Below are 53,168 nucleotides of genomic sequence, written 5' to 3'. Positions count from 1 at the left end.
GGAGTTTGTCGCGCAGTACGAGGATGTGCAGGGGCAGATCGACAAGATCACGTCGGAACTCCTGACGCATGAGCATACTTTGCTGAAGGATATCAAGAGCCTGGATATCCTTTATGAAAAGACCCTGAGCTTCTACAACGAGCTGGCGCTGTACATCGCGGCGGGCGAGGCGAAGCTGACCGAGGTGGAGGCGACCACGATCCCGACCAAGGAGGCCGAGGTTGCAGCGGCTCCCGAAGCGGATCAGGTGATGAAGGCGCAGGAGTTGCGCGACCTGCGGGCGGCGCGGGACGACCTGGAGCGGCGGGTGCATGACCTGCGGCTGACGCGGCAGGTGACGATGCAGTCGCTGCCGTCGATCCGGCTGGTGCAGGAGAACGACAAGAGCCTGGTCACCAAGATCAACTCGACGCTCGTGAACACCGTGCCGCTGTGGGAGACCCAGTTGGCCCAGGCGGTGACGATCCAGCGGTCGAAGGAAGCGGCCGAGGCGGTGCGGGATGCCAATGACCTGACGAACGAGCTTCTGAAGGCCAATGCCGAAAACCTGCAGACCGCGAACAGGGTGGTGCGCGAAGAGATGGAGCGTGGGGTCTTCGACATCGAGACGATCAAGGCGGCGAATGCCACGCTGATCGCGACGATCAACGAAAGCCTTGCCATCGCCGACGAGGGCAAGGCCAAGCGCGCGACGGCCGAAGCGGAACTGGTGAAGATGGAGGCCGAACTGCGCGACACGCTGGCCTCGGCAAAGGCGCGGCAGACAGCGCCCTCGGCGACGGCCTGAAAGGACGCAATGGCGCGGGTGCAGATCAAGTTCCTTCTGGCCGGGGCCACCTGTCTGGCTTTGTCCGGCTGCATTGGCACACCCGTACCCGTAACGCCGCCTGTGGTGGTGCCGGTGGCCCCGCCCGAGCCCTCGCCAAAAAGCGCGGCCGCAACGGCCTATTACGCCCAGGTGCAGCAGGTGCTGCTGCGCGAGGGAATGCTGCGGACCGATCCGGGGGCGGACATCCCGGTCCGGGCCGACCGGCTGACCGAGAACTTCCTGCGGATCGCCCTTTTCCAGGAGTTCACCCGCAGCCGCAGCGGGATCACCCGGGCCGAGACAGCATCGCCCCTGACCCGGTGGAATGTCCCGGTGCGTGTCGCGGTCCGCTTCGGTGCGTCGGTGCCCGCCGACAAGCAGGCCACCGACCGGGCGAAGATCGCCAGCTACCTTGCGCGGCTTTCGCAGATCACGGGACACCCCATCGGACTGACGGATGCGGCACCGAATTTCTGGGTCTATGTCGTTTCCGAAGACGAGCGCGAGGCGCTGGGGCCCGAACTGGACAGCCTGCGGATCGGCATCGCGCCCGATGTCATCCAGGCGGTCACGCGGATGGGTCAGACCACCTATTGCAACGTCTTCGCCATCTCGGGATCGGAAAGTCATCTTCACCGACACGCCGTTGCCGTCATCCGGGCCGAAAACCCCGACCTCTTGCGCCTGTCCTGCTTCCACGAGGAAATCGCGCAGGGACTTGGCTTGCCGAACGACAGCCCGCGCGCCCGGCCCTCGATCTTCAACGACGACGAGGAATTCGCCCTGCTGACCGACCAGGACGAGCATATGCTGCGCATCCTTTACAGCCCGGAGCTGCGTCCCGGCATGACAGCCGAAGAAGCCCGGCCAGTCGTCGAATCCCTTGCGCGTCGCCTGACCGGCGGCGAAAGTTGACCCAACAGAAGCTGGCTTACCTGCCCAGCCCAAACTACCCTGCCTTGCCCTGCCATGACGGAGAGAACAAATGGTCTTCGATTTCCTCAAAGGCGAATTCATCGACGTCATCTCCTGGCTCGACGACACGCGCGACACGATGGTCTGGCGCTTTGACCGGCGGGGGCAGGCGATCAAGATGGGTGCCAAGCTGACGGTCCGCGAAGGCCAGGCGGCGGTCTTCATCCATGAAGGGCAGCTGGCGGATGTATTCCAGCCCGGTCTTTACATGCTTGAGACCAACAACATGCCGATCATGACCACGCTGCAGCACTGGGACCACGGATTCCAGTCGCCGTTCAAGTCGGAGGTCTATTTCGTCAACACCACCCGGTTCAACGACCAGAAATGGGGCACCAAGAACCCGATCATGGCCCGCGACCCCGAGTTCGGGCCGGTCCGCCTGCGCGCCTTCGGGACCTATTCGATGCGGGTGACCGATCCGGGCAAGTTCATCCAGGAAGTCGTCGGCACCGATGGCGAGTTCACCTCGGACGAGATCAGCTTCCAGATCCGCAACGTGATCGTCCAGTCGGTAAGTCAGGTGCTGGCGAAGTCGGGCATTCCGGTGCTGGACATGGCGGCGAACACGGCGGACCTGGGCAAGATCATCGCCAACGCCATTGCGCCGCAGGTCGGCGAATACGGGTTGTCGATCGCGGAATTCTACATCGAGAACGTCAGCTTGCCGGAGGAGGTCGAGAAAGCCTTGGACAAGCGGACCTCGATGGGGGTGGTCGGCGATCTGAACCGTTACATGCAGTACAATGCGGCGGAAAGCATGTCCCAGCCGGGGTCCGCGATGGGCTCGGCGATGGGGGCTGGAATGGGCATGGGCATGGGTGCGTCGATGGCGCAGAACATGGGGCCGTGGGGAGGTCAGCCGGGTGCTGCCGCCGCCCCGCCGCCCCCGCCCCCAGCGCCGCCGGCCGCGAAGGCCTGGCATCTTGCGGTGGATGGGTCGACATCGGGTCCGTTCGCAGAGGGCGACCTGGCGCGGATGGCGGCCGAGGGCAAGCTTGGCCGCGCCACGATGGTTTGGACCGCGGGTCAGGACGGCTGGAAGATGGCCGCCGAGACGGACCTTGCGCGGCTTCTGGACCAGGTGCCGCCGCCACCGCCGAAACCCTGAGCCATGCCGCAGGATGAACACCGCTGGCCCTGCGAACAATGCGGGGCGCAACTGCGCTTCTCTCCGGGCCAGACGCGGCTGGTCTGCGATCATTGCGGCCATGTGCAGGACATCCCCGCCGCAGCACCGCAAAGCCGGACCCGCGCGCTGCAAGAGCTTGATCTGAAACGGGGATTGAAGGACGATCTGGCTGATCGCGACATGGTCGAGGTGCGCACCACCTCTTGCCCGAACTGCGGCGCTCAGGTCGAGATCACCGGCGCGACCCATGCCACCGAATGTCCGTTCTGTGCGACGCCGGTGGTGCTGGACACCGGCACCCAGCGGCATATCAAGCCCCAGGCGCTGGTGCCGTTTGTGCTGACCGAAACCGAGGCGCGCAAGGCGATGACGGCCTGGCTTGGCAGCCTGTGGTTCGCGCCGAATTCGCTTTTGGAGTACGCCCGCAAGGGTCGCGCGATGAACGGCATCTATGTGCCGTTCTGGACCTTCGACGCCGACACGGCCAGCCGCTACACCGGCCAGCGGGGCGAGCATTATTACGAGACCCGCACGGTCTCGGTCCGGGTCAACGGCAAGATGGAGACGCGGCAGGAGCAGGTTCGCCATACGCGCTGGTATCCGGCGTCGGGCCGGGTGGCGCGGGACTTCGACGACGTGCTGGTCATGGCCTCGGGCAGCCTGCCCGAGCGGTTGGGAAATGAGCTGACACCCTGGGACCTGGGCGCTCTGGTGCCTTACGGGCCGGAGTATCTGGCCGGTTTCCAGGCCGAGGGGTATACCGTGGGCCTGGCCGACGGCCACCAGAAGGCCCGCCAGAAGATGTCGGAGGTGATCGTCCAGGACGTGCGCGACGACATCGGCGGGGACGATCAGCGGGTGGACGACGTGGACACCAGTTGGTCGGAGGAGACCTTCAAGCACATCCTGCTGCCGGTCTGGATGGCGGCCTACAAGTACAATGGAAAGAGCTACCGCTTCATCGTCAACGCGCAGACGGGCGAAGTGCAGGGCGAGCGGCCCTGGTCGGCCTGGAAGATCGCCTTTGCGGTGCTGCTTGCGCTGGTCGTGGCCTTGGGCGCCGCCTATCTGAACGACCCGCAGTCCCTGGGGCTGGACCGACCGGAGTGGATGGACTGATCCGTCCCGATCTCAGTCCTTGCCGCGCTGGAAGAACAGCATCCAGCCGGCATAACCCCCCGCCGCAAGGAACATGATCCCCCAGAAGGGCGATCCGACGTAGAGAAGCTCGAACAGGCCCCAGCCGATGGGCAAAAGGACGGTCAGCCAGCGCACCCAGGCGCGGGAGAAGAAGCGGTCGTTCGGGTCGAGAAACTTCATGCCTTTGATCCCGGTTCGTGCCATCCTGAGTGCAGAAGAGGGAGGACCGACATGCCGCAGATTGTCAAGGATTTCCAAGGGCAAACCGTCATCACCACCTTCGAGACCACCCCCGCGATGGCTTTCGATCTGGTCGAGGCGCTGGAGGCCGCCTATGCAGCCTGCATCCGCCACCAGCCCGGCTTCATCGCGGCGGGTCTGCACATGAACGACGCCCGGACCCGGATCTGCAACTACAGCCAGTGGGCGCGGCGCGAGGATTACCAGGCGATGCTGCGCACGCCGGAAATGCGCGAGCGCAATCGCAAGATCAACGAGCTTTGCCGTGGGTTCGAACCGGTGATGTACGAGGTGACAGGCGTCTACTGATGCGTTGCGCGGATCAGGCCGAGGGCAGGACGTTGCAGGCGCGGAACGCCTCCACGGCGGGTCTGGCGCCGGTCAGGTCGAAGGGGACCTCGGTCCCCTCGGCAAGCGCCGTCGCGCGACCGTTGTAGGCCAGCCCGTCCAGCACATTGTCGAACCCGCTGTCGCTGACGGTCAGCGTCTTGCCATCCGCCGAAAGCTGATGGCGGCCCGTACCGATGGTCATCGCCGCCGGCCCGTCGAACCGCAGGCCGAAGGTCTTCGTCTCGGGCCAGGCCGTGGGACGGGTCAGGGCAATCGCGTAGGGCTCTGCCTGCGAGGGGTCGTAGGTGACGCGGACCGCCAGATCGGGCGTGTCCTGTCTGATCGTGCAGACGGGCGTGGCCGTGAACTCCCAGGCTGAGGCGGGACCTGCAAGCAGAAGAAGGGTGATCAGCGCGCGCATGGTCAGGAGATGGGCCTGAACGCTGCGTCGTCAAGCCAGGCGCTGCAGAAGCGCCTGGGCTGCGGCCGGATTTGCGACCTTGTGGCCCGAGATGACGAAGGCGAAGACCTCGCGCGACTTGGCGATACGGCGCAGGCGGGTGGCCCAGCGGTCAAGCTCGTCCTTGGGGTAGCCCAGCGGCTCGCCTTCGCGGGTGCCCATCAGATGCAGGTAGGCGAAAGGGGCCGTGTCGGCGTCGATCTCGGGGTATTCGCTGTCGGTGCCCCGGACCACGGCGATCTGCCGGTCCGCCAGCAGGGCTGGAAAGGCCGGGGCGCGGAAGCTTTCGTGCCGGGCCTCGATGGCGTGGCGCAGCGGCAGGCCGTTCAGGTCGTCGGGCAGAAGGTCGAGGAAACCCGCAAGGTCCGAGCAGTCGAAGGCCCGCGTCGGCGGAAGCTGCCAGTTGATCGGCCCAAGCTTCGGCCCCAACTCCTCGAGCCCCGAGTCGAGGAACCGCCGGATCGACTCTCCCGTCTCGGCCAGCTTGCGGCGGGTAGAGACGTAGCGAGGACCCTTGAGGGTGAAGACGAAGCCCTCGGGCACCTGGCGCGACCAGTTGCGGAAGGTGGCGGGGGTCTGGGTGCGGTAGAAAGTGCCGTTGACCTCGATTGCCGTAAACGCGCGGGAGGCGTGGCGCAGCTCGTCGGCCTGGCGGAGACCTTCCGGAAAGAAGGTTCCGCGCCAGGGTTCAAAGGTCCAGCCGCCGACGCCGATGCGGATGGGATGGGGCATGTCTTCTCCTGCAGTGGCTGACGGATCAACTCCTGGCCACCCGCTCCTGTTCCGTCGGCCATTAACGCTGCCGCAACCCGGGCCTGCGAAACTGCCCGAAGACGCGGAGGTGCAAGATGGATGCGGTGGACGAATTCGCCTGGCTGAAGGCCGAGATCCGGCGATTGCAGGACCGGGCAGACCAGTTGCGCGACGCCTTCCTGAAACCCGGGGCGCGGCTGCGGTCGAACCGGTTCGAAATCACGGTCAAACGGCAAACGAGGCGGGTGTTCAACAAGGACCGCCTGCCCAAGGCGGTGCTCGCGGACCCGCGCTACTGGGAAGAACGGTCAAGCGAGGTCGTCACCTGCCAAGCCCTGTCCAGTGCCGCGGCGGAGGACGACATCGTCCTTGTCGAATGACCCCAGCGCAGGGTGGGCGATACCGCCCACCCTACAAAAGCCCCTTGAAAGGGAAGGTCCATGCCGAACTACCGCCGCTTGCGCGTCCCAGGTGCCACCTACTTCTTCACGGTCCATCTGGCTGAACGGGGCGGGACGCTTTTGACCGATCGCATCGATCTGCTGCGGGAGGCCTACCGTCTGACCGTGGCGGAGCAACCGGTTCGCTGCGACGCGATGGTGGTCCTGCCGGACCACATCCACGCGGTCTGGACGCTGCCAGCGGGGGATGCCGACTTTTCCCGTCGCTGGCAGAAGCTTAAAGGCCGCTTCACCCATGCGACAGGCCTACGGGGCCTGCAGTCGCCAAGCATGGTGGAGAAGCGCGAGGCCGGGCTTTGGCAGCGGCGGTTCTGGGAGCACTTGATTCGCGATGCCGAGGAAGGGCGCCGCGCCGTGGCTCACTGCCTGAGCGATCCGGTCCGGCACGGGTTGGCGACCAAGGCCGAGGACTGGCCCTTTTCGACGATCCATCGTGACTTGCGGGCGAAGGTGGACAAAACGCCCACCCTGCGGGCGGTGGCGTGAAGAGGGCAGACTGCTTATCGAATCCAGAGTCCCAGGCAATGCCACCCACCGGCCGTCTATGCTGCCGCATGGGATGAGATCCAGCGGTCAGGACGGTGCGGTCGCGTAGGGTGGGCGATTCGCCCACCTTCCGCTGGTCGACGGGTCTAGCTTCCGCGCCGTGACCGCTTGCCCCCACGCTGCCCGGCCCGACCGGCGGTCGACCGGCCCGCCATCTTCACCGCCTCTTCCACCGCTTCCTCGATCACCTCTTGCCGGGCGAAGGGGTCGTCGGCCACCGCAAGCTCCACCGCCTCCAGCCGCTTGACCTCGTCCCGCAGGCGGGCGGCTTCCTCGAACTCCAGGTTTTCCGCCGCCTTGCGCATCTGCAGCCGCAGCGCGTCGAGGTGCGCGGCCAGGTTCTTGCCGACCATCGGCTTGTCGACCTTGGTGGTGATGCGCGCCTGATCGGTGTCGCCCACCCAGGTGCCGAAAAGCACATCCTCGACGTTCTTGCGGATCGTCTCGGGGGTGATCCCGTGCTTGAGGTTGTAGGCGACCTGCTTTTCCCGACGGCGGTTGGTCTCGCCAATCGCCCGTTCCATCGACCCGGTCATCCGGTCCGCGTACATGATCACGCGACCTTCGCTGTTCCGCGCGGCGCGGCCGATGGTCTGGATGAGCGAGGTTTCCGACCGCAGGAAGCCTTCCTTGTCGGCGTCGAGAATCGCGACAAGGCCGCATTCGGGGATGTCCAACCCTTCGCGCAGAAGGTTGATCCCGACCAGCACGTCGAAGGCGCCAAGCCGCAAATCCCGCAGGATTTCGATGCGTTCGATGGTGTCGATGTCCGAGTGCATGTAGCGCACGCGGATGCCCTGCTCGTGCAGGTAATCCGTCAGATCCTCGGCCATGCGCTTGGTCAAGACGGTGGCAAGCGTGCGCAGGCCCCGTGCGGCGACTTTTCGGATTTCGTCCAGAAGGTCGTCGACCTGCATCTCGACCGGGCGGATTTCGACCTGGGGGTCGATCAGTCCGGTGGGTCGGATCACCTGCTCGGTGAAGACGCCGCCGGTTTGTTCCATCTCCCACGCGGCCGGGGTGGCGGAGACGAAGACCGATTGCGGGCGCATGGCGTCCCATTCCTCGAACTTCAGGGGGCGGTTGTCCATGCAGCTGGGCAGGCGGAAGCCGTGTTCGGCCAGCGTCATCTTGCGGCGGAAGTCGCCCTTGTACATGCCGCCGATCTGCGGGACCGAGACGTGGGATTCGTCTGCGAAGACGATGGCATTGTCGGGGATGAATTCGAACAGGGTCGGCGGCGGTTCGCCCGGCGCGCGGCCGGTCAGGTAGCGGGAGTAGTTTTCGATCCCGGCGCAACTGCCCGTGGCCTCCAGCATTTCGAGGTCGAAATTGGTGCGCTGTTCCAGGCGTTGCGCCTCCAGCAGCTTGCCCTCGCCGGTCAGCTGCTTCAGCCGGTGGAAAAGCTCGTCCTTGATGCCCTTCGTGGCTTGGGCCAGCGTCGGGCGCGGGGTGACGTAGTGGCTGTTGGCGTAGATGCGGATCTGCGGGAAATTGTCGGTCTTGGCCCCGGTCAGCGGGTCGAATTCGGTAATCGACTCCAGCTCTTCGCCAAAGAAGGAGAACCGCCAAGCGCGGTCTTCAAGGTGGGCAGGCCAGATTTCCAGGGAATCGCCCCGCACCCGGAAGGACCCGCGCTGGAAGGCGGCTTCCAAGCGGCGGTATTGCTGGGCCACCAGTTCCGCCATCACCTTGCGCTGATCGTACATCTGGCCGACCACGAGGTCCTGGGTCATCGCCGAATAGGTCTCGACCGAGCCGATGCCGTAGATGCAACTGACCGAGGCCACGATGATCACGTCGTCGCGTTCCAGAAGCGCCCGGGTGGCCGAGTGGCGCATCCGGTCGATCTGTTCGTTGATCTGGGATTCCTTCTCGATATAGGTATCGGTGCGGGCGACATAGGCTTCGGGCTGGTAGTAGTCGTAGTAGCTGACGAAATATTCCACGGCGTTGTCGGGGAAGAAGCCCTTGAACTCGCCGTACAATTGCGCGGCCAGCGTCTTGTTGGGCGCCAGGATGATGGCGGGGCGCTGGGTTTCCTCGATCACCTTGGCCATGGTGAAGGTCTTGCCCGTCCCCGTCGCGCCCAGAAGGACCTGATCGCGTTCCCCCGCCATGACGCCCGCCGTCAGTTCCCGGATCGCGGTCGGCTGGTCGCCTGCGGGCTGGAACGGCGTGGACAGGACGAAGCGGCGGCCACCTTCCAGCTTGGGCTTGGTCAGGACGTCCGGACGCTCGGTCAGGGCGTTGATGTTGTTGTGCGGCATCGCGCGCCTCTCGGGGGAGTCGGGGGAGAGACAGATTTGATCCGTTTTTGTTCCAGTTCAAGCGGTCATCCGGTGTGGTGGGGCGAAACCGTTGCCGAAAGCGGCCCAAGCGGCTAAGGCTCGGCCCACCAGAGGTGAATGATGGCTGACAAGATCGACACGCGGGCGGTGGGGCTGGATGTGGGGCTGGCGTTCATCCGCTGGCTGACCGGGGCCGAGAACCTGCATTACGGGCTGTGGACCGGGCTGGAGGCGACCGCGGCCAATCTGCGGGCGGCGCAGGATGCCTATACGGTGAAGCTGTTCGGCTATCTGCCTCCCGGTCCGTTGCGCATCCTGGATATCGGCGGCGGCGCAGGCGAGACGGCGAAGAAGCTGCTGGCCCTGGGGCATCAGGTCGAGATCGTCGTTCCGTCCGCCTTTCTGGCCGCGCGCTGCCGTGAGACCGCGAAAGGGGCCACGGTTCACGAATGCACCTTCGAGGCGTTCCAGGGCCAGGGGCCGTTCGACCTGTGCCTCTTTTCGGAAAGCTTCCAGTACATCCCGCTGTCTGAAAGCCTGCCGAAATGCGCGCGGCTTCTGGTTCCGGGTGGACAGGTGCTGATTGCCGACTGCTTTCGCACCGAGGCCTACCGGGGCCGGGCGGCCGAGGGTCCCCAGCCGGGCGGCGGGCATCCGCTGGCGGCGTTTCGTGCGGCGGTCGACGGCTCGGCCTTCGCCGTCGATGCCGAAGAGGACATCACCGAGGCCGTGGCGCCCTCGATCGATCTGGAGCAGCGGCTGTTCCACGTTCTGGGCCACGGAGTGACGCGCGTATCGGATGAGATCCGGGACAATCGGCCCACGGCGCACTGGGCCTTGGGGAAAGCCATCGGGCTTTTCCTGTCGCGCAAGCGGCGCGAGAACCTGATGCAACGCCTGACCGGCACCAGCCGCACGTCCGAAGCGTTCCGGCACTACAACAGCTACCGGATCATTCGGCTGCGCCAGAGATAGACCGGAAGATTTTGCGGGCGCTTTACAACTTAAGGTTGATTTGCACTGCGACTTGCGCAAGACTGATCCGGCAAGCAGCAACTGAAGCTGTCGGTCGGCGTCGACCCTACCCCACCCCACACCTCCCAGACGCCGACCGACAGCCTCTTCTGGCGCTTGCGCTTTCCGCACAGCGTTGAGATATAAGGGTCACGTTCGGAGGATTCCCATGCGCGCCCGCATCTACCAGCCCGCCAAGACCGCCATGCAGTCCGGCTCTGCCAAGACCCACCTGTGGGTGCTGGAGTTTGCCCAGGCATCAGAGCGCGAGGTCGATCCGCTGATGGGCTGGACCTCGTCCTCGGACACGCAAAGCCAGGTGCGGCTGAAGTTCGAAACCCGCGCTGCGGCCGAGGCCTATGCGGCCGAAAAGGGCATCGCGTATGATCTGGTCGAACCAAAGCCCCGCAAGCCGGTGATCCGCGCCCGCGGCTATGGCGAGAACTTCGCCACCGATCGCAAGGGCGCCTGGACGCACTGAATGGCGGTCGTCATCGCCGAAGAACACCCGCTGACCCCGGACCTGTCGTTGCTGTTCGAACGGCATACGGCCGACATGCACGCCGACACGCCACCCGAATCGATCCACATGATGGACAAGGGCGCGCTGGCCGCGCCAGGCATCCGCTTCTTCGTCCTGCGGGACGGAGACGAGCCGCTGGCGATGGGGGCCTACAAGCGGATCGACGAGGCGCACGCCGAGATCAAGTCGATGCATGTCCTGGCCGAGGCGCGGGGGCGCGGCTTGTCGAAGACGATGCTGGACCACCTTGTGACCGAGGCGCGGAAGGATGGCTTCCTGCGGGTTTCACTGGAAACCGGGGTGCAGCCGACCTTCGTCGCAGCGCGGGCGCTTTATGCGCGGGCGGGGTTTGATGAGTGCCCGCCGTTCGAGGGTTATGAAGAAGACCCGAACTCGGTCTTCATGACGAAGGTGCTTGCCTGATCTTTTGCGGTGCCGCAAAAGACGGTGGTGCGGGCTCATAGCTCAACTGGATAGAGCAAGGACCTTCTAAGTCCGAGGTTGAGGGTTCGAGTCCTTCTGGGCCCGCCATTTTTCAGACCACACTGTTTTTCAGAACAGGAAGCCGTCCTCGTGGCATCGAGCCACTCGGACGGCGTTGCCACGGATGGTGGTCAGGTGATCGAGCTTGGCGCGCCCCCCTCGAAGCGGTTGCCGTGGCGGTAGTCGCAGGGCGCTTCCTGCATCTGCAGATGCAGGCCGGTGCCGGTGTAGGGGTTCGCGCGGGCGACGTCCTCGTCGAAGTCGATGCCCAGACCCGGGCCTTCCGGCGGGATGATATAGCCGTCCTCCCACTTGATCGAATTCTTGATGAGCTTCTGGTGGAAGGCCCCACCGGTTTCGATCGTCTCGGCGATGAGAAGGTTCGGAATCGAGGCGGCGAAGTGGACGTTCGCCGCCCATTCAACGGGGCCGGCGTAAAGGTGCGGCGCCATCTCGGCGTTGAAGATCTCGGCCATCGCGGCGATCTTCTTCGCCTCCCAGATGCCGCCGACGCGACCGAGCGCCGGTTGCAGGATCTTGACGCCGCCGGCGCGGAGGAGGGTGCCGAATTCAGCCTTTGTCGTCATCCGTTCGCCCGTGGCGAGGGGGACGCGGACAGATTTGGCGACTTCGGAGAATTCGAGCAGGTTGTCCGGCGGGATCGGCTCTTCGTACCAGAGCGGGTTGTAGGGTTCGAGCTCGCGGCCCATGCGGATTGCGCCCGGGGTGGTGAACTGGCCGTGGGTGCCGAACAGAAGGTCGACGCGGTCGCCCACCGCGGCGCGGATCGCCTTGCAGAAGGCGACGGAGCGGGTGATGTCGGACATCGCCGGTTCGTGGCCGCCGCGGATGGTGTAGGGACCGGCGGGGTCGAACTTCACGGCGGTGAAGCCCATGTTCATGAAGCGGACGGCGGCCTCGGCGGCGGCGTCGGGGTCAACCCAGAACTCGGCCGATTCCTTGCCGGGCTCGGGATAAAGGTAGGTGTAGCTGCGGATGCGGGCGTTCATCTTGCCGCCAAGAAGCGCATAGACCGGCCGGTTGCGGGCCTTGCCCAGAATGTCCCAGCAGGCGATCTCCAGCCCGGAGAAGGCGCCCATCACGGTGGGATCAGGGCGCTGGGTAAAGCCGGAAGAGTAGACGCGGCGGAACATCAGTTCGATGTTTTCCGGGTTCTCGTTCGCCATGTGGCGTTCGAAGACATCCTCGATCACCGCGAGCATCGCCTTCGGGCCGACCGTGGAAGCGTAGCATTCACCGTATCCCACGATGCCGGTGTCGGTGGTCAGCTTCGGGAAGATCCAGTAGCGCCCGCCCCAGCCGGGGAATGGTGGCGCGACGACGAAGATTTCGAGGTCCTTCAGCTTCATGGCTGTCCCCTTTGGCTGGCCGGGGCGGGGATTGCACACCCCCGCACCCCCGATACGTGTCAAGAAAGGTAGAGGTGACCGGGAGTGGAGGACCCTTCATTCGCGACAGGAAATGGCGCGGACGGAACAGGTAATTCGGGTTGGGCGGCAGCGTCTTTAGAGTGCAAACGTGGGGTTTTGGAAATCAGGTGGAAGTCTGCGGCGTCAAACGCTCGAAGGATGTTCGATCAAGGCAATCAACGGTGTCCGATCTGGGTCAGAAAACCCAGCAGGGCGGTGGCAAATAGCTCGGATGAGTTGAGCATGGAAAGATGCGGGCCGCCGCGCAGAAGCTGGTACTGGGACCCGGCCACAAGGTCAGCCAGTTCGCGCTGCAGGTCAGGAGGCACCTTGCGGTCGTCGGCGCCAGCCAGAACCAGGGTCGGCAGGGTCAGCGTGGCGGTCGTCTGGTAGAAATCCGCGGTCGCGGTGGCGGCGGCGAAGCCCTGCCAGCCATCCGGGCGGGTGCGGGCCAGCATTTCTTGGACCAACGAGATATGGGACGCAGTTTTCCAGCGGGGACCGAGAAGCAGCGCGCATTCGGCGTCGAGGTCGGGGCCATCCGCCTTCAGCCGCGCAAGGCGGGTCTGCCAGACCGAGGGGTTGGCGAAGCGGGTGGCCGATCCGGTGAGCACCATCGCCCGCACCAGATCCAGCCGCTTGACGGCCAGGCCCTGCGCGATCAGCCCGCCCTCGCCGCCGCCAACGACCACCGCGTCCTGCAGCGCGAAATGGCTCATCAGCCGTTCGACGTCCCGGATCAGGGTGCCCATCGCGTAGGGTGGTGCCGGGGTGTCAGAGGCCCCGTGGCCCCGCAGGTCCAGCCGCAGCAGCCGGTGCTGCGGCAGGTGGGGCATCAGCGCCTCCCAGACCCGAAGGTCAAGGCCAAGGCCGTGGATCAGCACCAGGGGTGGTGCATCCGCTGGGCCGGATATCTCGGCGTTCAACCGCACATCATCCAGCCAGACCAGTGTCACGCAAAACGCTCCAACGCGGTGGCGAAGGTGGACCGTTCGACGTTGCCGCCCGTGGCGACGGCGATCACGGTGTCGGGGAGCCCGTCGCCGAACAGGGCGGCGGCCAGCGCCACGGCCCCGCCCGGTTCCAGCACCACGCGCAGATGGGTGAAGGCCAGCGCCATCGCGTGCAGCGCCTGGTCGTCCGTCACCACCGCGCTCGGGCCTGCGAGGGTGGAGAGGATCGGGAAGGTCAGCTCTCCGGGTGAAGGCGTGAGGATCGCGTCGCAGATCGACCCGGAAGCGGCCGCGTTGCGTTCGCGCCGACCGGAGGCAAGCGAGCGCGCCATGTCGTCAAATCCCACCGGCTCGGCCGTGCGGACCTTCAGGCCGGGGGCCAAGGCCTGCAGGGCGAGCGCGATGCCGGAGGAAAGGCCGCCCCCGCCGCAGCAGACGAAGACCGGGGCCTGGGTGATGCCGGCATCGGCTGCCTGATCGGCGAGTTCCAGGCCGACGGTACCCTGCCCGGCAATCACCTCCGGGTCGTCATAGGGTCGGATCAGCGTCAGGCCCCGGGCCTCGGCCAGCCGCGCTCCGATGGCGTCCCGGTCTTCCGTGGCACGGTCGTAAAGCACCACCTCGGCCCCGTAGGCGCGGGTATTTGCGATCTTCACGGCGGGCGCGTCCGAGGGCATCAGGATCACGCAGGGCGCGCCGTGGGCCGCGGCCGCATAGGCAACGCCCTGCGCGTGGTTGCCCGAGGAAAAGGCGATCACCCCGCGCTTGCAGGCGTCGACCGGCAAGGCAGAGACGGCGGACCAGCCGCCCCGGGCCTTGAAACTGCCGGTGATCTGCAGACATTCGGCCTTGACGAAGACGCGCCTGCCCACGGCGCGATCCAGAAGCGGCGCGTTCAAAAGCGGGGTGCGGCGGACATGGCCAGCCATCCGCGCGGCGGCGGCCTCGATCATGGCAAGGTTCATGCCAGCCTCTTGAGGAAATCCAGGATCAGCGCAACGGATTCGGGCTCATCAAGGAAGGGGATATGGGCGCGTCCGGGGACTTCGGCGACCGCCATATCGGGGCGGCGGGCGCGCATCTTCGCCACGCTATCGCGGGTCAGCAGGTCCGAATTCGCGCCGCGGATCAGCGCCAGCGGCAGCCCGGCCAACGCGTCGAACAAGGGCCAGAGGTCGACGGGCGGGCCGTCGAATGCCGCGAGGAAGGAGTCGCGCAGGGCGGGGTCGTAGGGGATGCGAAGGCCCTCGGGCGTCTCGACCGCAAGCTTTTGTGCCTCCTCCAGCCAGCGCGTCATCGGCACGCCCTCGAAACCGGGGGTGCGAGAGAGCCGCTCGGCGTAGCCCTGAATGGTGCGACCTGCCGGATTGCGGCCGACGTAGTCGAAGATGCGGGTCAGACCGTCGCGGGCGATCTCGGGGCCGACATCGTTGAGGATCAGCCCCAGCACCCGGTCCCGCGCGGTGGCGCCAAGGACCATGCCGATCAGGCCACCGCGAGATGTGCCAAGGATTGCGGCCTTTCCCACCCCCAGATGGTCGAGAAGCGCCAAGGCGTCTTTCGCTTCTTGCGCCACCGTATAGCTTTCGGCGCCGGTCCAGTTGCTTGCGCCCCGGCCACGATAGTCCATCCGGATCAGTCGGACCGGAGGCAGGTGCGGCACGAGGTAGTCGAAATCGGCCATGCTGCGGGTCAGCCCCGGCAGGCAAAGCAGGGGCAGGCCCGTGCCGGTATCGCGGTAGGCCAGAAGGGCGCCATCCGCGGCGCTGAAATGCAGGGGCTTGGTCATGGGCGCCAAATTGGCACGCTGCGCGGGCCGGCGGAAGACCCTGTGGGGCTTGGCCGCGGGTCGCAGTGCTTGTCCCGGCGGTCCGGGCAGACTAAACCCTTGCCCGTAACGGGTGAGGCAGGCGCATGTCGGACAGCTCTGCGGTCGAGGATCGGCCGAAGTCGAAACAGGTGGGCGCGCTGCGGGGCCTGGTGCCCTTCCTCTGGCCCTACCGGGTCCTGCTGGGTCTGGCGCTGATGGCGCTAATCCTGACCGCCTCGGTCAGCCTGATCCTGCCCTTGGCCGTCCGCCGGGTGATCGACGGCTTCAACGAGGCCAATGCCCAGCTTCTGGACCAGTATTTTGCCGCCGCCCTGGTGATTGCGGCGCTGCTCGCGGTCGGGACGGGCCTGCGCTACTACCTTGTCACCCGTCTGGGCGAGCGCGTCGTGGCCGACATCCGCCGCGCGCTGTTCGACCGGGTGCTGGGGATGTCTCCGGCCTTTTTCGAGCGCATCCTGACCGGAGAGGTTCTCAGCCGGATCACCACCGACACCACGCTGATCCTGTCGGTGATCGGGTCGTCGGTTTCGGTCGCACTGCGCAACGTGCTGATCCTGCTGGGCGGGCTGGTGCTTCTGTTCCTGACCTCGGCCAAGCTGACCGGCCTCGTGCTGCTGATCGTGCCAGCAATCATCGTGCCGATCGTAGTCCTGGGCCGCCGGTTGCGGGCCCTGTCGCGCGAGAGTCAGGACTGGATCGCCGCCTCCTCGGGGTCCGCGTCCGAGGCGCTGTCCTCGGTCCAGACGGTGCAGGCCTTCACGCATGAAGGTGCAACCCGCAGCCAGTTCGCCGAGGTGACCGAGAAAAGCTTCATCTCCGCCAAGGCGCGGGTCAAGACGCGGGCGATCATGACGGTGATCGTGATCTTCCTGACCTTCGCCGGAATTGTCGGCGTCCTTTGGGTCGGGGCGCGGGATGTGCGCGCGGATCAGATGTCGGTCGGCGCGCTGATCCAGTTCGTGATCTATGCGGTGATGGTGGCAGGCGCAGTGGGTGCATTGTCGGAAATCTGGGGCGAGTTGCAGCGTGCGGCCGGCGCGACCGAACGGCTGGTGGAACTGCTGGGGACCGAGGATTCGGTGCAGGACCCGGTCCGCCCCGTCGCCCTGCCCCGCCCGGTGCGCGGCGAGATCGCCTTCGAAGACGTGACCTTCCGCTATCCCGCCCGCCCCGAGGCTTCGGCGCTGAACGGCGTGTCCCTGCATGTCAGACCGGGAGAGACGGTGGCTCTGGTCGGCCCGTCCGGTGCGGGCAAGACCACGATCCTGCAGCTGCTGATGCGCTTTTATGATCCGCAGTCGGGCCGGATCACGCTGGACGGGTTGGCTCTGCCGGACATGGCCCGCGCCGACTTCCGGCAGGCCATTGCTCTCGTGCCGCAGGACCCGGTGATCTTCGCTACGTCGGCGCGCGAGAACATCCGCTTCGGCCGTCTGGATGCCACCGACGCCGAGGTCGAGGCCGCCGCCCGCGCCGCCGCCGCGCATGATTTCCTGACCGCTTTGCCGCAGGGCTATGACAGTTATCTGGGCGAACGGGGGGTGATGCTGTCGGGCGGGCAGAAGCAGCGGGTGGCCATCGCCCGCGCCATCCTGCGCGATGCGCCGATCCTGCTGCTGGACGAAGCCACCAGTGCGCTGGATGCCGAAAGCGAACGGCTGGTGCAGGCGGCGGTGGAAAGGCTGGCCGAGGGGCGGACGACGCTGGTCGTGGCGCACCGTCTGGCCACCGTGAAGCGTGCCGACCGGATCGTGGTGTTCGAGCAGGGCCGCATCGTGGCGCAGGGAACGCATGACCAGCTGGTCGCCGAGGATGGGCTTTACGCCCGCCTGGCCCGCCTGCAGTTCACCGACGGCGCGGTCTGACCTGACTTGGGTTTTCCCTCGGTCCCGGACCGATTCGGGCGTATCCTGCGGGCCTTCGCAAATGGGGGGCTGGTCATGGTGGACACTGCCCGGCACGACGCCTGGTCTTCAGGCGACAGCTACGAGCTTTACATGGGTCGCTGGAGCCGCCGGATCGCCGAGCGGTTTCTGGACCTTGTCGCAGCAAAGCCCGGACTGGACTGGGTCGAGGTTGGCTGCGGCACCGGGGCCCTGTCCTCGGCAATCCTGAGCCGGGCCGCGCCCGCCCGCCTCACTGCGGTCGAGCCTTCAGCGGCTTTTCTCGCCACCGCGCGCGCAGCCATTTCCGACCCGCGCGCCAGTTTCGTCGCAGGCGACGCGCAGGCGCTGCCCCTTCCGGACGCCAGCGCCGACATCCTGACGCTGGGGCTGGTGCTCAACTTCATACCGGACCGGGCGCAGGCGCTGGCCGAGATGCGCCGGGTCCTGCGTCCGGGCGGCCGGCTGGCCTTCTACGTCTGGGACTATCCCGGGGGCGGCGTCGGGTTCATCCGCGCATTCTGGACGGCCGCCGTCGCACTTGACCCAGGCGCGGCCGAACTGACCGAAACCGGACGCTTTCCCTTCTGTACGCCCGAAGGACTGACCGAGATGGTCCGATCGGCGGGCTTCAGGGACATCACTGTCACGGCCATCACGGACGCGGCAACGTTCTCCGATTTCGCGGATTTCTGGCGGCCCTTCACGCTGGGGGCAGGCCCCGCACCGGGCTACTGCGCCAGCCTGCCCGAAGCCAGCCGCGAACAATTGCGGCAGCGGCTCGCGGCGGAGCTTTCCCCCGGTCCGGACGGCGCGATCACGCTGCCGTTGCGGGCTTGGGCGGTTCAGGCCCGAATCTGACGTCACGTCCCGGTCAGCAGGGTCAGGACAAACCGACTTCACAAACGCGTTTGCAGTCCCCATGTTCGTCCGAAGCCTGCGCAAAAAGCGGGCACTAGGGGAGGATGACATGACCACTTTCGCCACAGCCGCGGACCTGAAAGCCATCGAGGCCGAGAAACCTTGGGCCGAACGCGGCGAGGCGCGGTCGATGTACGAATATGTCAGCCGGGCCAAGGCTGCCCACGGCGCCCGGCCTGCGATCAGCTACCAGCTGCTTTCAGGACCCGAGACCAAGAAGCTGACCCTCACCTGGGCCGAGCTGCATGCCAAGGTGACCCAGGCCGCAAACCTGTTCCGCAGCCTGGGCGTCGGCGAAAAGGACGTTGTCGCCTTCATCATGCCCAACGCGATGGAGACCGCGATCACGCTTCTGGGCGGCGCGGTGGCCGGGATCGTCAACCCGATCAACCCGCTCATGGAACCCGAGAAGATCAGCGCCATCCTGCGCGAGACCAACGCCAAGGTCGTCGTGACGCTGAAGGCCTTCCCCAAGACCGACCTGCCGCAGAAGGTGTCCGAGGCGGTGCAGTTCGCGCCGAACGTGAAGACGGTGCTTGAGGTCGACCTTGTCCCCTATCTGTCCGGCCTGAAGAAGATCATCGTGCCGCTGGTTCGGCCGAAGAACCCGTCGCAACATACCGCCAACATCAAGGACTTTGCGGTCGAACTGGCGCGGATGCCCTCCGACAAGCTGACTTTTACCGACACGCTGGAAGACCGCGTCGCCGCCTATTTCCACACCGGCGGGACCACGGGCATGCCGAAGGTGGCGCAGCACAAAGTGTCGGGAATGGTCTACAACGGCTGGCTTGGGGCCACGCTTCTGTTCAAGCCGACGGACGTGGTGATGTGCCCGCTGCCCCTTTTCCACGTCTTCGCCTGCTATCCGATCCTGATGTCGATGATCGGCTCGGGCGCGCATGTGGTATTCCCGACGCCGCAGGGCTATCGCGGCGAGGGGGTGTTCGACAACTTCTGGAAGCTGATCGAACGCTACAAGGTGACCTACATGATCACCGTTCCGACCGCCTTGGCCGCCCTGATGCAGCGCCCGGTCAACGCGGACATCTCCAGCCTGCGGAGTGCCTTTTCCGGCTCGTCCCCGCTGCCGATCGAACTTTACAACCGCTTCAAGAAGGAAACCGGGATCGAGATCATCGAAGGCTACGGCCTGACCGAGGCGACCTGCCTTGTCTCGATCAACCCACCCGAAGGGGCAAAGAAGATCGGCTCGGTGGGGCTGATGTTCCCTTACTGCAATGTCCGCATCCTGACCAAGCAGGGTGCCACCGACTTTCGCGAATGTGCGGTCGATGAGGTGGGCGAGATCTGCATTTCGAACCCCGGCGTGTTCGAAGGATCGACCTACACCGAGGCCGACAAGAACAAGGAGCTGTTCGCGGACGGCAGCTTCCTGCGCACGGGGGACCTGGGCCGGATCGACGCCGACGGTTATCTGTACATCACCGGGCGGGCCAAGGACCTGATCATCCGCGGCGGCCACAACATCGATCCGGCGATCATCGAAGAGGCGCTTATGGGTCACGAGGCGGTGGGCTTCGTCGGCGCGATCGGCCAGCCGGATGCCCATGCGGGCGAGCTGCCTTGCGCCTATGTCGAGCTGGTCAAAGGGTCCTCGGCCTCGGTCGATGACCTGATGGCCTATGCCAGCAAGCATATCAGCGAACGGGCGGCCCTGCCGAAGTACCTGGAAATCCTTCCCGAACTGCCGAAGACCGCCGTCGGCAAGATCTTCAAGCCCGACCTGCGGCGGCTGGCGATCAGCCGCACCTTTGATGCGGCCCTGGCAGAAGCCGGCATTCCGGCGCGTGTCGCGGGCGTCATCGAGGACAAGAAGCGCGGGCTGGTGGCCCAGTTGCAGAAGGCCGCTCCGGTCGAAGACGCTGCTGTCACTTCGGTCCTTGGCCAGTTCTCCAACCCCTGGGAATGGGCCGCCTGAGCCGCAGCGGGAACAGACTGTCGCCCGGGCGAAAGCAAGTTTCATTTGCAGGAATCGCACGCCGGCGCGAAGACAGGATTTTAAAGGACAGTTTTACGGGACAGAAGCATGAGCATTCGCATCGGACTGGCGTCGGCCTTGATTGCCGCCGCGGCAAGTGGCGCAAGCGCGCAGGAAAGCGAAGTGTTGTTTTCGCACAAGCATTGGCAGGTTTCGGTTGTCGGCTGGGATGACGGGTCGGTCGGCTGCGTGGCCGAAGTGACGGCACCGGGCGAAAGCTTCTCGATCTGGACCTTCGCCGATGGAGCAGTGCAGTTGCAGTTCTACTCCAGCGCCTGGGAGTTCGGTGAAGGCGACACCGCCGACCTGGGCGTCCAGGTTGACCGCCGCTCGCCGTGGAGCCTGACCGACGCCGAACTGTACCAGAATTCCGTCCTGTTCTTTCTGCCGGATGACCAGGCCGGGGTGAACTTCATCACGGAAGTCGCCCGTGGCAACCGGCTTTACCTGCGGGATGCCGACGGGGCCGATGTGCAGAACTACTCGCTGGCAGGCTCCAGCGCGTCGATCGGTGCGCTGGTCGAGTGTGGCGAAGTCATCACCGACGCCACGCCAGGCAACCCGTTCAACTAGGCTCAGGGCTGGTCGGTGTCCATCCAGATGGTCACCGGCCCATCGTTCACCAGACTGACCGCCATATCCGCCCCGAAGCGGCCATTCGCGACTGGAATGCCTTCCTTTTCAAGCGCCCGGCTGAAGTGAAGATACAGTCTTTCGCCCTCTGCCGGGGGTGCGGCGGTGGAAAACCCGGGCCGGTTGCCGCGCAGGTCGGCCGCCAGGGTGAACTGGCTTACCACCAGGGCTGACCCTCCGATGTCCTTGATCGAAAGGTTCATCTTGCCCTGACCGTCCTTGAAGACCCGCAGTTTGGCGACTTTGGCCGCCAGCTTTTCGGCCTGCGCCTCGGTATCCCCGCCCATCGCGCAGACGAGGATCAGGAAACCTTTCCCCGTCTCGCCGACCAGCTCTCCGTCCACCTGCACGCGGGCCTCGCTGACCCGCTGGAGAACCGCCCTCACAGCTCTGCAAGCCAGGGCGGGTTGGCCCCGGCGCGGCTGACCGTGACAGCGGCGGCCCGGGTCCCAAGGTCGAGGGCTGCCGTCAGGGTGGCGTCGGAAAGGCTGGCCTGGGCGGCCTTGGTCAGCGCTCCGTCCCGGTGCAACGCGGCGAGGACCCCGGCGTTGAAGGTATCCCCAGCGCCCACGGTGTCGACGACCGTAACCGGCTGGGCCGAAACAAAGATATCCTGTGACGCCGTCACCGCCCGCGCGCCGTTCGCACCTTCGGTGATGAAGACGACCTTCGGTCCCTTGGCCAGAATGCCCTGCGCCAGAGAAGTCAGGTCGCCCTGCCCTTCCAGCCAGTGCAGATCCTCGTCCGACAGCTTCACGATGTCGGCGCGGGCGATCATCCGTTCGATCCGGGTACGGTATTCAGTCTCTTTGCCCGCGATGAAACCGGGTCGGATGTTGGGGTCGATCATGGTAACGCGCGCGCCGCATTCGCGGGCCTGCAGGGCCTCGTAAGTGCTGGCGGCGGGGTCGTTCACCAGACTGATCCCGCCGAAGAAAAGCGTCGATATCTGCGGGGCAAGCACGGGCAAGTCCGCAGCGGACAGCATCCGCCCGGCCGTTGCCTCGTCGTAGAACGCATAGGTCGCCTGGCCGTTGACCAGCTTGACGAAGGCGACCGTCGTGGGCCGGTCCGACCGCGCGAGGTAGCGGGTGTCCACCTTCGAGGCGGTCAGGGTGTCGGCAAGGATCTCGCCCAGCATGTCGTTGGACACGCCGGAGAAGAATGCCGAGGGCGCGCCCAGCCGTCCCAGCGCGATGGCGGTATTGAAGACGGCCCCACCGGCATAGGGGGCAAAGCAGCCCTCCCCCGCGGTCGAGGTTCTGGGCAGCATGTCGATCAGCGCTTCGCCACAGCTGAGAATCATGGTGGTCCCCCCTTTGATTTCGCTACTGTTAGCGCAAACAGGTCAGGTCGTGAAGAACGGCGTCAGGTTGGTGCGGACGCGGTCCAGCGGGGTTGCGCCCGAGGTGTCGGGAACGAAGGTCTGCCCGGTGATAGCCTCGAAGGCGTCGATGTAGACCTGCGCGGTCTTCGCGATCATGTCCGCCGGGATGTCGGGGATCTGGTCCTTGTAGGGATCGCAGCGCGCGACGACCCAGGAGCGGATGACGTCCTTGTCGAAACTCGGGGGGCGGTCGCCCGTCTCGAAGGCCTTCGCGTAGCCCTCGGCGATCCAGTAGCGGCTGGAGTCCGGGGTGTGGATTTCGTCGGCCAGAAGGATGCGGCCATTGGCGTCGGTGCCGAATTCGTACTTGGTGTCCACAAGGATAAGCCCTTGTTTTTTCGCCATTTCCTGGCCGCGCGCGAAGAGGGCCAGGGCTTTGGCGCTGACTTCGTCCCACTGGGCTTTGGTTAACAGTCCGGACGCCAGGATTTCGGCAGCCGTCAGCGGCTCGTCGTGGCCACCGTCGAAGGCTTTGGAGGTCGGCGTGATGATCGCCTGCGGCAGAGCCTGATTGGGCCTGAGGCCGTCGGGGAGCGTGTGGCCGTACATGCTGCGCGCCCCCGCCTTGTACTGCGTCAGGATCGAGGTGGAGGTGGTGCCGGCCAGGTAGCCTCGGACAACGATCTCGACCGGAAGGATCGTCAGCTTCCTGCCCAGAACGACGTTCGGATCGGGGTAGGACAACACGTGGTTCGCCGCGATATCTTCCGTCTTTTCAAACCAGTAACGGGCAAGCTGGGTCAGGACCTGGCCCTTCCAGGGGATCACCGCAAGGATCTGGTCGAAGGCGGAAATCCGGTCGGAGGAGATCAGCAGACGGGTATCGTCGGGCAGGTCGTAACAGTCGCGGACCTTGCCGAAATAGGGGTTCGGAAGCTCGGGTATCCGGGCCTGCGGCAGGGTGCGGGAGAGGTCGAGTGTCGGCATGGCAGGCCCCCGGGTTCGGTGCCTGCTTCTTGGCTTTTGAAGCCTTCAAGTCAAGCCGGACAGTCCAGCGAGCCGCGCATTTCTCCACTGTCGCCGGTTAACGTTGTTTCCCGCAGTTTGCAGCCTGTCACCCGCGGGATCAGCTCGATCATCGTGGCGCGGATTTCCTGGTGTTCGCCGCGGGTGGCATAGCCAAGGCGGATGACTTCCACCCGCTCCCCTTTCTGGAAAACCGTGTAATCCCGGCTATTTACGGTGACATCGCTGCGGGTGGCCCCGAAGAACTCTGGCGCGGGAGAGGCACCGCAGGCGGCAAGGAACAGAAGGGGGATGAGGGCTTTCATGGAATCAGGGTGGCAGAGGATGGTTAACAGGGGATTAAGCGTATTCCTCCCGTATGCATCGCGTCTGCATCCCATGCATACGCGCGGTCATATCGGCGGACGTCAACCTTCGGGATTCAGGCCCCGGGAACGAGACGTGGTCTGGCGGGTTGTAGGGGTAACATCAACGAAGGATACGACCCATGACCAAAGTCATCGCTCTTTTTGCCCTTCTGGGCCTTGTCGCTTGCGAAACCGTCCAAGGCGCCGGCCAAGACCTGGAGAACGCCGGTGAGGTGATCCAGGACGAAGCGCAAGACGCCCAGTACTGATCTGCCCGTTCCCCCTTTTGAAAGGATGCCCCCGATGCGCATGACCCTGTGGAAGGCCCTCGCGGCCCTGATGATCATTGCCACCGTCCCCGCCTGCGCGCCGCTCTTGATCGGTGGAGGGGCTGCTGTCGTGGCCGACGAGGCCGTGGAACAGGATGAGGGCGGCGACGGGCTGTTCTGAGGTGAGCGTGGGGGTGGGCTGGCGAGCGACACCGCGCGCGGGCTTGAGGGTGCCGCAGGTGGCTCGGTGATCCCCGGAACGCTGTTACCAGAGCGGTGATCGGCGGGGCGGCGGGCGTGTTCTGCGATGACCTCGGGGTAGGTAAGTAGGGTTTGATGCTGGGGAGACGGAAGTGGGGTGGGAAACTGCCCCGCTTTTGGCCTTCGAGAGTAGAGTGCGGTGGCTGTTGGTTGAGGAATTGAGACTGTGTTGCGTTAGTTTCCGGTTTGACTGGCTATTCTATCAAGCGCGGCAAGGAGACGAGGGCCATTTTGCTGCACCCAGCTTCTCGCGGTCTCCGGAACTTCTTCTCCGTGGGCCGCTTTATTCATTGAGGGGAGCATATCTCTCACGGCGGAAGCAATCTCTTGGTCAATTCTCCCCTGGGCACTTAGCTCCTCTATAATTCGATAGATATTTAAGTAGCGCGAGCTTTTCTCATCAAGGTCTCTCGAATACATCAGCCTAAGCTTCTTCTCAATTTCAATGCGTAGCGCGACTAAGGCGAAATTTGGGTCGTCTGGCAGGAATTGGAATTGCTTCGCAGTTTCTGGAGACGCCTCAACATTTCTCTGGTCTAGGACTTGACGCGCTTTTGCCAGATTTAACTCTATACCGCCCGGGAGAGTAACTTTATCAAAAAGATCCATGATCCACGGCAGAGCGGCCAAGCCTATAAAAGTAGCGGCAATTACAGTGAGTTCATCAATCCATGTGTCATATGCAGCCACAAGAAGAAGTGAAGTAGACAAAGCTACTTTCCAATGGCTCCGGAAAGCATTCCCAAACAGTTTGAGAAGCTTATTCACCACTCACCCATCCATCTTCAGCGCCGCAATGAACGCTTCCTGCGGGATCTCGACCTTCCCGAACTGGCGCATCTTCTTTTTGCCCGCCTTTTGTTTCTCCAGCAGCTTCTTCTTCCGGGTCGCGTCGCCGCCGTAGCACTTCGCGGTCACGTCCTTGCGCATGGCGGACAGGGTCTCGCGCGCGATCACGCGGCCGCCGATGGCCGCCTGGATCGGGATCTTGAACATGTGGCGGGGGATCAGGTCCTTCAGCTTTTCGACCATCGACCGGCCGCGCGCCTCGGCCCGGTCGCGGTGGACCATCATCGACAGGGCGTCGACCGGTTCGTCGTTCACCAGGATCGACATCTTGACCAGATGATCCTCACGGTATTCCGACAGGGTGTAGTCGAAGCTGGCGTAGCCTTGCGTCACCGATTTCAGGCGGTCGTAGAAGTCGAACACCACCTCGGCCAAGGGCAGGTCATAGACCACCATCGCGCGGTTGCCGGCGTAGCTGAGGTCCAGCTGGATGCCGCGCCGGTCCTGGCAAAGCTTCAGGATGTCGCCGAGGTATTCGTCGGGGACCATGATCGTGGCCTTGATCCGCGGCTCGTCGATGTGGTCGACATAAGTGAGGTCGGGCATGTCGGCGGGGTTGTGCAGGTCGCGCACCTCGCCGTCCTTCATGTGGACGTGGAAGACGACCGAGGGGGCGGTGGTGATGAGGTCGAGGTTATACTCGCGCTCCAGCCGGTCGCGGATGACTTCAAGGTGCAGAAGGCCGAGGAAGCCGCAGCGGAAACCGAAGCCAAGGGCGGCGGAGGTTTCCATCTCGCTGCTGAAGGAGGCGTCGTTGAGCGACAGCTTTTCGATGGCGTCGCGCAGGTTTTCGAAATCGGCGGCGTCGACGGGGAAGAGGCCGCAGAAGACCACGGGTTGCGCGGGTTTGAAGCCGGGAAGCGCCTCGGCGCAGCCTTTGCGTTCGTGGGTGATGGTGTCACCGACGCGGGTGTCGCGGACCTGCTTGATCGAGGCGGTGAAGATGCCGATCTCGCCGGGCCCAAGTTCGGCGATGTCGACCATCTGGGGTTTCAGGACCGCCAGCTTGTCGATGCCGTAGACGGCGTTGGTCTGCATCATGCGGACGCGGTCGCCCTTGCGGACGAAGCCATCCATCACGCGGATCATGACGACGACGCCAAGGTAGGCGTCGTACCAGCTGTCGACCAGCATGGCCTTCAGGGGCGCGTCGCGGTCGCCCGTGGGGGCGGGAAGGCGGGTGACGATGGCTTCCAGCACGTCGGGGATGCCAAGGCCGGACTTGGCGGAGATCATGATGGCGTCCGAGGCGTCGAGGCCGATGACATCCTCGATCTGCTGCTGGACGCGTTCGGGCTCGGCGGCGGGCAGGTCGATCTTGTTCAGGACCGGCACGATTTCGTGCCCCGCGTCCAGCGCCTGGTAGACGTTGGCGAGGGTCTGCGCCTCGACGCCCTGGGAGGCGTCGACGACCAGAAGCGAGCCTTCGACGGCGCGCATCGACCGGGAGACTTCGTAGGCGAAGTCGACGTGGCCGGGGGTGTCGATCAGGTTCAGGATATAGGTCTTGCCGTCCTTGGCCGGGTATTCGATCCGGACGGTGTTGGCCTTGATGGTGATGCCGCGTTCGCGTTCGATGTCCATCGAGTCCAGCATCTGCGCCTTCATGTCGCGCGCAGCCACCGTGCCGGTCAACTGAATGAGCCGGTCGGCGAGGGTGGATTTGCCGTGGTCGATGTGGGCCACGATGGAGAAGTTGCGGATCTGGGAAAGCTCGGTCATGCGCCGCATATAGCTTAGGGCGCGGGAGGCGGGAAGGGCTTATGCGGCAGGGAAAAGCGGGGGCGCTTTGGACTGATGTGGGGAGAAAGGATTTTCGTTCAAGTCTGGGCGGGCGGCGCGGTTTTCGGCAGTCTGTAAGGACTAGGCAACAGGAGATCGGGCGATGGGCGGCGAGCCAGTGCCGGGCGGGCCGGCACATTTCTTCCACGGGACCAAGGCGGCGCTGCGCGCAGGCGACCGGATCGTGCCGGGTCATGCGGCGAACTATGGTGCGCGCAGGCGGGCGGGCTGGGTCTACATGACGGCGCGGCTGGAGATCGCGATCCTGGCGGCGGAGCTGGCGGCCGAAGATGGCGCGGGACGGGTTTACGTGGTAGAGCCGGAGGCCGGGTTCGAGGACGATCCGAACGTCACGGACAAGAAGTTTCCGGGCAATCCGACGCTGTCCTACCGGACGAAAGCACCGCTGCGGGTCCTGGGCGAGGTCACGGGCTGGGTTCCGACACCGGCAGGGCGTCTGGCGGAGATGCGCGCCTTTGTGGCACGAAGCCGGGCCGAAGGGATCGAGCCCATCGAATAAGCCTCCGCAGTCCAGGGCCGATTGCAACCACAGCATGTGGTAGGTCAGGAAAGGCGCGCCGCGAGAGGTTGCGAAATTCCGCTGATTTCGACAAGCTACTGAGAAGGCTTGAAAAATTCACTTGGACTTGGCATTATTCCGCTTACAGAATGACTGGCGTTGGAACGGGTGCAAGCCCGACAGCCCGGCGAATGAGGCAGAACGAATGAGATCCATCGTGCTTATGGCTGCTGCGGCGGCTTTTCTTCCGGTCATGTCCAGTGTGGCGATCGCGGGCCCGATCGAGCGGGCGTGCATGGCCTCGGACCGGGGGGGTAATCGGTCCCTGTGCGGCTGCATCCAGCAGGCAGCGGATCAGACGCTGTCGGGCGGCGACCAGCGCCGGGCCGCGAAGTTTTTCAAGGACCCCGAGGCCGCGCATTCGACCTGGGTCTCGCAGTCACAGTCGGACGATGCGTTCTGGGATCGCTACAAGAGCTTCGGCCAGACCGCCCAGGCCTACTGCACGGGATAGGCTGGCCGCGGGCGGCAGGGCTTACCGGCTTACCTGGGTTCGCAAGCCACTCCGTCACCGTCCCGGTCCAGATCGTAGATGTCGGACCCGATGATGTAGACTGGTCCCGCGACATAGGCCGGGCCGTTTCCCGAGCCTCCGGCACAATCGACGTCCGAGGCCACCGGCACGCAGACGCCTCCGTAATTGGCATCACAGTCCTGCGCGAAAGCGACCGGGGTACCGAGGGCCAGAATGGCGGCCGCTGCAAGAATCAGACGAATGTGCATGGCAAATAGCCTTAACGAATTCTTAATCTTCGTTAACTGCTGGTTCCGGCGCGGCCGCAAGGGCGAAAGTGGACCAAACGCAAAAGGCCCCGCCTTCATGACGAAGGCGGGGCCCTTTGCTGTAAGGGACAGACGGATCAGACCGTGGCTTGTGCCTTGGCGATGTCCTTCTTGATCTTCTGGGCGGCGGTCGAGAGTTCCTCGTCCTTGGCCTTGGCCAGGTAGGCGTCAAGCCCACCGCGGTGGTCGACCGAGCGCAGAGCCGCGGCGGTGACGCGCAGCTTGAACGACTGGCCGAGCACGTCGGAGATCATGGTCACTTCGTTCAGGTTCGGGAGGAACCGACGACGGGACTTGTTATTGGCGTGGGAAACGGTGTTGCCGGACATCGGCCCCTTGCCGGTAAGTTCGCAGACGCGCGACATTCTGGTGTTCCTTCGATTCGTCAAAAGCGGGGGAAGGCGGGGAATCCCCCAGCCCTCGAATTCGATTTGCGGCGTGTAAGGGGAATCCCGGGCGGCGTCAAGCGGTCAGGGCGGACGTCTGCCTGGCTCGTTGCGGGTTGCGATCGGGAAGGACGCGTGCCACGGACTGCCTGCGGGAGACAGAGCATGGCATTTCCGGTCCACGAACTTGCGGCGCTTGGCACGGCAACCTGCTGGGCGATGACCGGGATCCTTGCGTCGGACGCGATCCGGGCCCTGGGGGCTTTCCACTTCAATCTTATCCGGCAGGCATTCGTCACCATTCTGCTGGCGGGGATCGTGCTGGCCTCGGGGACGCTGGGCTTGCCGGGATGGCAGGCCGTGGCGGTGCTGGCGGTCTCGGGCGTGGTGGGCATCCTTCTGGGCGACACGCTCAACTTCGCGGCCGTCGGGCGGCTGGGACCGCGGCGGGCGGGGGCGGTCTTTGCGCTGAATGCGCCGATGGCGGCGGTGCTGGGTTGGCTGGTGCTGGGCGAGCGGCTGGGCTGGCAGGCCGGGCTTGGCATCGCCATGACGGTGGCGGGGGTGGCACTGGCGATCCTGGGACGCCCTGCAAGCGGCGCGCACCGGTTTGAGACGATCCGGGGCGGATTGGGGATCGGAGTGATCTTGGGCTTGGGCGCGGCGCTGGGTCAGGCGGCAGGTGCGCTGATCGCCCGGCCCTACATGGCGGGCGGGCTGGATCCCTATGTCGGCTCGCTGATCCGGGTCGGAGCCTCGGGGCTGGCGATGGGCCTCGTCGCAGCGTTGCCAGTGGCACCGCCGCGGCCGCGGGAGGTGTCGCGACAGGTCCTGCTGCTGACCGCGGCGACGGCGTTGATCGGCCTTCTCCTGGGTATGACGCTGTTCCTTTACGCCCTGCAGGGGTCGCAGACCGGGATCATCGCGACATTGTCGGCCACGTCACCGGTGATCATCCTGCCGCTACTCTGGCTGCGGACCGGGCAGCGCCCAAGCGCCTTGAGTTGGGCCGGCGCGATGTTGGCGGTCATCGGGCTGGCGCTGATCTTCACGCGGTGATTGTCACGCGGCAAGGCAGGGTGGGCGATATTGCCCACCCTACTCTGGCGTCGGGTCGGCCAACGTCTCGGCTTGGGTTAGCGCCTGGGCGGCCAGGACATGCCGGCCACGGTCCAGCAACCGATCGGCACGCTCGCGCCAGTAGCGGGCGGAGCCGCTGCGCAGTTCGCGGTGGAGAAGGACCACGTCCGAAGCCGAAAGGCGGGAGGCGAGGCTAAGCCGTTGCAGGGCGCGAAAGCCGCCAGCCTGACCAAGGGCGGCAGTGCCGGGGTGGCCGCCAAAGGGCATTCTCGCGGCCTGGATGCCGGGAAGCAGCATCATTATCTTTCGCGCGTGGAGGGCGTCCAATCGATGCGAGGGATCAAACGCGACGACGCCCCGCAGGTCAGGCCGCGCGTGGGTCGCAAGATCGCCGGCGACCGCATCGAAGCTTGCGGCCTCGGGGTAGCGGTCCTCTTCGGGAAGAAGCAGCGAGACCTGTGGCGAGACGAGGAGCGCCTGGTTCAGCCGCAATACCCTGGAGAAACGAAGCGCGGCATAGGCGCCCATCGAAAAGCCCAGCGTCCGGGCGGTCATGAAGCGGGCGCGGGTGGCTTTCAGCGCGACGTCGAGGTGCGGGGTTTCGGGGTTCAGGAACCAGTCGTTCCAGCGGCTTTGGATGTGAAGGTGGGCAAGGCCCGCGGTCAAGGCGCGCTGCACGCGACCGTGGTCGTCGAAGCGGCCGGGCTCGGGCATCCATTGCCGGAAGGTGACGTAAAGCGCGGTGGTGGGCCGGTCGGGGAGCCAGAGACGGGCCCGCAGGAGGTCCCCGTCAAAGACGGTCTCCGCTGCGGTCATCAGGAACGGCCCAGAAGCCCGAGCATCTCGGCCGCGGCGGCCTCGGGCGTCAGGTCTCCGGCGGCGACGCGGGCGCCAAGGCTGGTCATCAGGCCCTTCTGCGGCTCGCGCGTCAGGGCGGCAAGGAGGCCCTGGCGGACCTCTTCCTGGAACCAGTGGCGGGCCTGGGCGGCGCGGGTGCGGTCCCAGTGGCCGTGTGCCTTGCGCCAGGCGGTCAGGGTCCGCATCTCGTCCCAGGCCTGGGCCAGGCCCTCGTCGGCCAGGGCCGAGACCGGGAGCGCCTTGGGGAAGTCCTTCGGGTCCTGCGGGCGGCGGCGCAGGAGGTGCAGCGCGCCCGAGTAATCGGCGACCGTGCGCAGGGCGGCGGGCTTCAGGTCGCCGTCGGCCTTGTTCACCAGGATGAGGTCGGCCATCTCCATGATGCCGCGTTTCACGCCTTGCAGTTCATCTCCCCCTGCCGGGGCGAGGAGGAGGAGGAAGATGTCGCTGAGCTCTGCCACCACGGTTTCGGACTGGCCGACCCCCACCGTCTCGATCAGGACGATGTCGAAGCCCGCCGCTTCGCACAGGGCCACGGCTTCGCGGGTGCGGCGGGCGACGCCTCCCAGCTGCGACTGGCTGGGGGAGGGGCGGATGAAGGCGTTGGGGTCACGCGACAGCCGTTCCATCCGGGTCTTGTCGCCGAGGATGGAGCCGCCAGAGCGAGTGGAGGACGGGTCGACGGCCAGAACGGCGACTTTCAGGCCTTGGGCGGTCAGCATCAGGCCGAAGGTTTCGATGAAGGTGGACTTGCCGACGCCGGGCGTGCCCGACAGGCCGATCCGTAGTGCCTGCGGGCCGGACCTGAGCGCATCCAGAAGCGCCAGCGCCTCGGTCCGGTGGTCGGCGCGCGCGCTTTCGACCAGCGTGATGGCGCGGGCCAGAGCGCGGCGGTCGCCGGCACGGATCAGTCGGGCGCGTTCGGTGGTGTCCATTGTCCCCCTCGTTTGATGACTTATTGCCGGAAGGCGGGGGTCTTGGCGAGGGGGGAGTGCATTCACGCGGCGGCACCGGTTCGGGCGGTTTTCTGAAGGAGCGCGTGCCGCGCGAAGACCTTTTGCCTCGCCGCCCTGCGCGTGAAGGACGCGCAGTGCGGCTCGAAGGGCCTCCGGCGGGGATATTTGGGCAAATGTGAAAGGGGCCGTGTCAGGCTTGGCGGGGTCCCAGTCGGATCAGGGTCTTGCCGAAGTTCCGGCCCTCCAGCATGCCGATGAAGGCGGGGACCATGCTGTCGAGGCCGTCGCTGATGTCTTGCCTGTGGACGACTTCGCCGGAAAGAAGCCAGGCGGCCATTTCCGTCTGGAAGGCGGAGCGGTCGGCGTCGAATTCGCTGACGATGAAGCCGCGGACGGTCAGACTGCGGGTCAGGACAAGGCGCATGAGCTGCGGCAGCCGGTCGGGGCCCTCTGGCGCGGTGGTGGCATTGTAGGTGGCGATGGTGCCGCAGACGGGGATGCGGGCGAAGGGGTTCAGAAGCGGCAGGACGGCGGCAAGCACGTCGCCGCCCGTCAGTTCGAAGTAGATGTCGACCCCGTTCGGGCAGGCCAGGGCCATGCGGCCTGCAAGGTCGGGCTGGTGGCGGTCGAGGCAGACGTCGAAGCCAAGCGTTTCGGTGGCGTAGCGGCATTTTTCCGCGCCTCCGGCGACGCCCACCACGCGCAGTCCCCGCAGGCGGGCGATCTGGCCGACAACGCTGCCGACCGCGCCGGTGGCGGCCCCGACCACCAGTGTCTCGCCGGATTTCGGCTTGCCGATATGCGCCAGACCCGCCCAGGCGGTAAGGCCGGGCATGCCGAGGATGCCAAGCCAGGCCTCGACCGGCGCCTGCGCGGGATCAAGCTTGCGGCAGGCGGCGGCCTTCACGACCGTGTGGTCGCGCCAGGCGTCATAGACGAGGACCTGATCGCCGGGGTGCAGGCTGGGGTCGTTGGATTGAAGGACGCGGGCCACGGCCTCGCAGGGGGGCGGGTCGCCGAGGGCGGTGGGTGCTGCATAGGAACGGGCGTCGGACATCCGGCCGCGCATGTAGGGATCAAGCGACAGCCATTCCATCTGCAGCAGGACCTCGCCCGGGCCGGGATCCCGTAGCGGAACGTCGGCGATGCGGAAGTCGGCGGGTGTCGGCGCTCCGGCGGGGCGATGGACCAGCTGGATGGTTCGCGCGGTCTGGGGCATGGCGGCTCTCCTTTGCGTCGATCATGCGCCGGGTGGGCCGGGTTGGGAAGCCGCGCCTCTGGCCATGCGCGCCCGCCCGCGCCATAAGCGGGACATGATCGAGCTGCCGGTGTCCCATGTGCTGCCCGAGCTTGCCGAGGCGCTGGCCTTGCGCGGGATCGCGGTGCTGCAGGCGCCTCCGGGGGCGGGCAAGACCACGCTGGTGCCGCTGGACCTGCTGGCACGCGGGGTGGTGCAGGGCCGCATCCTGATGCTGGAGCCGCGCAGGCTGGCGGCACGGGCTTCGGCAGAGCGGATGGCCGAGACGCTGGGCGAAGTCGTGGGCAAGACGGTGGGCTACCGCATCCGGGGGGAGGCGAAGGTGTCCCCCGCCACGAAGATCGAGGTGCTGACCGAGGGCATCCTGACCCGGATGATCCAGACGGACCCGGAACTTTCGGGCATCGGGCTGGTGATCTTCGACGAATTCCACGAGCGGTCGCTGAACGCGGACCTGGGGCTGGCCCTGTGCCTGGAGGTGCGGGGGGCGCTGCGCGAGGACCTGAAGCTTTTGGTCATGTCGGCCACGCTGGATGCGGGGCCGGTGGCCGCGCTGATGGGGGACGCGCCGGTGGTGACGTCCGAAGGGCGGGCTTGGCCGGTTGAGACGCGGTGGCTGCCGCGTACGCCCGATGCGAGCTTGCGGCTGGAGGCGGCGGTCGCGGGGGCGGTCAGGGCGGCGCTGGAGGAAACCGAAGGCGGGATGCTGGTCTTCCTGCCGGGGGAAGGTGAAATCCGGCGGGTCGAGGGAATGTTGCAGGGCGTGCCGGGGGTGACAGTGCGGCCCCTGTTCGGTGCGATGGACTTTGCGGCGCAGCGGGCCGCGCTGGGTCCGGCGGAGGGGCGGAAGGTGGTGCTGGCGACCTCGATTGCCGAGACCTCGCTGACCTTGCCGGATATTCGCGTCGTGGTGGATGCGGGCCGGGCGCGGCGGGCGCGGTTCGATCCGAACTCGGGCATGTCGCGGCTGGTGACCGAGCGGGTCACGAAGGCCGAGGCGGAACAGCGCCGGGGCCGCGCGGGGCGGGTGGCCGCGGGCGTGTGCTACCGGCTGTGGACCAGGGGCGAGGAGGGCGGCCTGGCCCCCTACCCTCCCGCTGAGATCGAGGTGGCGGACCTGGCGGGGCTGGCGCTGGAGCTGGCGCTGTGGGGCGGGACGGAACTGCCGTTTCTGACGCCGCCGCCTGCGGGGCCTTTGGCGGAAGCCCGCGCGCTTCTGACGGGGCTGGGCGCGCTGGACGACCGGGGCCACATCACGGCACACGGGCGGGTGCTGGCGGCGCTGCCCCTGCACCCGCGGCTGGGGCACATGCTGGCGGTGGCGGGGCCGGAGGCGGCAACCCTGGCCGCGCTTCTGGCCGAGCGGGACCCCCTGCGCGGTGCGGGGCCGGACCTGGCCTTGCGGGTGCAGACCGTGGCGCGGCCGGGGCCGGAAACCGACCGGGGCGTGGTCGAGCGCATCCGGGTCGAGGCAAGGCGGCTGGAGGCGGCGGCGCGGGGGATCTCCGGCGGGGCGGCGCGACGGGCGGGCTTTTCTCTGGCCGAGATGGCGGCCCTGGCCTACCCCGACCGGATCGGGCTGCGCCGGAAGGGCGAGACTCCGCGCTGGGTGTTGTCGGGGGGCAAGGGGGCGGTGATGGCCCCTGGTCTGGCCCTGTCGGCGGCGCGGCTGATCGTGGCGACCGATCTTGACGGTGACACGCGCGAAGCCACCGTGCGACAGGCGGTGGCGATCTCGGAGGCGGAGGTGCGGGGCCTTTACGCGGACCGCATCCGCTGGGTCGAGGTCTGCGAATGGTCGAAGCGGGAGGGTCGCGTGATCTCGCGCCGGCAGGAGCGGCTGGCGGCGCTGGTGCTGGACGACCGGCACTGGGATGCGCCTGCCGAGGCGGTGGCGCTGGCGGCGCTGGAGGGGATGCGGCTCTTGGGCCTGCCCTGGTCGGCGGCCGCGCGTCGGCTGCGGGCGCGGGCGCGGCTGGCGCGGGCCCAGGACTGGCCGGGGGTGGAGGACGCGGAGTTGCTGGCAACGGCGGAAGGCTGGCTTCTGCCGCATCTGACCGGCGTCAAGACCGAGGCGGATATCCGGGGCTTCGATCTCTTGCCCGCCTTGCAGGGGCTTTTGGGCTGGGACCGGCTGTCCGAGATGGACCGCCTTGTGCCGGGGGGATTTGAAACTCCGCTGGGGCGGAAGATCCCGATCGACTACGACGGCGAGACCCCGGCGATCGAGGTCCGGTTGCAGGAGATGTTCGGGGTGACGGTGCATCCGGTGGTCGGGGCGGCGCGGATGCCGGTACGGGTGACACTGCTGTCCCCGGCGCGGGCTCCGGTGCAGGTGACGACGGACCTGCCGCGGTTCTGGGCGACCTCCTATGCCGACGTGCGCAAGGACATGCGTGGCGCCTATCCGCGGCATCCCTGGCCCGAGGACCCGACAGTGGCCGAACCGACGTTGCGGGCCAAACCGCGGGGGACATGACGCTTTCGGACGGGGGCCGTTGGTGGCAAGAGCCTGCTTCGGACGCCTTTTTGCCAGCGGTCTCCTGCACCGCGCGCCAGTTCTGCAGCGCGTGGCCGCGACAGGCCGGACCCCGCCGCCCAGCACCAAGCGTCCGCTTGCGGGGTCATCGATCGGCGGACAGGGACCGAGCGCCGGGACCATTCTTCCTTTCAGGCTTGCAACACCTGTTGATCGCCCGCCCCTTTCACCTGCGGTGTTTGGGGCATATGACGTGCGCTAACAATTGCAGGGGCAGATGATGCAGGTGGATACGCAGGCGCGGCGGGCGCGGTGGGCGGTGGCCGCGATGTTCCTGGCGAACGGCTTCGTCATGGGTGCCTGGGCGCCGCAGATCCCGCTCTTGATGCCGCGTCACGGAGTCACGGAATCCGCGCTGGGTCTTCTGATCCTCGTGCTCGGCCTCGGGGCGGTTTCGGCCATGCTGTTCGCCGGACGGCTGATCAGCCTTTACGGCGGGCGTCGCGTGCTGTCGCTGTTCTCGCTGGCGCTGATCCCGGTGCTGCCGATGGTCGTCTTCTCGCCCAGCCTCTGGGTCCTGGCGCTGTTCATGGCGGTTTTCGGGGCGATGGTGGGCTGCATGGATGTGGCAATGAACGCGCAGGCCGTCGTGATCGAACGGCGGATGAACAAGGCCATCATGTCCTCTAGCCACGGGTTCTGGAGCCTTGGCGGCTTCATCGGGGGATCGGCCGGAGCCTGGGTGATCGCGCATTGGGGGTCGGAGGTGCAGTCTCTGCTGACCGCCGGCGTGGTGGCGGTGATCGTCCTCGCGGCGATGCCGTACCTTTTGCCCGCAGAACCGAAACCGGTGGTGGTCCAGACCGTTGCGGCCCCGAAGACCCGGCTTTTCCCCAAGGACCTGCACGTCTGGCTGCTGGGGTTCCTTGCACTTGCCTCGATGGTGCCCGAGGGCGCAGTGCTGGATTGGGCGGCGATCTACATGCAGAAGGAACTGGGCTCGGACGTCTTCGTCTCGGGACTGGCCTTCGCCTTCTTCGCCGGCGCGATGGCGTTGATGCGGTTTCTGGGCGACACGGTGCGGAACCGCTTTGGTGCGGTCAGGACGCTGCGCATCTCGGGCTGGCTTGGCGCTGCGGGGATGATGGGCGGGGCGGTGGCGACGCAGGACTGGATGGTGATCGTGAGCTTCTTCGTCGCCGGCTTGGGGATCGCCAACATGGTGCCGATCCTGTTTTCGGCCGCGGGCAACCACCCGAACCTGCCGTCGGCCTCGGCCATTTCGATCGTCACGATGGTGGGCTACTGCGGCATCCTGGTCGCGCCGTCCAGCATCGGCTTTCTGGCCGAACATGTGGGGTTCCGTCCGACCTATGCCGGTCTGGCGCTGATCCTGATCGTGGTCGCCCTTTTGGCAGGCCGGGCGGCCGACGCCGACCGCGCCAAGGTGCTGCCGTCCGCCGAGCCTCAGGCAGCCTGAGCCGCAAGGGCGTCGACTGTCGTAAGCGTCGCAAAATCGGCGCCCAGAAGCGACAAGGTGACCCGAAAGACCGTCTGGGCGTCGAGACGACCGCCGTCATGGGCGGGAAGGTCGAAGCCCAGAAGCGCGTCCTGCGGCAGAAGGACATCGTAGCCAAGGTCCGAACCCTGGCGCACTGTCGAGGTCACGCAGAATGCGGCCACCGCACCGGCCACAGCCAGCTTGGTGATGCGCTGCGCCTTCAGATGGGCATCAAGCCCGGTGCCGTGGAAGGCCGACGACCCCTGCTTCCAGAACACCGCCTCGTCCGCTTGTGGAACGGCGCAGGGCATCGGCGCGCCGCCCGGCTGACCCTTGCGGAACGGGGACTCCGGGTGGGGATCGTCGTGCAGAACGTGGATGACCGGAACTCCGGCCGCACGTGCCCAGGACAGAAGCGCCGCGATCCGGTCCGGCGCATCCGATGTGGCCGTCGGACGGCCTTCGCGGATGCGGTCGGCCATGCCCTCCTGCATGTCGATGACGAGGACTGCGAGGCTCACGGGGCGCCCATATAGTCGCGCTTGCCCAGTTCGACCCCGTTGGCGCGCAGGATGTCGTAGGCGGTCGTCACGTGGAAGAAAAACTGCGGCAGGGAATAGAAGGACAGGAACTCGTCCCCCGTCAGCACCATGTCGCGGCCGCCGGCCTTGAAGTGGACCTCGCGGGTGTCGGCATGTGCGAAGTCGGCGGCCTGAAAACTGCCCATGTAGCCCCGCGCGGCACTGATGCGGTCCTTCAGTTCGGCGAAGCTGGTTTCGGTGTCGGGAAAGCCTTTCGGTTCCTGCCCTGCCAGCCGGGCCGTTCCGCGGGCCGCGAAGTCGCAGGCAAGCTGGACCTGGCGGCTGAACGGGAACATGTCGGGAAAAAGCCGGGTGGCAAGGATCACTTCGGGCTTGATCTTCTTGGCCTCGCAATGCGCCTCGGCCTTGTCGAGGACGGTGGCAAGGACCGACAGGAAACGGTCGAAGACGGCGACGGAACGGCGGTGCATGGGGGCCTCCATTGAGCATTCCGCAAGACCCTAGCCGGACGGCCGGCACACGTCGAGTGGCGGGTCCGGCGGGGAAAATCTGGCTCTCGGGCCACGGACCCGACGGCAGGCGAAGCAAGCTTGCGACGCCGGACGGTCCGGGCCTACACTTGGCAGGCCAGCCGGCCCAAGACCCGTTCGCGTACCGCAGCTAGACCGAGTGTGTGATGAACGAGATCCAGCCCCCCGAACCACAGAAGACCTGGCTGGACCGGGCGGCGGAGGACCTGCTGGGCGACCGGCTGCCCAAGCACTTTGGCACCGGCTGGTATTCGGGGCTCCTTGGCCTTTTCCTGTCGGTCGGCAGCTTTCTTGCGGTTCTGGTGTTCCACTTTCCCCAGTGGCTGACGCTGTCCGAAACCGCCCCCCGCTATCCGGTCGAGACGATGCGCGCGCTTCTGGCGCTTGCGATCATGGCGGGGTTTCTGTTTTCGGCGATCAACGTGATCCTGCGCCCGTCGAAACGGCTGGGCCTCACCGGCCTCGTCTTCTGCATGGCGGCGGTGCTGGGCGGCGGCAGTGCTGTCGAGGTCGGGGGCGGCGACGCGCTGTTCCGGGTCGGTATCGACTGGTTCCTTCTGAACATCGTCCTTCTGGCGCTGATCTTCGTGCCGCTGGAGCGCGCGCTGCCCTTGCACCGGGACCAGGGGATCTTCCGTCCGGGCTGGACGACGGACGGGATCTACTTCCTGGTCAGCCATGTCGCGGTCGAGCTGATGACCTTCTTCACGCTTCTGCCCGCCACCGTGGTCGCGCAGACGGTTCACGCCCAGCTATCGGGCCTGAACCCGGACCGGCTGCCGCTGGTCGTCGAGGTCTTCTGCGTGATGCTGGTCGCCGATCTGGCGCAGTACTGGGTGCATCGGGGATTTCACCGGATCCGCTGGGCCTGGCCGTTCCATGCGATCCACCATTCGTCGCGGCAGCTGGACTGGATTGCCGGGTCGCGGCTGCATGTGGTGGACATCATCGTCACCCGGGGGTTGACGCTGACTCCGCTTCTGGTGATCGGCTTTTCGCAAGAGGCGCTGTACATCTGGCTGGTCATCATTGCCGTGCAGGCAACGCTGAACCATGTGAACATCCGCTTCGACGTGCCGGGCCTGAACCAGCTTCTGGTGCTGCCGCGCTTTCATCACTGGCATCACGCGGTCGAGCCGGTGGACCGGAACTTTGCCGTGCATTTTCCCTGGATCGACCGGCTGTTCGGGACCTTCCACCTGCCCCGGCGCGACTGGCCGCCTGCGACCGGGATCGCCGGCGACCCGGTCCCGCCAGAGTTCCTGCGCCAGTTGGCCTGGCCCTTCCGGCGGTGATGGCCGACTGGCCCCGGGGTCAGACCCCCAGGCACCAGCGCATGATGGCCTTCTGGGCATGGAGGCGGTTTTCGGCCTCGTCGAAGATCACCGAATGCGGGCCGTCCATCACGGCGCTGGTCGCCTCGTCATTCCGGTGGGCGGGCAGGCAGTGCATGAACAGCGCGTCGGGCTTGGCGCGGGTCATCAGCTGTTCGTTGACCTGATAGGGCCGAAGCTGGTTGTGGCGGCGTTCCTTGGCGGATTCCGGATCGTGCATCGAGACCCAGGTGTCGGTGACCACCAGATCGGCGCCTTCGACGGCGGTGAAGGGGTCGCGCTGGATGGTGATCTTACTGCCCTTCTCGCGGGCGAAGGCGACGAACTTGTCTTCGGGGTCCAGCGTCTCGGGCCCGGTGAAGGTGAAGTCGAAGCCGAACTGACCGGCGGCGTGCAGGAAGCTGCCGCAGACGTTGTTGCCATCGCCGCACCAGACCACCTTCTTGCCCGCGATCGGGCCGCGGTGTTCCTCGTAGGTCATGACGTCGGCCATGATCTGGCAGGGATGGGTGCGGTTCGTCAGGCCGTTGATCACCGGCACGGTGGCGTGTTCGGCCATTTCCAGAAGCGTGGCCTCTTCGAAGGTGCGGATCATGATCAGGTCGACGTAGCGCGACAACACGCGCGCGGTGTCGGCGATGGTCTCGCCGTGGCCAAGCTGCATTTCCTTGCCCGAGAGCACCATCGTCTCACCGCCCATCTGGCGGACACCGACGTCGAACGAGACGCGGGTGCGGGTCGAGGGTTTCTCGAAGATCAGCGCGACCATCTGGCCCTTCAGCGGCTGGTGGTCGTCGGGCGTGCCCTTGGGGCGACCGTTGCGGGCGGTCTTCATCGCCTGGGCACTGTCGATCATGGCCCGCAGCTGGGCGGGGTCAGTGGTGTGGATATCAAGGAAGTGGTTCATGGCGTTTCGCTTTTTGGCCGGCAGCCGGGGGCGTTGCCCCCGGACCCCCAGGATATTTGGGCAAAGATGAAATCAGGCGGCGTGTTCTAGAGACGTGGCCGCCTGGTCGAGGCGGGTGAGCGCCTCGGCGATGTCGGCATCAGGAATGTTCAGCGCGGGCAGCAGGCGCAGGACGTTGTCGGCAGCGGCGACGGTCAGGACACCGGCCTCGTAACCCGCCTTGACCACCTCGGTCGGGGCCAGCTTGCACTTCAGGCCCAGCATCAGCCCCTCGCCCCGGACAGCCTCGAAGACCTGCGGGTGGCGGGCGACCAGGGATTCCAGACCCTGGCGCATGAGCGCACCCTTGCGGGCGACCTCGGCTAGGAAGGCAGGGTCCGAGATCAGTTCGATCACCTTGGCGCCGACCGCGCAGCCCAGGGGGTTGCCGCCGTAGGTCGAGCCGTGGCTGCCCGCGGTCATGGCCGAGGCGGCGTGTTCGGTGGCCAGCACCGCGCCCAGCGGGAAGCCGCCGCCAATGCCCTTGGCGACCATCATGATGTCCGGTGTGACACCGGCCCATTCATGCGCGAAGAGGCGGCCGGTGCGGCCCATGCCGCATTGCACCTCGTCGAAGATCAGAAGCGCGCCGGTCTGGTCGCAGAGATCGCGCAGGCCCTTCAGGCACTGGTCGGGGACGACGCGGATGCCGCCCTCGCCCTGGATCGGCTCGATGATGACGGCGCAGGTCTTGTCCGTGATCGCCGCGCGGATGGCGGCGTGGTCGGCGTCGTTCGTAGGCCATTTCAGATGCTTGAAGCCCGGCATCAGCGGACCAAAGCCCTTGACCATCTTCTCGGACCCTGCCGCCGCGATGGCGCCGGTGGAACGCCCGTGGAAGGCCCCTTCAAAGGCCACGATCTCGATCCGCTCGGGCTGACCTGCCTCGTAATGGTGCTTCCGCGCCATCTTGATCGCCAATTCGGCGGTTTCCGTGCCCGAGTTGGTGAAGAAGACGGTGTCGGCGAAGGTCGTCTCGGTCAGCAGCTTCGCCAGCCGCTCCTGTTCGGGAATCGTGTAGACGTTCGAGACGTGCCAAAGCTTTTGCGCCTGGTCGGTCAGGGCCTGCACCAGCGCGGGATGCGCGTGGCCCAACGCGTTGACCGCGATCCCCGAGCCGAGGTCGAGAAATCGCCGCCCGTCCTCGGCATGTAGCCAGCTGCCTTCGCCTTTGACGAAGGCGATCGGCGCGCGGTTGTAGGTCGGCAGTACGGACGGGATCATGGGCGTGTCCTTGCAGATGAAGGCCAATGGGTGCCTGACGGCTGGCCGGGAGTCAACGTGGGGAGGCAGGCAGGGGATACGGCGTGGCGCCAGTTGCGCCGGGGACAGCGGAACGCTGCGTCAGACGCTACGGCGTCGGCGCAAGGCGAGGCTATGATGGGTCCCGGTGGTCATCTGCGTCGCATAGCGGGAAGTCCGCAACGGGTAAAGCGGAATCGCAAGGCGGAATGGCTGCGGTTTTTGCTGGAAATGACCTGTAAAGGCTGGCAAGGCAGGATTGGGGAGGCGGGGCGTTCAGGGTCTCGCTGGCAGGGCGACAGAACACCGGAGATTCGGGCGGGCATGGTTGCGGAACGCATCACTGTCGGCGTCTATGCGCTGGACCACGTGCTGCTGCCACGGGCGGCCGCTGGCCGGGGCTGGGCCCTGCGGCTGGCGGAGCTGGATCCCGCACTTGCCCCCGGAGCCGTGGCGGTGGGTGTGGTCCTGGAGGTGATGGTCGAGGACCTGGCCCTGGCCGAGCCGGCGCTGCTGGGCGGCGTCGTTCATGCCGCGGGCCTGCGGGTCGCGATCGAGCGGGTACTGGGGCGCGCCGGTCTGTTTCTGATTCGCGTGGGCACGAAGCCGATTGGCGTCACGATCTCGGGAACCTGGGAGGCGGCCCTGTCACCGCTGGCGGGTCCGGCACCGCTGGCAGGCCTTGCGGCCTATGTCGCCGGAACGCTGATCGACACACCGGACGGGCTTCGCCCGGTCGAGGCGCTGCTGGCTGGCGACGTCGTGACGACCCTGGCCAATGGGTCGCGACCGCTGCTCTGGGTCGGGCGGCGCCGCGTGACGGTGCTGGACCTTCTGGCGGAACCGGGCCTCCGGCCGGTGGAATTTGCGCCGGGCGTGGTGGCGAACATCCGGCCGCTTCTGGTGTCACCGCAACAGCGGATGCTGATCGACGACTGGCGGGCCGAGGTCTATTTCGGCGAGGACCGGGTGCTGGTCGCGGCACAGGCGCTGATTGACGACCTGGCGACCCGGGTGGTTCTGCCGCTGGACGGTGTGGAGTACGTCATTCTGCTGTGTGACCGGCACGAGGTGCTGCTGGCCGAGGGCGCGCTGTCGGAAAGCTTCCATCCGGGCGAGATCGGCCTTTCGGGCCTGACCCAGGGTGAAAGGGCCGAGGTCGAGGCGCTGATCCCCGAGGCCGAGCTTCTTCGGCGACGCGCGGCCTTCCCGATCGTGCGGACTGCAGAAGCTCGGGCCTTGCGGCTTTAGCCGGCGCAGATGGCGGCCAGCATCTCGATCACCGACGGGTAGTAGTCGGCGTCATAGCCGGCATCGTTCTGCAGGACCGACAGGAAGCAGGCGACGCGCCCGGTGTCCGGGTTCGCCACAAGGTACTGCCCGCCATAGCCGCCGTGCCCGACCCAGGTGCCATTGGTGTTGGTCTGGTTGGAGTAGCGCAGATGCGCGCGGGGAGCGGGCATCGGCACCCCGCCCCGGAGTGTGGTGTCCAGAAATGCGGCAGAGCCGAAGGGTCGACCGTCCACCCCCTGCCCCTTCCGGGCGAAGATCGCGCCGTAGCGGCAAAGGTCGCGCGCGGTCAGGCAGATCCCGCCGCTGAAGATCGGCATGCCGTGGCGGTCGGTGCCCATGTGAAGCGCGCCCTCGATCCCGGCCGCATCAGCCAGATCGGCGAGCCAGAGCCGCAAGGGCCGCCCGCCCCGCGCCTCGGCCGCCAGCATCAGGACATCGGTGTTGGCGCTTTTGTACAGGCAGGCTCCGGTCGGGTTCGTGGTGTCGGTGGCACCCTTCGCCAGCCCGATCCCCGCCAGGAAATCGCGGTTGGCAGGCTCGGGACCTTCGGGCAGCCGCATTCCCATCGCCACCTCGTGCAGAAAGGCGGTGGTGTCGGGATTGGTGTAATCCTCGTCATAGGCGTTGTGGACGTTCATGTTCGCCGCGTCCTGCACCGTCGCACCGTGGTAGCCCGGCCCGATGAAGGGCAGGATCTCGCCCAGGGTTTCGTCCATGCCGATCTTCCCGTCTTCCCACAGGCGGCCGAGGATCAGGTGCGCGGCCAGTTTCGAGATCGACATGATGGAATGCGGTTGGTCGGGGGTGAAGTCCGGCGCATAGGCTTCATACAACAGGCGGTTGCCCTCGGTGACCGCCATCGCCGAAAACCAGGGAAGCGCGGTCAGCCTGCGGACATCGTCGCGCGCGGGGATCGCAAGCTCTGCCGAGAGGCGGAGGTCCTGCACGCGGGCGGCGCGGAAGGTCTGGGTGTAGCGGGCGACGCGGTGCAGGTTGTGGAACCCCTGCCGCCGGTACGGGGCCGAGTTCCAGTGCGGGTGCCGGTCGGGACCGACGGAGAGGTCGGGGTTCGGATGCGTGGTGATCGGCATGGCGGGGCTCCTGTCCCGGTCAGGATAGGCAGGCGCGTGGCAGGGGTGCAAGTGCTGGTCCACCCCGGAAAGCCCCGCGCGCCGTAGCTGAAGAAGCTTGGCGCCAGAGGCGCGCGGCCTCTGCGACCCTCGCTGCGTGCTGCGGTCGGGGATCAGCACGGCCAAGGGGGCTGCGCCGGCACTGGATGACCTGACAGACAGATCCCGCCCAGGCGGTCGCGGGGTCGCTGGCGGGCAGAAAACCGCAGACAGGATGATGGCGGAATGGCGCGCGGCAGAGGTCTGATCGCCTTTCGCGCGAGCAACCCTTGCGGCCCCCTGCTCGGGACGGATACAATGCCCGGATATTCAAGACAGACGGAGATCGGGATGTCCTGGACGGACGAGCGTGTCGAGACGCTCAAGCGCATGTGGAACGAGGGCCAGTCGGCCAGCCAGATCGCCAAGGAGCTGGGTGGAGTCACCCGCAATGCGGTGATTGGCAAGGTGCATCGCCTGGGCCTGTCGAACCGGGTGGGCGGCAAGGACGAGGAGGAGGAGGGCGCAGCGGCCCCCGCTCCTGCGGTCGCGGCCAAGCCCGAGCCTGCGCCCCGTCCGGACCCGGCACCGGCCGCGCCCCGCGCCGAGGCGCCCCGCCCGGCTCCGGCCGCGCCAGCGGCGTCGAACGTGACGGCCTTGCCGGTCCGCAAGGCAATTGTCCCGGCCGGCCAGCCCCTGCCGCCGCAGCCAAGCCTGAACGAGATCAGCCCCGAGGCCCTCGCTTCGGTGCGCGAGGTGGAAAAGCGGGCGCGCAAGCTGACGCTGATGGAACTGACCGAGCGGACCTGCAAATGGCCGATCGGCGACCCGGCGACCGAGGACTTCTGGTTCTGCGGTCTGCCCAGCCTGCCCGGAAAGCCCTATTGCGAGGCGCATGTGGGCGTCGCCTTCCAGCCGATGAGCGCCCGGCGCGACCGTCGCCGCTAGGACCACCCGATATCCGACAGAAAGCCGGGGCCGTTGCGCCCCGGCTTTTTCATTTGCGGATCAGTCGCCCCGCAGGATGTCTTCCAGCGCCTTGATGGCCTGGTCTTCCAAGGCCTGGGTTGCGGCGTCCTTCGCGGCATCCCCGACGCTTTCGCCCGGTGCGACCTCTACCCCCAGTTCCTCGCGCAGGCGCTGCTCCAGTTCGGCCTTTGCGGCGGTTTCGGCGGCCTTGGCTTCCTCTTCCAGCCGGGCGGCGACGGCCTTGGCTTCGGCCTCCATCTTCTCGCGCGCGATGGATTCCAGGTCGAGCCGGAAGCTGGGATCGGCCCAGGCCCCGGTGATCAGAAGCGGCACCATGACGCCGCCACTTCCATCTTCGGCCGCAAGCGCCGTGGGGCGCAGCCGGTATTTCAATGTCCGCTCGCCCAGGCCCAGCTCACCCGTTCCCGCGGCCGTTAGATAGGGCGCCACCAGCTTCAGATCGCTGTTCGACAGCACCCCGCCCGCGATGCTGTAGGTGCCCGCGAGTCCCTCGAAAATCGTCTTCTGCCCTTCGCCCACGAAACCGGGATCCAGCGTCCGCAACATCCCGGCAATGTCGAGCCCGCGCAACTCGCCCTTGCCCAGTTCGAGCGACCCCTGCCCTTCCAGGCTTTTCATGACCGCATCGATGGAATTTCCGACGCCAAGGAACTCCAGTTCAAGATCAGCGGTCGACACCAGGCGGTCCCAGCCCGCAAGGTCTGTGAGAAGCGGCTGCGTCTGCAGGCCCGCGAAGGTCAGGCGTCCGCCGACCGACAGCCCGCCGCGTCCGTTCACGACAAAATCGCCCGAGATCTGGCCGTCGTAGGCCTTCATCTCGCGGATATCGATCACGGCGCGGGCGCGGTCGATGGTGACAAGCGCGCGGGTCTGACCCAGTTTCAGCACGCCAAGATCGATGGACGCGGCAGCCAAGGCCACCTCGGCATCCAGCGCCCCAAGGAAGGAGACGTCGATCTCGCCCTCTGGCCAACCTGCGGCCTCCATGCCACCGGCCTGTCCGCCGCCCATCCCGCCTTCGGGGCCCGTGCCGATCACGATAGGGCCTGCGGCCAGCGTGCCTTTCAATAATGGCCGCGCCTCGCCGGGCAGGAGGTCAAGATTACCCTTCAGCTGGTTCTGGTCGGCGACAATCCCGGCCTCGCGCAGGAAAGCCGCCCCGGTGCCGTCCAGCGTCAGGGTGCCGGTGATCTGCAACTTGTCCCGACCCATCCCCGGACTGGGCTTGGACAGTTCCGACCCGGTCAGCGCGCCCAAGGCGGGGAGGTCGGAGAGATCCGCGCTTAGCGCCCCCTCGGCAGCCAGCGGCGCATAGCCCCCGCGCCCGTCGAACGAAACCTTGGTGCCGCCCGCCGTCAGGGTCGCGGTCACCGGCACGACCCGGCCCAGCGCAAAAGCCGAGAAGACGCCGCCCGAAAGATCCAGCGCCACCTGTTGCCCGCCGGACAGACCAGAAGCTTTCACAGTGAAGGGACCAGAGAAATCCGGGATCGACAGGGTCGCATCCACATCGTCCAGCGCGATTTCGCGGCCTGTCTGGCGGTCGACATAGCGGACCGCTCCACCCGCAATCGTGCCTTCGTCCAAGGTGAAGCCCGTGGCGGGCGCCGGGACCGAGCCCGCGCCACCCCCGGTCCCCGCGGCGAAGACCCAGTTCGCCTCGCCCTGGTCATTGCGTTCAAGGTTGATCTCGGGCCGGTCGGCAGACAGGCCGAGGATCTTTACCTCGCCGCCGAAAAGCGCCCCGAAGTTCACGTCGATGGACAGGCCCTGCGCCTGGAACAGGGGCTGATCGCCCTCGGCCCATTCGGCATTGGCGATGCTGACCGGGCCGGTCGAGATGCCAAGCGACGGCCAAAGCCGGGGCGAGACCTCGCCCTGCAGCTGCAGCTTGCGGCCCGTCATCGCCTCGAACTGCGAGGAGACGGCCTGAGCCACGCGTTCGGCCGGGACCATCGCCCCAAGCCCCACGCCAAGGACCACAAGCGTGGCCAGCACAACCCCGACCCGGATGATCCAGCGCATGCTCAACTCCTCGAAATTTTCTTGTTTTGTCCAAGTTTATGCCCCCCTGCGACGAATTGCCAAGTCAGGGGGACCAGACTGGCATCAAATGGCCGAGAGGGGCGGTGCGGCCTTGGGCTTTCCAGATGGATGCGCGCGGAGTATAGGGCGCGCATGTCCGAAAACCCGCCCCTCCTCCGCCCCGACCTTGCCCGCGCTCTGGTGCCCGACACCCGCCGCGCCCGATCCGATGGATCGCGCCAACCGACCATCGGCATGGTCAGCCTTGGCTGCCCGAAGGCGCTGGTCGACAGCGAGCGCATCCTGACGCGGCTGCGGGCCGAGGGTTACGCGATCAGCCCCGATTACAAGGGTGCCGATGCGGTGATCGTGAATACCTGCGGTTTCCTTGACAGCGCCAAGGCCGAAAGCCTGGAGGCGATCGGCGAGGCCTTGCAGGAAAACGGCCGGGTGATCGTGACGGGCTGCCTTGGGGCCGAACCCGAATACATCACCGGTGCGCATCCGAAGGTCCTGGCCGTGACCGGCCCGCATCAGTACGAGGCGGTGCTTGATGCCGTCCACGGGGCCGTGCCCCCCTCGCCCGATCCGTTCATCGACCTGCTGCCCGCGACCGGTGTCAGCCTGACCCCCCGGCACTACAGCTATCTGAAGATCTCTGAGGGCTGTAACCACAAGTGCAAGTTCTGCATCATCCCCGACATGCGGGGCCGTCTGGTTTCGCGCCCCGCCCATGCGGTGCTGCGCGAGGCGGAAAAGCTGGTCGAAGCCGGGGTGAAGGAACTGCTGGTGATCTCCCAGGACACCAGCGCCTACGGGGTTGACCGCAAACATGACCTCAGCCCCTGGAAAGGCGGCGAGGTCCGCGCCCACATCACCGACCTTGCGCGCGAGATGGGCAAGCTCGGTGCCTGGGTGCGTCTGCACTATGTCTACCCCTACCCCCACGTCCGCGACCTGATCCCGCTGATGGCGGAAGGGCTGGTCCTGCCCTACCTCGACATCCCGTTCCAGCACGCCCACCCCGAAGTCCTGAAGCGCATGGCCCGCCCCGCTGCCGCCGCCCGCACCCTGGACGAAATCGCCGCTTGGCGCGCCATTGCGCCCGATCTGACCCTGCGCTCCACCTTCATCGTGGGCTACCCTGGCGAGACCGAGGCCGAGTTTCAGACGCTGCTGGACTGGCTGGACGAGGCGCAACTGGATCGCGTCGGTTGCTTCCAGTACGAAAACGTCGCCGGAGCCCGGTCGAACGACCTGCCGGATCATGTGGCTGCAGAAGTGAAGCAGGACCGCTTTGATCGCTTTATGGAAAAAGCTCAGGCGATTTCCGAGGCGAAACTGGCTGCAAAGGTTGGAAAAGTCCTGGACGTGATCGTGGACGAAGTCGACACCGATGGTGCCACCTGCCGCACCAAGGCCGACGCACCCGAGATCGACGGCAACCTCTTCATCGACGAAGGCTTTGAGGCGTTGACCCCCGGCGACATCGTCAAGGTCATGGTGGACGAGGCGGGAGAGTATGATCTTTGGGGGCGTCTGGTCTGAGCGGTCAATAGTGATCTGACCGTGTCCGCAGGCCCGCGAGAGGGATCGGTCAAAAGCCACTCAGCTTACAGACCGCGCTTCCCCCGCCTTTGCCGTTCTGCCACTGACCCCAGCCGGTTCGACCGGGGTCAGGCGTGGTATCAGCCTCAAATCCAGTAAGGCGACACCCCGTAGTAGTCGTAGTTGCGCCGCTGATAGTCGCGGTCTTCGTACCAGTTGTCGCCCCAGGCGGGCGCGTCGGTCAGCTGGTCCTGCGTGATGTCGGTGACAAAGCCGCCAAGGTCCGTGTCATAGGTCAGCTTCTTCCACGGCACCGGATGCTCGTTCGCGCCGACCCCGAGAAAGCCACCGAAGCTCATGACCGCATAGGCGATCTGGCCGGAAACCTTGTCGATCATCAGGTGGTCGATCTGGCCCAGATGGTCGCCGGTGGGGCTGTAGACCGCGGTGCCGTTGACATCGGCGCTGGAGACCATCGTCGAGCCGCTGCGCTGGCCCGGGGTCGGGCTGGAATAGGTGTCGGTCATGGAATCCTCCGCAATGGGTGTGGCTTCTCAACCGCCCAGCAGAGGAATCGTTCCCTCAGCCCAGCAGCACCACCGCCCAGGCCACCCCCGCCGCCAGAGCGGCCAGCGCCACGCAGGCGGACCCGCAGTCCTTGGCTTTCTTCGCCCTGGGGTCATGGCCGGGTGAGACCATGTCCACCACCTCTTCAAGCGCGGTATTGATCAGTTCGGCCGCAAGGATCAGAAGCCCCAGCGCCAGGATCAGCGCACGTTCGCCCGGGCCAAGGTCCAGCGTGAAGGCCAGCCCAGCCGACAGGACGTTGGCCAACGTCCATTGTCGCAGCGTCTTTTCCGTGGCCCAGGCGGCGCGGAAGCCGTCCCAGGACCAGATCACGGTATTGGTCAGCCGCCGTGCCTCGGCAGCGATCGCGTTTCGCATCTGTCCCCTCCCCGGTTTTGCGGAAAGGTTAGCCCCGGACGCCGCTTGCGCCAAGCGTCCGGGACCAGCGGTTCAGGCGCGGCGCACGACGCCGATCAGCCAGAGCAAGGCGCCAACCAGGATCGCGACCTCCAGAAGCGGGAAGACCGGGCCGATAGTGGCCCCGTCGACGCGGCCGGACATCATCAGGAAAAGCCCGACCAGAAGACCCAGGGCACCGATCTGGTGCAGCCAGAAATGCACCTTGGGCAAGGTGCCCTCGGCCAGACCCGGGATCATCCGGTAGCCGATGCCGAAGACCGTCATCAGCGTGAAGCCCAGAAGGTTGATGTGGGCGTGAACCGGCGCCAGCGAGTGGTCGCCGCTGCCGCCCATGTAGGACCCCAGCACAATGCCCACCAGCAGGTAGGCGGAACCCATTACAATGAAACTGCGTGAAATGTTCATGTTCGTTCCCTCTGTCTCCGGGCTCTAACGGCCCGTGGCGAGAGAATACCATTCCACGCGCCGACGGCGCATGAATTTTATGCAAGTATGTGAATTCGTCCTAGGGCTGGCCGCGGAGAGCAGCCAGCGCCGCCCGGGTGCAGGTCACGATATGGGCGAAGCGGTCGCCGCCCAGATGCACGCCGCCGTACCATCGCGTCACGACGACGATGCGGTCGGGGACAGCCTCGCGTTCCAGCATCTTCAGGATCACCGCGCCCGCACCGGTTTCGCCATCATCGTTCTTCAGCGGTCCACCGTCGCTCAGCAAGGCGGCCCAGGAATGATGCGTCGCCTTGTCGAACTTGCGACGCTGGCGCAGCGTGGCAAGGAAGGCATCGATCTCGCGCCTGGAGTGCACCGGCCCCGCCGCAGCGGCATACCGCGAGCCACGGTCGCGCAGGATGTCTTCCAGAACGATCATCGCACAAGCCTAGGCGACGGGGTGGCGACGGACCAGAGGGGATTGGCCCGCCGCCGGTTCACTCCCGCCCTGCGCGCCCTGAAGACGGGCGGGGGAGTGAAATTTCGCGCAGCGGACGTCAGCCCAGCGCTTCGATCCCGGCCTTGTTGGGGCAGAAGTCCGGCATCGTCTGCGCCGGTCCCGACTGGACGAGCCAGCGTTCGCATTCCTCGCCCCGGCCGCAGGCCGCGCAGCGGGAGATGAGATGCTCAAGCTCGTCGCGCTGAAGCCAGCCCTCGACCACGGCGCGCGGCAGGTTCACCCCGGAAATCCGCGCCATTCCGCGGGTAAGCCACCATGCCTTCGGTGCCTCGGGATACCCGATCATCGCAAAACCTCCTCGTCCCTGTCAGATCATGCTGACCGGACGGGACCGAACCTGCCTTGACCCAGATCAAGAACCGCCCAGCCGCCGGACTGTTGCGGCGACCAGGGCCTTGCGTTCGGCGTTGGGGGGATGGCTGCCAAGAAACCTGTCGCCAGGATCGGGAAGCCGGTCGAAAAAGCCGGTGCCCCGGTTGGGATCATAACCCGCGGCCAGGGCGATTTCGGCGCCCAGCGCGTCGGCCTCCAGCTCGAACTCTCTGGAGTAGCTTCGGGCGGCCACTTCCGCGCCCATGTTCTGTGCGGCGCGGATTTCGTCGGGAGACAGCCCGCTGGCCTGCGCCAGAACGCCCGCCAGAAGCGCGCCGGACAGCGCCTGGTCGTTCCGCTTGGGGATATGGCCCGCGATGTGGTGGGCGGCTTCGTGGCCCAGGACGAAGGCCAGCTCATCAGGGTTGCGCGCGTCGGCGATCAGCGCCAGCGTGAAGCCGATCACCGGGCGGCCCTGCCGGTCAAGGGTCTGGAAGGCGTTCGGCGGCTGGCCGGGCCGGTCGTCGACCACGATGCGGAAGTCGCAGTTCTGCGCCACGCCCTGACTGCGACAGTAGCTTTCCGCCACCGGCTCGACCCGCTGGACCACCGAAATGAAGTTTTCCGCCGCAGCGCGGGCAGGCTGGACCGCAGTGCCGGTCGCCGGTGGCAGGGCCGGGGGGGCCGGATAGGTCGCCACGCAACCGCCAAGGGTCAGCGTCAGGGCAGCAATCAGGGGAAGACGCATGGGGACCTCGGGCGGGATTCCCGGCAACGTAACAAATCGGTGGGCAGGGGAAAGGGGCTCTCACGCAAGCGTCATGCCGGGTTGCGGCAACCGGACCTTGGGGCTAGCCTTGGCGCCATGTTTACCATCGAGCACGAATTCGACGCCACAGTCATCACCCTGGTCGACGAGGGCGAGGACCTGCCCCTGCTGGAAGACGTCATCATCAACGCCTTCGAAGATTGCGTGACGGTCGAGCAGGTCGATCCCCAGACCGACGAGGTGATGCGCCTCACCCTGTCCTTGACCCAGGTCCGCGACCTAGCCGCCGCGCTGAACCTGCCCGAGGGCAGCTACCGGCTGGAGCGGAAGGCCGTCTAGGCCGCGTCCAGCCGGAACAGCTTGTCCCGCGCCGTTGCACCGCGGACCAGGATCAGCCGCGTCTTTGCCACCCCCATCGCCCTGGCCAGCGCCGCGCGTGCGGCCTCGGTCGCCTTGCCGGCCTCGGGCGTCTCGGTCACCGCGATGCGGATCTGGCTCTCGACCAGTTCGACCCCCGGTCGGCGAGAGTTCGGGGTCACGCGGACCGCTATGGTCGCGCCCGGCCGGGCAAGATGAGACAGATCGGTCATGTCGGGGTCAAAGCCCGGCGCAGCGGTCCGGGCAAGCGCCAAATTTCTTGATCAAGGAATTTGGATCCCGGTCGCACCGTCTGGCCAAACGTCCCGGCCGCCCATAGTCTTCCGAAAAATCCGGAGTTCCCTCATGACGACCGCCTTCTTCTCGGACGAACGCTGCTTCTGGCATGGTGGCGGCAACTATGCCTTCACGCTTCCCGTCGCCGGTCTGGTCCAGCCCATGCCCGGCGGCCTGCCCGAGAACCCCGAGACCAAGCGTCGCCTGCGCAACCTGATCGAGGTCACCGGCCTGACCCGGCACCTGTCGATGCGCAGCGCGGACCCCGCCACGCAGGAGGACCTGCTGCGCGTCCACCCGGAAAGCTACCTCTCTGCCTTCAAGGCCACCTCCGATGCGGGCGGCGGCGAGCTTGGCCTGCGGACCCCCTTCGGTGCGGGCGGCTACGAGATTGCGGCGCTTTCGGCCGGTCTGGCGAAGGCCGCCGTGCGGGCCGTGCTGACCGGCGAGGCGCGCAACGCCTACGCGCTTTCCCGCCCGCCGGGGCACCATTGCACCGCCGATTTCCCCAACGGCTTCTGCCTGTTGAACAACATCGCCGTGGCGATCCGGTCGGCGCAGGCCGATGGGCTGGCCCGCCGTGTTGCGGTGCTCGACTGGGACGTCCACCACGGCAACGGCACCGAGGCGATCTTCTGGGATGACCCCGATGTGCTGGCGATCAGCCTGCATCAAGAGCGGAACTATCCGCTTGATACCGGCGGGGTCGAGGCGATGGGCGGCCCGAACGCCCTTGGCGCGAACCTCAACCTGCCGCTTCCCCCGGGCACGGGACACCAGAGGTATCTCTACGCGATGGAACGGGTGGTGCTTCCGGCGCTGGAGCGTTTCCAGCCCGACGCGATCATTGTGGCCTGCGGTTTCGATGCCGCCGCGGTCGATCCGCTGGGGCGGATGCTTTGCACCGCCGAAACCTTCCGCATTCTCACCCGCATGGTGATGGAGGCTGCCGACCGGCTGTGCGACGGGCGCCTGACCCTTGTCCACGAAGGCGGCTATTCCGAGGTCTACGTTCCCTTCTGCGGCCATGCCGTGCTGGAGGAGCTGTCCGCCGCGCCGGTCAGCGCGCCCGATCCCCTGGCCGCGACGCTGGCCAGGCGCCAGCCGGACGCCCGCTTTGACGCCTTCGTCCGCGGCTGGATCGACGAGGCGGCTGTGGCACTGGGCCTTTAGCGGCGGGAACAAAGCCCGGGCCAGCAGGGTTGGGGACCAAACCCCAGCTTTTTGCGAGGACCCATGCTGCCTGCAACCACCGACCGTGTCCCCGACCAGACCGAACCCAAGGTCAACGAACAGCTGCGAAAGGCCTATGAGGAGCGGATCGCAGAATATGCGGCGCATCCCGACCGGATCGACGAGCGGCTGACGGAACTCGACCGCGAATGGGATA

The 53,168-nt window shown here is 66.4% G+C and carries 60 protein-coding genes and 1 tRNA gene (2 of these 61 only partly in view); 29 read left to right on the top strand and 32 right to left on the bottom strand.

The features are described 5' to 3' along the window. The 4 genes from Q0C42_RS05515 to Q0C42_RS05500 all read left to right on the top strand — a co-directional run. A protein-coding gene (locus tag Q0C42_RS05515) for a toxic anion resistance protein (RefSeq protein ID WP_295073163.1) crosses the window boundary here: on the top strand, positions 1–787 show its 3' portion. The gene continues 386 nt to the left of window position 1, outside the view; 787 of the gene's 1,173 nt are visible here — the last part of the coding sequence; its start codon lies beyond the left edge, outside the window; it ends in the stop codon at positions 785–787. Between the two features lie 9 nt (positions 788–796). Further along, positions 797–1,723 carry a DUF2927 domain-containing protein gene (locus Q0C42_RS05510; RefSeq protein WP_295073160.1) on the top strand — a complete coding sequence of 309 codons (927 nt, stop codon included), beginning with the start codon at positions 797–799 and terminating at the stop codon, positions 1,721–1,723. Positions 1,724–1,793: 70 nt separating this feature from the next. Further along, positions 1,794–2,894, top strand: a complete 1,101-nt coding sequence (locus Q0C42_RS05505) for an SPFH domain-containing protein (protein ID WP_295073157.1) — start codon at positions 1,794–1,796, stop codon at positions 2,892–2,894. A gap of 3 nt (positions 2,895–2,897) precedes the next feature. Continuing rightward, positions 2,898–4,034, top strand: a complete 1,137-nt coding sequence (locus Q0C42_RS05500; protein ID WP_295073155.1) for a primosomal protein N' (replication factor Y) - superfamily II helicase — start codon at positions 2,898–2,900, stop codon at positions 4,032–4,034. 12 nt (positions 4,035–4,046) lie between these two features. Here Q0C42_RS05500 and Q0C42_RS05495 read toward each other — a convergent pair whose 3' ends face one another. Further along, the gene (locus tag Q0C42_RS05495) at positions 4,047–4,235 is read right to left on the bottom strand and encodes a hypothetical protein (RefSeq protein WP_295073153.1); all 189 of its coding nucleotides are present in this window, start codon (positions 4,233–4,235) and stop codon (positions 4,047–4,049) included. A 51-nt stretch (positions 4,236–4,286) separates the two neighbouring features. On the opposite strand from Q0C42_RS05495, the gene Q0C42_RS05490 reads away from it, so the two are divergent. Then, positions 4,287–4,604: an antibiotic biosynthesis monooxygenase gene (locus Q0C42_RS05490; RefSeq protein ID WP_295073151.1), complete on the top strand. Its 318-nt coding sequence runs from the start codon at positions 4,287–4,289 to the stop codon at positions 4,602–4,604. A 13-nt stretch (positions 4,605–4,617) separates the two neighbouring features. Here Q0C42_RS05490 and Q0C42_RS05485 read toward each other — a convergent pair whose 3' ends face one another. Further along, positions 4,618–5,046, bottom strand: coding sequence for an excinuclease ABC subunit B (locus Q0C42_RS05485; RefSeq protein ID WP_295073148.1), 429 nt, complete (start codon positions 5,044–5,046; stop codon positions 4,618–4,620). Between the two features lie 30 nt (positions 5,047–5,076). Further along, positions 5,077–5,817, bottom strand: coding sequence for a DUF72 domain-containing protein (locus tag Q0C42_RS05480; protein ID WP_295073145.1), 741 nt, complete (start codon positions 5,815–5,817; stop codon positions 5,077–5,079). 116 nt (positions 5,818–5,933) lie between these two features. On the opposite strand from Q0C42_RS05480, the gene Q0C42_RS05475 reads away from it, so the two are divergent. Next, entirely contained in the window at positions 5,934–6,218 is a 285-nt protein-coding gene (locus tag Q0C42_RS05475) for a hypothetical protein (RefSeq protein WP_295073143.1), read from the top strand. A 60-nt stretch (positions 6,219–6,278) separates the two neighbouring features. After that, entirely contained in the window at positions 6,279–6,785 is a 507-nt protein-coding gene (locus Q0C42_RS05470) for a transposase (protein WP_295073140.1), read from the top strand. A gap of 146 nt (positions 6,786–6,931) precedes the next feature. On the opposite strand, the gene uvrB is transcribed toward Q0C42_RS05470, so the two are convergent. Continuing rightward, positions 6,932–9,115: an excinuclease ABC subunit UvrB gene (gene uvrB / locus Q0C42_RS05465; protein WP_295073138.1), complete on the bottom strand. Its 2,184-nt coding sequence runs from the start codon at positions 9,113–9,115 to the stop codon at positions 6,932–6,934. 141 nt (positions 9,116–9,256) lie between these two features. Between uvrB and Q0C42_RS05460 the strand changes: the two genes are divergently transcribed. The 4 genes from Q0C42_RS05460 (at position 9,257) to Q0C42_RS05445 (ending at position 11,204) form a co-directional block, all read left to right on the top strand. Further along, a complete protein-coding gene (locus Q0C42_RS05460; RefSeq protein WP_295073136.1) occupies positions 9,257–10,111 on the top strand; it encodes a bifunctional 2-polyprenyl-6-hydroxyphenol methylase/3-demethylubiquinol 3-O-methyltransferase UbiG in 855 nt (284 codons plus the stop codon). A gap of 208 nt (positions 10,112–10,319) precedes the next feature. Continuing rightward, a complete protein-coding gene (locus Q0C42_RS05455) occupies positions 10,320–10,631 on the top strand; it encodes an ETC complex I subunit (RefSeq protein WP_295073134.1) in 312 nt (103 codons plus the stop codon). Continuing rightward, positions 10,632–11,096 carry a GNAT family N-acetyltransferase gene (locus Q0C42_RS05450; RefSeq protein ID WP_295073132.1) on the top strand — a complete coding sequence of 155 codons (465 nt, stop codon included), beginning with the start codon at positions 10,632–10,634 and terminating at the stop codon, positions 11,094–11,096. 31 nt (positions 11,097–11,127) lie between these two features. Then, positions 11,128–11,204: transfer RNA gene (locus tag Q0C42_RS05445), tRNA-Arg, on the top strand. 83 nt (positions 11,205–11,287) lie between these two features. On the opposite strand, the gene Q0C42_RS05440 is transcribed toward Q0C42_RS05445, so the two are convergent. The 4 genes from Q0C42_RS05440 to Q0C42_RS05425 all read right to left on the bottom strand — a co-directional run bounded on the left by Q0C42_RS05440 (position 11,288) and on the right by Q0C42_RS05425 (position 15,328). Continuing rightward, on the bottom strand, positions 11,288–12,526 hold the full coding sequence (locus Q0C42_RS05440; RefSeq protein ID WP_295073130.1) for a mandelate racemase/muconate lactonizing enzyme family protein: 1,239 nt from the start codon (positions 12,524–12,526) through the stop codon (positions 11,288–11,290). A 236-nt stretch (positions 12,527–12,762) separates the two neighbouring features. Then, the gene (locus Q0C42_RS05435) at positions 12,763–13,542 is read right to left on the bottom strand and encodes an alpha/beta fold hydrolase (RefSeq protein WP_295073128.1); all 780 of its coding nucleotides are present in this window, start codon (positions 13,540–13,542) and stop codon (positions 12,763–12,765) included. After that, positions 13,539–14,504 carry a threonine/serine dehydratase gene (locus Q0C42_RS05430; protein WP_295073125.1) on the bottom strand — a complete coding sequence of 322 codons (966 nt, stop codon included), beginning with the start codon at positions 14,502–14,504 and terminating at the stop codon, positions 13,539–13,541. Before Q0C42_RS05430 ends, Q0C42_RS05435 begins: the two co-directional genes overlap by 4 nt. Further along, on the bottom strand, positions 14,501–15,328 hold the full coding sequence (locus Q0C42_RS05425; protein ID WP_295073123.1) for an alpha/beta hydrolase: 828 nt from the start codon (positions 15,326–15,328) through the stop codon (positions 14,501–14,503). The genes Q0C42_RS05430 and Q0C42_RS05425 overlap by 4 nt, the downstream gene beginning before the upstream one ends. 125 nt (positions 15,329–15,453) lie before the next feature. Here Q0C42_RS05425 and Q0C42_RS05420 point away from each other — a divergent pair, with 125 nt between their 5' ends. The 4 genes from Q0C42_RS05420 to Q0C42_RS05405 all read left to right on the top strand — a co-directional run bounded on the left by Q0C42_RS05420 (position 15,454) and on the right by Q0C42_RS05405 (position 20,749). Further along, positions 15,454–17,235 (top strand): ABC transporter transmembrane domain-containing protein, encoded by a 1,782-nt coding sequence (locus Q0C42_RS05420; RefSeq protein ID WP_295073119.1) that lies wholly within the window; start codon positions 15,454–15,456, stop codon positions 17,233–17,235. 75 nt (positions 17,236–17,310) lie between these two features. Beyond that, the gene (locus Q0C42_RS05415; protein ID WP_295073117.1) at positions 17,311–18,114 is read left to right on the top strand and encodes a class I SAM-dependent methyltransferase; all 804 of its coding nucleotides are present in this window, start codon (positions 17,311–17,313) and stop codon (positions 18,112–18,114) included. A 109-nt stretch (positions 18,115–18,223) separates the two neighbouring features. Next, a complete protein-coding gene (locus Q0C42_RS05410) occupies positions 18,224–20,116 on the top strand; it encodes an acyl-CoA synthetase (RefSeq protein WP_295073114.1) in 1,893 nt (630 codons plus the stop codon). Positions 20,117–20,224: 108 nt separating this feature from the next. Further along, positions 20,225–20,749, top strand: a complete 525-nt coding sequence (locus tag Q0C42_RS05405; RefSeq protein ID WP_295073111.1) for a hypothetical protein — start codon at positions 20,225–20,227, stop codon at positions 20,747–20,749. A 2-nt stretch (positions 20,750–20,751) separates the two neighbouring features. On the opposite strand, the gene dtd is transcribed toward Q0C42_RS05405, so the two are convergent. From dtd to Q0C42_RS05385, 4 genes are read right to left on the bottom strand one after another with little or no spacing between them, the layout of a single operon-like run. Continuing rightward, the gene (dtd, locus tag Q0C42_RS05400) at positions 20,752–21,195 is read right to left on the bottom strand and encodes a D-aminoacyl-tRNA deacylase (protein WP_295073108.1); all 444 of its coding nucleotides are present in this window, start codon (positions 21,193–21,195) and stop codon (positions 20,752–20,754) included. Continuing rightward, the gene (locus Q0C42_RS05395; RefSeq protein WP_295073105.1) at positions 21,192–22,115 is read right to left on the bottom strand and encodes a carbohydrate kinase; all 924 of its coding nucleotides are present in this window, start codon (positions 22,113–22,115) and stop codon (positions 21,192–21,194) included. Before Q0C42_RS05395 ends, dtd begins: the two co-directional genes overlap by 4 nt. A gap of 42 nt (positions 22,116–22,157) precedes the next feature. Continuing rightward, positions 22,158–23,123, bottom strand: coding sequence for a phosphoribosylaminoimidazolesuccinocarboxamide synthase (locus Q0C42_RS05390; protein WP_295073102.1), 966 nt, complete (start codon positions 23,121–23,123; stop codon positions 22,158–22,160). 50 nt (positions 23,124–23,173) lie between these two features. Next, positions 23,174–23,467, bottom strand: coding sequence for a hypothetical protein (locus Q0C42_RS05385; protein WP_295073099.1), 294 nt, complete (start codon positions 23,465–23,467; stop codon positions 23,174–23,176). A gap of 182 nt (positions 23,468–23,649) precedes the next feature. Here Q0C42_RS05385 and Q0C42_RS05380 point away from each other — a divergent pair, with 182 nt between their 5' ends. Continuing rightward, a complete protein-coding gene (locus Q0C42_RS05380) occupies positions 23,650–23,778 on the top strand; it encodes an entericidin A/B family lipoprotein (RefSeq protein WP_295073097.1) in 129 nt (42 codons plus the stop codon). A gap of 34 nt (positions 23,779–23,812) precedes the next feature. Beyond that, on the top strand, positions 23,813–23,959 hold the full coding sequence (locus Q0C42_RS05375; protein ID WP_295073094.1) for a hypothetical protein: 147 nt from the start codon (positions 23,813–23,815) through the stop codon (positions 23,957–23,959). A gap of 254 nt (positions 23,960–24,213) precedes the next feature. Here Q0C42_RS05375 and Q0C42_RS05370 read toward each other — a convergent pair whose 3' ends face one another. Together Q0C42_RS05370 and lepA are read right to left on the bottom strand one after the other, a co-directional pair. After that, positions 24,214–24,807, bottom strand: a complete 594-nt coding sequence (locus Q0C42_RS05370) for a hypothetical protein (protein WP_295073092.1) — start codon at positions 24,805–24,807, stop codon at positions 24,214–24,216. Positions 24,808–24,810: 3 nt separating this feature from the next. After that, the gene (gene lepA, locus Q0C42_RS05365; RefSeq protein ID WP_295073089.1) at positions 24,811–26,610 is read right to left on the bottom strand and encodes a translation elongation factor 4; all 1,800 of its coding nucleotides are present in this window, start codon (positions 26,608–26,610) and stop codon (positions 24,811–24,813) included. A 163-nt stretch (positions 26,611–26,773) separates the two neighbouring features. Here lepA and arr point away from each other — a divergent pair, with 163 nt between their 5' ends. Together arr and Q0C42_RS05355 are read left to right on the top strand one after the other, a co-directional pair. Further along, positions 26,774–27,190 (top strand): NAD(+)--rifampin ADP-ribosyltransferase, encoded by a 417-nt coding sequence (gene arr / locus Q0C42_RS05360; protein ID WP_295073087.1) that lies wholly within the window; start codon positions 26,774–26,776, stop codon positions 27,188–27,190. A 205-nt stretch (positions 27,191–27,395) separates the two neighbouring features. After that, entirely contained in the window at positions 27,396–27,704 is a 309-nt protein-coding gene (locus Q0C42_RS05355) for a hypothetical protein (RefSeq protein WP_295073084.1), read from the top strand. Between the two features lie 29 nt (positions 27,705–27,733). Here the strand turns inward: Q0C42_RS05355 and Q0C42_RS05350 are convergent, their stop codons facing one another. Together Q0C42_RS05350 and rpmB are read right to left on the bottom strand one after the other, a co-directional pair. Continuing rightward, on the bottom strand, positions 27,734–27,973 hold the full coding sequence (locus tag Q0C42_RS05350; RefSeq protein WP_295073081.1) for an excalibur calcium-binding domain-containing protein: 240 nt from the start codon (positions 27,971–27,973) through the stop codon (positions 27,734–27,736). Positions 27,974–28,110: 137 nt separating this feature from the next. Then, positions 28,111–28,398 (bottom strand): 50S ribosomal protein L28, encoded by a 288-nt coding sequence (rpmB, locus tag Q0C42_RS05345; protein ID WP_295073078.1) that lies wholly within the window; start codon positions 28,396–28,398, stop codon positions 28,111–28,113. A gap of 186 nt (positions 28,399–28,584) precedes the next feature. On the opposite strand from rpmB, the gene Q0C42_RS05340 reads away from it, so the two are divergent. Continuing rightward, positions 28,585–29,478 carry a DMT family transporter gene (locus Q0C42_RS05340; RefSeq protein ID WP_295073075.1) on the top strand — a complete coding sequence of 298 codons (894 nt, stop codon included), beginning with the start codon at positions 28,585–28,587 and terminating at the stop codon, positions 29,476–29,478. A 39-nt stretch (positions 29,479–29,517) separates the two neighbouring features. Here Q0C42_RS05340 and Q0C42_RS05335 read toward each other — a convergent pair whose 3' ends face one another. The 3 genes from Q0C42_RS05335 to Q0C42_RS05325 form a co-directional block, all read right to left on the bottom strand. Then, entirely contained in the window at positions 29,518–30,315 is a 798-nt protein-coding gene (locus tag Q0C42_RS05335) for an alpha/beta hydrolase (RefSeq protein ID WP_295073072.1), read from the bottom strand. Continuing rightward, positions 30,315–31,289 carry a methylmalonyl Co-A mutase-associated GTPase MeaB gene (gene meaB, locus Q0C42_RS05330; protein WP_295073069.1) on the bottom strand — a complete coding sequence of 325 codons (975 nt, stop codon included), beginning with the start codon at positions 31,287–31,289 and terminating at the stop codon, positions 30,315–30,317. The genes Q0C42_RS05335 and meaB overlap by 1 nt, the downstream gene beginning before the upstream one ends. Positions 31,290–31,500: 211 nt before the next feature. Then, on the bottom strand, positions 31,501–32,529 hold the full coding sequence (locus tag Q0C42_RS05325) for an NADP-dependent oxidoreductase (RefSeq protein WP_295073066.1): 1,029 nt from the start codon (positions 32,527–32,529) through the stop codon (positions 31,501–31,503). Positions 32,530–32,623: 94 nt separating this feature from the next. Here Q0C42_RS05325 and hrpB point away from each other — a divergent pair, with 94 nt between their 5' ends. Together hrpB and Q0C42_RS05315 are read left to right on the top strand one after the other, a co-directional pair. Continuing rightward, positions 32,624–35,047 (top strand): ATP-dependent helicase HrpB, encoded by a 2,424-nt coding sequence (gene hrpB, locus Q0C42_RS05320; RefSeq protein ID WP_295073063.1) that lies wholly within the window; start codon positions 32,624–32,626, stop codon positions 35,045–35,047. Positions 35,048–35,327: 280 nt separating this feature from the next. Then, a complete protein-coding gene (locus Q0C42_RS05315; RefSeq protein WP_295073060.1) occupies positions 35,328–36,527 on the top strand; it encodes an MFS transporter in 1,200 nt (399 codons plus the stop codon). Here the strand turns inward: Q0C42_RS05315 and Q0C42_RS05310 are convergent. Further along, positions 36,515–37,069 (bottom strand): cysteine hydrolase family protein, encoded by a 555-nt coding sequence (locus Q0C42_RS05310; RefSeq protein ID WP_295073058.1) that lies wholly within the window; start codon positions 37,067–37,069, stop codon positions 36,515–36,517. The two genes, Q0C42_RS05315 and Q0C42_RS05310, sit on opposite strands and share 13 nt — an antisense overlap. Further along, complete coding sequence (locus Q0C42_RS05305) at positions 37,066–37,560, bottom strand: DUF1993 family protein (protein ID WP_295073055.1); 495 nt, start codon at positions 37,558–37,560, stop codon at positions 37,066–37,068. The genes Q0C42_RS05310 and Q0C42_RS05305 overlap by 4 nt, the downstream gene beginning before the upstream one ends. A gap of 206 nt (positions 37,561–37,766) precedes the next feature. Here Q0C42_RS05305 and Q0C42_RS05300 point away from each other — a divergent pair, with 206 nt between their 5' ends. Next, entirely contained in the window at positions 37,767–38,915 is a 1,149-nt protein-coding gene (locus Q0C42_RS05300) for a sterol desaturase family protein (protein WP_295073052.1), read from the top strand. 19 nt (positions 38,916–38,934) lie between these two features. Here the strand turns inward: Q0C42_RS05300 and argF are convergent, their stop codons facing one another. Continuing rightward, on the bottom strand, positions 38,935–39,861 hold the full coding sequence (gene argF / locus Q0C42_RS05295) for an ornithine carbamoyltransferase (RefSeq protein ID WP_295073049.1): 927 nt from the start codon (positions 39,859–39,861) through the stop codon (positions 38,935–38,937). Positions 39,862–39,933: 72 nt separating this feature from the next. Continuing rightward, on the bottom strand, positions 39,934–41,124 hold the full coding sequence (locus Q0C42_RS05290; protein WP_295073047.1) for an aspartate aminotransferase family protein: 1,191 nt from the start codon (positions 41,122–41,124) through the stop codon (positions 39,934–39,936). 342 nt (positions 41,125–41,466) lie between these two features. On the opposite strand from Q0C42_RS05290, the gene Q0C42_RS05285 reads away from it, so the two are divergent. After that, positions 41,467–42,393 (top strand): Hint domain-containing protein, encoded by a 927-nt coding sequence (locus tag Q0C42_RS05285; RefSeq protein ID WP_295073044.1) that lies wholly within the window; start codon positions 41,467–41,469, stop codon positions 42,391–42,393. Here the strand turns inward: Q0C42_RS05285 and Q0C42_RS05280 are convergent. Then, entirely contained in the window at positions 42,390–43,526 is a 1,137-nt protein-coding gene (locus Q0C42_RS05280) for a serine hydrolase (protein WP_295073041.1), read from the bottom strand. The two genes, Q0C42_RS05285 and Q0C42_RS05280, sit on opposite strands and share 4 nt — an antisense overlap. 369 nt (positions 43,527–43,895) lie before the next feature. Here Q0C42_RS05280 and Q0C42_RS05275 point away from each other — a divergent pair, with 369 nt between their 5' ends. Further along, positions 43,896–44,492, top strand: coding sequence for a GcrA family cell cycle regulator (locus tag Q0C42_RS05275; RefSeq protein WP_295073038.1), 597 nt, complete (start codon positions 43,896–43,898; stop codon positions 44,490–44,492). A 60-nt stretch (positions 44,493–44,552) separates the two neighbouring features. On the opposite strand, the gene Q0C42_RS05270 is transcribed toward Q0C42_RS05275, so the two are convergent. Then, positions 44,553–46,559 carry an AsmA family protein gene (locus tag Q0C42_RS05270; RefSeq protein ID WP_295073035.1) on the bottom strand — a complete coding sequence of 669 codons (2,007 nt, stop codon included), beginning with the start codon at positions 46,557–46,559 and terminating at the stop codon, positions 44,553–44,555. Between the two features lie 153 nt (positions 46,560–46,712). Between Q0C42_RS05270 and rimO the strand changes: the two genes are divergently transcribed. Next, a complete protein-coding gene (gene rimO / locus Q0C42_RS05265; protein ID WP_295073033.1) occupies positions 46,713–48,107 on the top strand; it encodes a 30S ribosomal protein S12 methylthiotransferase RimO in 1,395 nt (464 codons plus the stop codon). A 146-nt stretch (positions 48,108–48,253) separates the two neighbouring features. Here the strand turns inward: rimO and Q0C42_RS05260 are convergent, their stop codons facing one another. The 6 genes from Q0C42_RS05260 to Q0C42_RS05235 form a co-directional block, all read right to left on the bottom strand. Continuing rightward, a complete protein-coding gene (locus tag Q0C42_RS05260) occupies positions 48,254–48,634 on the bottom strand; it encodes a PRC-barrel domain-containing protein (RefSeq protein ID WP_295073031.1) in 381 nt (126 codons plus the stop codon). A 55-nt stretch (positions 48,635–48,689) separates the two neighbouring features. Next, positions 48,690–49,052, bottom strand: coding sequence for a diacylglycerol kinase (locus tag Q0C42_RS05255; RefSeq protein ID WP_295073028.1), 363 nt, complete (start codon positions 49,050–49,052; stop codon positions 48,690–48,692). Between the two features lie 72 nt (positions 49,053–49,124). Beyond that, positions 49,125–49,472, bottom strand: coding sequence for a hypothetical protein (locus tag Q0C42_RS05250; RefSeq protein WP_295073025.1), 348 nt, complete (start codon positions 49,470–49,472; stop codon positions 49,125–49,127). A gap of 127 nt (positions 49,473–49,599) precedes the next feature. Beyond that, the gene (locus Q0C42_RS05245) at positions 49,600–49,962 is read right to left on the bottom strand and encodes a YigZ family protein (RefSeq protein ID WP_295073022.1); all 363 of its coding nucleotides are present in this window, start codon (positions 49,960–49,962) and stop codon (positions 49,600–49,602) included. Between the two features lie 118 nt (positions 49,963–50,080). Continuing rightward, positions 50,081–50,329: a DUF6455 family protein gene (locus Q0C42_RS05240; RefSeq protein ID WP_295073019.1), complete on the bottom strand. Its 249-nt coding sequence runs from the start codon at positions 50,327–50,329 to the stop codon at positions 50,081–50,083. 66 nt (positions 50,330–50,395) lie between these two features. Beyond that, entirely contained in the window at positions 50,396–51,103 is a 708-nt protein-coding gene (locus Q0C42_RS05235) for a M48 family metallopeptidase (protein WP_295073016.1), read from the bottom strand. Positions 51,104–51,220: 117 nt separating this feature from the next. Between Q0C42_RS05235 and Q0C42_RS05230 the strand changes: the two genes are divergently transcribed. Continuing rightward, positions 51,221–51,463, top strand: coding sequence for a hypothetical protein (locus Q0C42_RS05230; RefSeq protein WP_295073014.1), 243 nt, complete (start codon positions 51,221–51,223; stop codon positions 51,461–51,463). On the opposite strand, the gene Q0C42_RS05225 is transcribed toward Q0C42_RS05230, so the two are convergent. Further along, on the bottom strand, positions 51,460–51,714 hold the full coding sequence (locus tag Q0C42_RS05225) for a DUF167 domain-containing protein (protein ID WP_295073011.1): 255 nt from the start codon (positions 51,712–51,714) through the stop codon (positions 51,460–51,462). The two genes, Q0C42_RS05230 and Q0C42_RS05225, sit on opposite strands and share 4 nt — an antisense overlap. A 133-nt stretch (positions 51,715–51,847) precedes the next feature. Here Q0C42_RS05225 and Q0C42_RS05220 point away from each other — a divergent pair, with 133 nt between their 5' ends. After that, the gene (locus tag Q0C42_RS05220; RefSeq protein WP_295073008.1) at positions 51,848–52,951 is read left to right on the top strand and encodes a class II histone deacetylase; all 1,104 of its coding nucleotides are present in this window, start codon (positions 51,848–51,850) and stop codon (positions 52,949–52,951) included. Positions 52,952–53,014: 63 nt separating this feature from the next. Beyond that, positions 53,015–53,168, top strand: the start of a protein-coding gene (locus tag Q0C42_RS05215) for a YgaP-like transmembrane domain (RefSeq protein WP_295073005.1). 305 nt of this gene lie beyond the right edge of the window; the window shows 154 of its 459 coding nt (coding positions 1–154); its start codon is at positions 53,015–53,017; the stop codon falls past the right edge of the window.

Source organism: Tabrizicola sp., from assembly GCF_022842145.1.
GTDB lineage: Bacteria > Pseudomonadota > Alphaproteobacteria > Rhodobacterales > Rhodobacteraceae > Tabrizicola.
This window is presented reverse-complemented; position numbering and strand designations above follow the sequence as displayed.

Bases quoted from the DNA above. Each gene is read 5' to 3' on its own strand.
- Q0C42_RS05510 (WP_295073160.1), top strand. From the start codon at position 797: ATGGCGCGGGTGCAGATCAAGTTCCTTCTGGCCGGGGCCACCTGTCTG.
- Q0C42_RS05505 (WP_295073157.1), top strand. From the start codon at position 1,794: ATGGTCTTCGATTTCCTCAAAGGCGAATTCATCGACGTCATCTCCTGG.
- Q0C42_RS05500 (WP_295073155.1), top strand. From the start codon at position 2,898: ATGCCGCAGGATGAACACCGCTGGCCCTGCGAACAATGCGGGGCGCAA.
- Q0C42_RS05495 (WP_295073153.1), bottom strand. From the start codon at position 4,235: ATGAAGTTTCTCGACCCGAACGACCGCTTCTTCTCCCGCGCCTGGGTG.
- Q0C42_RS05490 (WP_295073151.1), top strand. From the start codon at position 4,287: ATGCCGCAGATTGTCAAGGATTTCCAAGGGCAAACCGTCATCACCACC.
- Q0C42_RS05485 (WP_295073148.1), bottom strand. From the start codon at position 5,046: ATGCGCGCGCTGATCACCCTTCTTCTGCTTGCAGGTCCCGCCTCAGCC.
- Q0C42_RS05480 (WP_295073145.1), bottom strand. From the start codon at position 5,817: ATGCCCCATCCCATCCGCATCGGCGTCGGCGGCTGGACCTTTGAACCC.
- Q0C42_RS05475 (WP_295073143.1), top strand. From the start codon at position 5,934: ATGGATGCGGTGGACGAATTCGCCTGGCTGAAGGCCGAGATCCGGCGA.
- Q0C42_RS05470 (WP_295073140.1), top strand. From the start codon at position 6,279: ATGCCGAACTACCGCCGCTTGCGCGTCCCAGGTGCCACCTACTTCTTC.
- uvrB (WP_295073138.1), bottom strand. From the start codon at position 9,115: ATGCCGCACAACAACATCAACGCCCTGACCGAGCGTCCGGACGTCCTG.
- Q0C42_RS05460 (WP_295073136.1), top strand. From the start codon at position 9,257: ATGGCTGACAAGATCGACACGCGGGCGGTGGGGCTGGATGTGGGGCTG.
- Q0C42_RS05455 (WP_295073134.1), top strand. From the start codon at position 10,320: ATGCGCGCCCGCATCTACCAGCCCGCCAAGACCGCCATGCAGTCCGGC.
- Q0C42_RS05450 (WP_295073132.1), top strand. From the start codon at position 10,632: ATGGCGGTCGTCATCGCCGAAGAACACCCGCTGACCCCGGACCTGTCG.
- Q0C42_RS05440 (WP_295073130.1), bottom strand. From the start codon at position 12,526: ATGAAGCTGAAGGACCTCGAAATCTTCGTCGTCGCGCCACCATTCCCC.
- Q0C42_RS05430 (WP_295073125.1), bottom strand. From the start codon at position 14,504: ATGAACCTTGCCATGATCGAGGCCGCCGCCGCGCGGATGGCTGGCCAT.
- Q0C42_RS05425 (WP_295073123.1), bottom strand. From the start codon at position 15,328: ATGACCAAGCCCCTGCATTTCAGCGCCGCGGATGGCGCCCTTCTGGCC.
- Q0C42_RS05420 (WP_295073119.1), top strand. From the start codon at position 15,454: ATGTCGGACAGCTCTGCGGTCGAGGATCGGCCGAAGTCGAAACAGGTG.
- Q0C42_RS05415 (WP_295073117.1), top strand. From the start codon at position 17,311: ATGGTGGACACTGCCCGGCACGACGCCTGGTCTTCAGGCGACAGCTAC.
- Q0C42_RS05410 (WP_295073114.1), top strand. From the start codon at position 18,224: ATGACCACTTTCGCCACAGCCGCGGACCTGAAAGCCATCGAGGCCGAG.
- Q0C42_RS05405 (WP_295073111.1), top strand. From the start codon at position 20,225: ATGAGCATTCGCATCGGACTGGCGTCGGCCTTGATTGCCGCCGCGGCA.
- Q0C42_RS05395 (WP_295073105.1), bottom strand. From the start codon at position 22,115: ATGATTCTCAGCTGTGGCGAAGCGCTGATCGACATGCTGCCCAGAACC.
- Q0C42_RS05390 (WP_295073102.1), bottom strand. From the start codon at position 23,123: ATGCCGACACTCGACCTCTCCCGCACCCTGCCGCAGGCCCGGATACCC.
- Q0C42_RS05385 (WP_295073099.1), bottom strand. From the start codon at position 23,467: ATGAAAGCCCTCATCCCCCTTCTGTTCCTTGCCGCCTGCGGTGCCTCT.
- Q0C42_RS05380 (WP_295073097.1), top strand. From the start codon at position 23,650: ATGACCAAAGTCATCGCTCTTTTTGCCCTTCTGGGCCTTGTCGCTTGC.
- Q0C42_RS05375 (WP_295073094.1), top strand. From the start codon at position 23,813: ATGCGCATGACCCTGTGGAAGGCCCTCGCGGCCCTGATGATCATTGCC.
- lepA (WP_295073089.1), bottom strand. From the start codon at position 26,610: ATGACCGAGCTTTCCCAGATCCGCAACTTCTCCATCGTGGCCCACATC.
- arr (WP_295073087.1), top strand. From the start codon at position 26,774: ATGGGCGGCGAGCCAGTGCCGGGCGGGCCGGCACATTTCTTCCACGGG.
- Q0C42_RS05355 (WP_295073084.1), top strand. From the start codon at position 27,396: ATGAGATCCATCGTGCTTATGGCTGCTGCGGCGGCTTTTCTTCCGGTC.
- Q0C42_RS05350 (WP_295073081.1), bottom strand. From the start codon at position 27,973: ATGCACATTCGTCTGATTCTTGCAGCGGCCGCCATTCTGGCCCTCGGT.
- rpmB (WP_295073078.1), bottom strand. From the start codon at position 28,398: ATGTCGCGCGTCTGCGAACTTACCGGCAAGGGGCCGATGTCCGGCAAC.
- Q0C42_RS05340 (WP_295073075.1), top strand. From the start codon at position 28,585: ATGGCATTTCCGGTCCACGAACTTGCGGCGCTTGGCACGGCAACCTGC.
- Q0C42_RS05335 (WP_295073072.1), bottom strand. From the start codon at position 30,315: ATGACCGCAGCGGAGACCGTCTTTGACGGGGACCTCCTGCGGGCCCGT.
- meaB (WP_295073069.1), bottom strand. From the start codon at position 31,289: ATGGACACCACCGAACGCGCCCGACTGATCCGTGCCGGCGACCGCCGC.
- Q0C42_RS05325 (WP_295073066.1), bottom strand. From the start codon at position 32,529: ATGCCCCAGACCGCGCGAACCATCCAGCTGGTCCATCGCCCCGCCGGA.
- hrpB (WP_295073063.1), top strand. From the start codon at position 32,624: ATGATCGAGCTGCCGGTGTCCCATGTGCTGCCCGAGCTTGCCGAGGCG.
- Q0C42_RS05315 (WP_295073060.1), top strand. From the start codon at position 35,328: ATGCAGGTGGATACGCAGGCGCGGCGGGCGCGGTGGGCGGTGGCCGCG.
- Q0C42_RS05305 (WP_295073055.1), bottom strand. From the start codon at position 37,560: ATGCACCGCCGTTCCGTCGCCGTCTTCGACCGTTTCCTGTCGGTCCTT.
- Q0C42_RS05300 (WP_295073052.1), top strand. From the start codon at position 37,767: ATGAACGAGATCCAGCCCCCCGAACCACAGAAGACCTGGCTGGACCGG.
- argF (WP_295073049.1), bottom strand. From the start codon at position 39,861: ATGAACCACTTCCTTGATATCCACACCACTGACCCCGCCCAGCTGCGG.
- Q0C42_RS05290 (WP_295073047.1), bottom strand. From the start codon at position 41,124: ATGATCCCGTCCGTACTGCCGACCTACAACCGCGCGCCGATCGCCTTC.
- Q0C42_RS05285 (WP_295073044.1), top strand. From the start codon at position 41,467: ATGGTTGCGGAACGCATCACTGTCGGCGTCTATGCGCTGGACCACGTG.
- Q0C42_RS05280 (WP_295073041.1), bottom strand. From the start codon at position 43,526: ATGCCGATCACCACGCATCCGAACCCCGACCTCTCCGTCGGTCCCGAC.
- Q0C42_RS05275 (WP_295073038.1), top strand. From the start codon at position 43,896: ATGTCCTGGACGGACGAGCGTGTCGAGACGCTCAAGCGCATGTGGAAC.
- Q0C42_RS05270 (WP_295073035.1), bottom strand. From the start codon at position 46,559: ATGCGCTGGATCATCCGGGTCGGGGTTGTGCTGGCCACGCTTGTGGTC.
- rimO (WP_295073033.1), top strand. From the start codon at position 46,713: ATGTCCGAAAACCCGCCCCTCCTCCGCCCCGACCTTGCCCGCGCTCTG.
- Q0C42_RS05260 (WP_295073031.1), bottom strand. From the start codon at position 48,634: ATGACCGACACCTATTCCAGCCCGACCCCGGGCCAGCGCAGCGGCTCG.
- Q0C42_RS05255 (WP_295073028.1), bottom strand. From the start codon at position 49,052: ATGCGAAACGCGATCGCTGCCGAGGCACGGCGGCTGACCAATACCGTG.
- Q0C42_RS05250 (WP_295073025.1), bottom strand. From the start codon at position 49,472: ATGGGTTCCGCCTACCTGCTGGTGGGCATTGTGCTGGGGTCCTACATG.
- Q0C42_RS05245 (WP_295073022.1), bottom strand. From the start codon at position 49,962: ATGATCGTTCTGGAAGACATCCTGCGCGACCGTGGCTCGCGGTATGCC.
- Q0C42_RS05240 (WP_295073019.1), bottom strand. From the start codon at position 50,329: ATGATCGGGTATCCCGAGGCACCGAAGGCATGGTGGCTTACCCGCGGA.
- Q0C42_RS05235 (WP_295073016.1), bottom strand. From the start codon at position 51,103: ATGCGTCTTCCCCTGATTGCTGCCCTGACGCTGACCCTTGGCGGTTGC.
- Q0C42_RS05230 (WP_295073014.1), top strand. From the start codon at position 51,221: ATGTTTACCATCGAGCACGAATTCGACGCCACAGTCATCACCCTGGTC.
- Q0C42_RS05225 (WP_295073011.1), bottom strand. From the start codon at position 51,714: ATGACCGATCTGTCTCATCTTGCCCGGCCGGGCGCGACCATAGCGGTC.
- Q0C42_RS05220 (WP_295073008.1), top strand. From the start codon at position 51,848: ATGACGACCGCCTTCTTCTCGGACGAACGCTGCTTCTGGCATGGTGGC.